A 57,671-nucleotide genomic window follows, 5' to 3' on the forward strand; every position below is an offset into this window, starting at 1 on the left:
GTACTTGCAAATAGAATAACCAGAATCTTCCTGACGGACTTTAAGATCCCACTTTTTATCACGGGATTAGGCTCAAATAATCAAATCTAATGCGCTCGCATTGCAGCCAGATGGAAAAATTAATTATTGCTGGAAATTTCACAAGTTATAATGGGATTTTGGTGAATAGAATTGCCCGTTTATTGCCTAATGGAATTCTTGATTTCACTTTCAATACAGGTTTAGGTGCAGATGCTATAGTAGAAGCGGTCTTGTTGCAGACCGGATGGAAAAATAGTTTTAGGGGGAACGTTTTTGCTACTTTTAATGGAGTTTCTTATAATCGAATGATTCGTTTTGAATACTGACGGAAGTATTGATTCCGGTTTTTCTGTTGGCATTGGCTTTGATAAAAATGTATATGCAATTGCCTTACAGTCTGATAATAAATTGATTGTTGGTGGAACATTTTTAAGTTATGGAGGTGCTTCCGCAAAAAGAATTCTGAGGCTGAATAGCAACGGGAAGTCTGGATGCCACTTTTGCATCAGGAGCAGGTTTTAGTAATGGAGAGATTAGAACTATTTTGGTCCAGCCGGATGACCGGGTTTTACTTGGCGGAACTTTCTCGGCACTTATAATGGAATTGCTGTAAAACGAATGCTGAGATTGCTTTCTTCGGGAGTTTATGACACTGCTTTTTCCGTAAACTTAAACGGTACGCTGTTTAGCACTTGTTTTACGCCAAATAATAAAGTAATTATTGGAGGAAGTTTCAATTCTGTTTCTGGAATAACAAAGCATCGTGTAGCCGAATTAAACTGTGTACAAAGTTCTGTATGGAACGGGATTGCATGGAGTAATGGGCTGCCATCAGTTGAAAGAACATTAATTTTCAATGGTAATTACAGCTCACTTGCTTCCGTAAATTCCTGTTCTTGTTCAATTAGTTTGGGGAAATACGGTTACTGTTCCAGACGGAAATACTCTGGGATAGTTTTTGATTATTCGGGTTTAGGCACGTTGATTTTAGAAAACAATGCGGCACTTTATCAATCCGAGGATCAGGTCAGCAATACAGGAATTATTCAGTTAAAAAGAAAAACGACACCAATCCTGAAACAGATTATACGTATTGGTCTTCTCCGGTTTTAAATTCAAAAATTGATTGATGTGTCTCCAAATACACCTTTGGACAAGTTTTATTCTTTTGATGCTTCATCAGATTCATGGTTCAATGAGCTTTCAACAACTGCAATGACGGTTGGTAAAGGATATATTATCCGTGGTCCAGAATCTTTTTCGGGTGCAGTTAAAGGGTATCATGAAGCAGTGTTTGTTGGTGTTCCTAACAATGGATTGGTATCAATTCCAGTTGGTGCTACAGATACGTCGAATCTTATTGGGAATCCATATCCTTCAGCGATTGATGCCAATTTATTTATCAATGCAAATAATGGAATTTTAGAGGGAACCATTTACTTCTGGACGCATAATACTGCGATTAATAATAATGTATATACTTCGGATGATTATGCGGTTTATAATTCATTAGGAGGTGTTGGTACGAGTGCGTCTTTGAGTTCAGGCGTTAATAATACAAAGCCAGATGGCAAAAATTGCTTTCTGCTCAAGCTTTTTTTGTCACTGCTATCAATGGTGGCGGAATTGTAAAATTCAATAATAGTATGCGAATAATTGGGCAGAATTCAAGTTTTTTTAAATTAAATACGACCAAAAAAGCAAAAACAAATGAGATAGAGAGACATCGCATTTGGTTGGATTTATATAATAGTGAAGGCGCTTTCAAACAAATATTACTGGGTTATGCAACTGGGGCGACTGATGATTTTGATAATTCTTTTGATGGTGAAAGTTTTAATGGCAATGAATATTTAGACTTTTACAGTATTATTCAAGATAAGAATTTGGCAATTCAAGGCAGGGCTTTGCCATTTGAAGAAACTGACGAAGTTAAATTAGGGTTTACGACTACGATAGCGGGTGCTTTTACGATTAAAATCGATCAAGTGGATGAATTATTAGCGCGCCAAAATGTTTTTGTTGAGGATAAATTCAACAACAATATTGTTTAATTTAAAGAATGAAAATCTAACTTTTAATACTGCTGTGGGAATTTTTAATGATCGTTTTGTATTGCGTTTTACCGATAAAACTTTGGCTTTGAATGAACTTGAAAAGATAAAGAATCAGTTTTAGTGTTCAATGAAAACAAACAATTACAAGTGAATTCTACTAAAGAGTTCATCGATGAAATTTCAATATATGATTTGGCTGGAAGAAAAATATATCAAAGGAATAATATAAATGATATTGATTTCTCGTTACTTAATTTGGCGTCGAATCATCAGGCATTAGTGATAAATATAGTTTTACAAAATGGTCATTCAGTTGTAAGAAAGGTAGTTTATTAAAATATTGGGATAAAAAAAACCATCTGTTCAAAACAGATGGTTTTTGTGTTATTTGAATCGATATTTATTTTTCTTTACCGGATGCTTCAAGATTTCTTTCAATAGTATGCCCTGGTCTTGACCATTTTGGTTTTTCTCCCAATGGTGCAAATTGAGAATCTTCAGCTTCAACGGTTTGTGGCTGAGAAACTTTTGTAAATGGTTTTTGTGGATTTAAACCTAACATTTCAAACATTTTCATGTCTTCGTTTACATCAGGATTTGGAGTAGTTAATAATTTATCTCCTGCAAAAATAGAATTGGCACCAGCAAAGAAACACATGGCTTGACCTTCGCGGCTCATATTCATTCTTCCGGCTGATAAACGTACTTGAGTTTCAGGCATGATAATTCTCGTGGTGGCTACCATTCGAATCATTTCCCAGATTTCTACCGGTTTTTCTTCTTCCATCGGAGTTCCTTCAACAGCTACCAATGCATTGATTGGCACAGATTCAGGTTGTGGGTTTAATGTAGAAAGTGCTACAAGCATTCCTGCTCTGTCTTCGATGCTTTCCCCCATACCAATTATTCCCCCGCTACAAACAGTAACATTCGTTTTACGAACATTCTCTATGGTTTGCAAACGGTCTTCAAATCCGCGTGTTGAAATTACTTCTTTATAATATTCTTCTGAAGTGTCTAAATTGTGGTTGTAGGCATATAAACCTGCTTCCGCCAGTCGGTGCGCTTGGTTTTCGGTAATCATTCCAAGGGTACAGCACACTTCCATATCCAGTTTGTTTATGGTACGGACCATTTCAAGCACTTGGTCAAATTCAGGGCCGTCTTTTACGTTTCTCCAAGCTGCTCCCATGCATACACGTGAAGATCCGCTTGATTTTGCGCGTAAAGCTTGCGCTTTCACTTGGCTAACTGACATTAAATCATTGCCTTCAATTTCAGTGTGGTATCTTGCTGCTTGTGGGCAATAGCCACAATCCTCAGGACATCCACCAGTTTTTATGGATAATAATGTCGAAACCTGAACCACATTAGGGTCATGGTGTTCTCTATGTATAGAAGCTGCTTCAAAAGCAAATCCATCATAGGTTTATTATATATTGCGATAATTTCGTCTTTCGTCCAATTGTGTTTTGTAATACTCATCGATGCGATTTTTTGATGGACCAAAAGTAGTTAAATTGTTCTAAAGAAGCAATGCAATAGCTAAGTTAATCAGTTATATGACGGTTGTTCCAATATAACATTAGCAACATAGTAACAATTACTGAAGAGGCTATTCCTTCAAAAAGTAAGCAAATCGAATAAGTATTTACCGAAGGGTTTCCGCCAAATAAAAAAGTCATTGGTAAGGATTTTACATAGGCGTCGCCTCCATTCATGTAGCTGTAAGTCACTAATCCTATGATGCTTAAAAAGACACCTATTAGTGAAGTTATCATTGCCGAAACTGCATTGTCAACAAAGTTTTTTTTACCTTCATTGATGTTCATTTCAATTGTTCTGTTGACACCGTAAAACACAAAAAACACATTCAAAAGACGCAAATAAAACAAATCAGCATAGCCGAGTGCATTCATGAGTAAAAAATATGCTCCAATTCCAATGAAAATAATTCCTCCGTTTAATAACTCTTTTGGTAGTTTCATACGATTCGTTTTTAAAAATTAAAAAACAAACTTCATTATGCAATAGAATAGAGATGTGAAGTGAAAAGAGTGTTCTTTTTTGAAATCTATTGCTATATAATGGTGTTATTTATCGTTTTTCGATAAATACTTTTGGTGTTTTTTCAGTGAAATATTTGTTCTATATTCTTTTATTACAGCTATGAATTATTTCTTCTTTAAGGTCTAAAAGTAAAATAGATTCAATCAATTTTGGTGTTTGTCTGAAGCGTAACGGGTGTCCCAATACAGCATTAGCATGAATGTAACAATTACGGCCGATACTATTCCTTCAAATAACAAGGAAATAGAATATGTCATTACGGATGGATTTCCTCCAAATAAAAAGGTTTTTGACAATGAGCTTACATAGGCATCGCCTCCCTTTGAAAAGCTGTAAATTATCAGTCCAATGATGCTTAAAAATATTCCTGTAAGTGAAGTGATTAATGCTGAAACTGCATTGGAAACCAATATAGTTTTACCTTCAGCAAAATTTGATTTTAAGGTTCTTTGGGTTCCGTAAAATACAAACAGCACATTAATCAGACGTAAATAATATAAATCAGCAAGACCTAAAGCCTCCATTAATAAGAAATAAAGTCCAATTCCAATGAAAATAATAAATCCGTTCAATAATTCTTTCGGTAGTTTCATATGGCCAGTTTTAAAATTTAAAAATTACACCTTTATGATAAACAGTATATTACAATCAAATTTACAGAAAAAATAGCAATGTTTTATGAAAATATAAAAGATTTTTATTCAGAATTAAAATTTATTTAAGAACTCGAGTGCCATTTTTTTGTCTTTCTCAAGTTGTTCTTTTAGGAGGTCAACAGATTCAAATTTTTGTTCTGAACGAATCCTTTGCAGTATTGAAACGCTGATTTTTTGATTGTATAAATCAGCATTAAAGTCAAAATAATGAATTTCAATAGATTGTTTTTGTCCATTAACAGTAGGATTGAATCCAATGTTCATCATTCCAAAAACACTTTGTCCATCAATTATGCTTTTTACAATATAAACTCCGTTTTGCGGAATCAGTTTGTAGTTTTCTTCGATTTTTAAGTTGGCAGTAGGAAAACCGATTGTTCTTCCTAATTGTTTTCCTTGGATAATACTTCCGGTTAGAAAGTAATTGTATCCTAAATAATCATTGGCCAAAGCCATATCACCTTCTAATAGCGCATTTCTGATTTTTGTAGAGCTTACCGAAATGTCATTGATTTCCTGAACTGATATTTGTTCTACTTCAAAACCATATTCTTTTCCATAAGCGATAAGATCATCGATGTTAGCTGTTCGATTTCTTCCAAATCGATGGTCGTGACCAATAACTATTTTTTGGATATGAAATCGATCAACAAGAATGTTACTCACAAACTCTTCGGCGGTTAGTCTCGAAAAAGCTTCGTCAAAAGGATGGATAACAAGGTTTTCAATACCAATCTTTTCTAGCAAATCTATTTTTTCGTCTATGGTATTGAGTAGTTTTATGTCAGAATGCTCTTGTAAGACCATTCTGGGATGAGGAAAAAAAGTAAGAACTAAGCTTTCGTATTTTTGATTTTCAGTGTTTTGGGTTAATTTTTTTAGGATTTTTTTATGCCCAATGTGTACTCCGTCAAAAGTGCCTAAGGTTAGAATCGTTTTTTTTGTGGAGCTGAAATCGTTTATAGAATGGAAAATCTTCAAAGCAAGTGTTTTATAATAGTGCAAATTTAAGGTATCCAATCGATATAACTAAAAAAGGATTGAAAACTTCAATCCTTTTTTAGCTCATTTTATGTTTTTTATTTTTTAATAAACCGAATTGTATTGGTTTCGGATTGATTTTTCGATAATTTTAAAAAATAAATGCCTTGCGATAAGTTAGAAATATTTACACTAAGGTCTTCTGCTGATTCGATTTTTTTCGATTTTATTATTTGACCTAAGCTGTTAATAATAGTGTAAGCTTCGGGAGTGTCTAATTTATTTTCAACAACGATGTTCAATAGGTTAGAGGTTGGATTTGGATAGAGATAAACTGAATTTAAGTTTTTAACGTCATTAGTTGATAGTGAATTGATGCTGAACTTAGTTGTTTCGCCTCCTCCAAAAGCATCTCCTGATGCAATAACCTCGCCTGTAGGAGTATTTAAAACATAAGATCCCGCTCCGTATTCACAACAAATACCATCGTCTTGACTGTCAAAAATTGAAAAAGTATAACAGTCATTACTAGCAAGGTTAAAACTGGTGGTTATTAGTGCTGGCAATGGTCCAGTTTCATTATCGGTATCCGTATACGGTCCGCCTTCATACAATATGACTCCTGCGGTGTTTGTTAGTTTCCATGTAGTTTCTGAGCCGTAATGGTCAAGTTGCAGGGAAAAATTTATGGTATTAGACGAGTAGTTTACATTGTCTGCAATCTCAAAATTAATTGTACTACTGTTATTAGAAGCGTTTTGATCAGTCGTTCCATTTACACTAGTTATGGTGGAACTAAAATTATGGCTCCCTACCGTTGTAGTTAAGCTGCTTAAAGTAATGTCTTGTGATTGATTATTGGTAAGATTACCAGTCCAGTTATAAGTTTGTAAGTTTTGATTATCAATGCCATATTGTATGGACGCTTGGGTTAAAGGAGAGGTTCCTTTATTTGTGATTTTTACGACTGGCGAGAAATTTTTACTGCAGTTAATATTTAGAGTTACAATCATAGTTGAGGCATCATTGCTAAAAGTGACTCCTGGAACAAGCGCATCAGAAGTTTTTAACGAAACTCTTCTTGTGGAATTGTTCATAACGGTTATCATACGAGTTTTTTGGTCTGCTGTGAATATGTTCATGCAGGCATCATTCGTATAGTCCATATAATTTTCAATCATGTCAAACCCTGGCGATGTTGGGCAGGAATCAACTCCTACCGGACACCCTTGATTTTCTTGACCTGCATTTGGAGTGTCCGCGCAAAAATCATCTACCGTACAATCTCCATCTCCCCAAATATGTCTTAGTCCAAGCCAATGTCCTACTTCATGTGAGGTTGTTCTGCCTTTGTCATAATCAGTTACGTATGTTCCTCCTGGAAAGTAGCTTGATGAACCAAAAAAGGCATAACCTATTACAACTCCATCAGTGTTAGCTGGACCTTCATTGGCATTTATTCCCGGTAAGCCGGATGCGTTTGGAAATTGTGCATATCCTAAAAGATTGTTTCCCGTGAATTTAACGACCCAAATGTTAAGATATTTTTCAGGATTCCATTGTGTCTGAGGTTTTACAATAGCATCAATCTCATCAGTTGACCAGCTTTCTTTTCCTAAGTCTACACGGTTTATTCCATTTGATAAAATTCCCGAAGGATCCCGTTTTGCAAGCGCGAATTCAATTTCAACATCGGCTCCAACAGGATTGGTGTTAAAACCTGGAGTTCCTGATTTTTTTCTAAAATCTTCGTTCAGTACTTGAATTTGCGAGATTACTTGTTGGTCAAATATGTTTTCCTCGGAACCTATCAGGTTTCCATTATGAATAACGTGAACTACAACCGGAATTGTTATGACAGCGTTTTGTCTTAATCCTTTAGAGGTGTTTTTTATTTTTTCTTTTTCAATTGTAATTTTTGGAGCAATCCATTGTTCAAATTCAGAAGTAGATAATCTATTCGGATTTTTGGACTTTAAATACTCTTCGTATTCTGTAGTTGCGCAACGAATGAAAGAACCTTGTTTGATGATTTTCTTTTTACCAAAAAGGATGACTTCAGTTGAATTATTTACTTGAGCAAACGAATAATTGGCTGAAAAAAAAAGGGAAAGTAGGAGTATAAAAGTAATTTTTTTCATGTTATAAGCTCGTTGGTTTTATCTAAAAAAATTTTGATATAAGAGGTCAATTTTTCTGATAATTAATAAAGATGCATTAAAATTAATTATTATTATCGTGTAATACAAATTAATTCAAAATCCATTTGATTAATGGTCAGGAGTGTACCGATTTTATTTCCCGTTAAATGTGGTCATCGTATTTTCCAGCCCTGCGGCTCCAAATGATTTTATAATCTCCGAGGCCAGTTCTAATCGTTCAGGAAGTGCCAGTTTTTCTGTGTCATCCCATTCGCCAAGAACATAGTCAACTTGTTTTCCTTTTTTGAATTCGTCGCTGATTCCAAAACGGAATCTAGTGTAGTTTTGCGTATTCAGGACCAGATTGATGTTCTTTAACCCGTTGTGTCCGCCATCACTTCCTTTCGGTTTAATGCGGATGGTTCCAAAGGAAAGATTCAAATCATCGGTAATCACAAAAATATTTTCCAAAGGGATATTTTCTTTATCCATCCAATATTTCACTGCTTTTCCGCTCAAATTCATGTACGTGTTTGGTTTTAAAATAAAAAAAGTTTTTCCTTTAAATTTGTATTGAGCAAGGGAACCCAGTTTTACAGTTTCGAAAGAAATTCCTTCTTTACGAGCCAAAAAATCGACTACTTTAAATCCTATGTTGTGACGTGTGTTTACATATTCGGCACCAATGTTACCGAGTCCAACTATTAAAAATTTATTACTCACGCTTTCTATATTGTTTTTTTGGTGTTTGTGAACCTCTGGTTTTATATAATCCGTATTGTCATCTGTGTTTGTTGATGAGAATAAATTTGAAATCCATTTTATCATGTTGCAAAAATAAACTTAATTAGAGTATTGGACTATTAGATTTTCGAAAATCGTTATTGCCAAGAAAATATTTCTGGATAGCCCTGATGGGAGTGGAAATCCTTTTTATCCTGAACTTGTTTCTGGATAAAAAGATTGTAACATACAGCAGGAGATGAGTTGTTGTGAAAATGGATAGCTGTGCTCCTGAATAGAATCTGAAACGAGTTCAGATTAAATAAAAAAAGCACCAGTTTTACAACTGATGCTTTCTTGAATGATTGAAAAAATATTATTTTTTCTTTCCTTTTGCAGGAGCTTTTGCTGCTTTTGCTGCTTCTTGAGCTGCTTTCATAGCCGCACGAGAAATCTTCACTTGACAAATAACTGTATTGTCTGGGTGCATGATTTTGAAGTTTGGAGTAGGTACTTTAGTAACGTATAATTTGTTACCCATGTCAAGTGGTGTAATGTCAGCTTCAACGAAATCTGGAAGATTTTTCGGTAATGCTTTTACTCTTAATTTACGGTTGTTCAAACGTAAATCTCCACCTGCCATAACTCCTTTAGAGTTACCAACGATTTTTACTGGAACTTCCATAGTGATTTCTTTGTCATCAAAAATTTGAAAGAAGTCAATATGTAAAATCTTGTCAGACACCGGGTGAACCTGAATGTCTTGTAAAATAGCGTTAAATGATTTTCCTTTTCCAAGATCGATCTCAACTGTGTGAGCGTTTGGAGTGTAAACCAAGTTTTTGAAAGCCATAACTTCTGCTGAGAAATGAACTGCCTGATTTCCTCCGTATAATACGCAAGGAACCAATCCAGCATTACGTAGGGCTTTAGTTGCTACTTTACCCACGCTTTCTCTTTCTGATCCTTTAATTGTAATCGATTTCATTGTAAAAAAAATATAGTTATTAAATAATATTACTTGTTTGGCCTTTAGTTTTTGGCTATCGGCATGATTTTATAACTTTAAGACTTGTGTCTTACATTATAAACTTTCCACTAATGGAATTGTTGTGGTGCACCATGTGCATAACTTCAGCAAAAAGAGGCGCACAACTCAACACTCTTATTTTGTTTGATTCTTTCTTCAACGGAATAGAATCGGTAACTATTAATTCGCTCAATTTTGAGTTTTCAATTTTTTCGTAAGCCTCGCCAGATAAAATAGCGTGGGTACAAATTGCTCTTACGCTCAAAGCTCCTTTTTCTATCATTAAATCGGCGGCTTTCGCCAAAGTGCCTCCGGTATCAATCATGTCATCTACTAAGATTACATTTCTACCTTTAACCTCACCAATTAATTCCATCGTGTCAATCACATTGGCGGCTTTTCTCTGTTTGTAACAGATAACCACATCTGAATTTAAAAATTTAGAATAGGCATACGCTCTTTTAGAACCTCCCATATCAGGTGATGCAATAGTCAAATTGTCTAAACCTAAACTTTCTACATAAGGTAAAAAGATAGTTGAAGCAAAAAGATGATCCACCGGTTTTTCAAAGAATCCTTGAATTTGATCGGCGTGCAAATCCATTGTCATTACTCGTGTTGCCCCAGCGCTTTCTAATAATTTCGCTGTCAATTTTGCCCCTATCGGAACTCTAGGCTTGTCTTTTCTGTCTTGTCTTGCCCATCCAAAATAAGGAATTACTGCAGTTATATGTCTTGCCGAAGCACGTTTTGCAGCGTCAATCATTAATAACAATTCCATCAAATTATCTGCATTTGGAAAAGTCGAACAAACAATAAAAACACGTAATCCTCTGATAGACTCTTCATATGAAGGCTGAAATTCACCGTCGCTGTATTTTGACATGGTGACTTTCCCTAATGGGATTCCGTATTGCTCTGCTATTTTTTCTGCAAGATAGACACTTTGTGAACAAGCAAAAATTTTAGCTTCTGGTTCTAGGTGTGACATTAATTTGTTGTTTTGTAGTTAGTTAGTGTGTTTCGTTTTACCGAGGTGCAAATTTATAAAATTTATTCAACTCTGAAAGGAAAAAATTAAGTATTTTTAGTAGAACATTTAATATTATTTTTTACATTTGCACCGTGTTAAAGGAATTGATGGTTGATTTAAACACAATCACATCTTTTATTGCGTTGAAATGACTGTTGTTATTTCATGTCTAGCTAAGCCCGGATGGCGGAATTGGTAGACGCGCTGGTCTCAAACACCTGTGGGAAACCGTGCCGGTTCGACTCCGGCTCCGGGTACTTAAAAAGTCTGTAATTACTTGTTTATCAAGTATTACAGGCTTTTTTTAATTGTATTTGCCCGACCATTGCCCGACAAAAGAGAAAGCACGCAAAATAAAGCCATTTTTCAATGTTTAAATTTCTTGTATATTATAGTTGCTGTGTTTTAAATTTTAGAATAAATGGATAGTATAGATACAAACACCTATTAATGTCTTTTTCCTGTTAAGATAGTTTTCATCTCCTTCAACTTATATAACGTTTTTCAATTATACAAAGTAGGTATTAAGTTATAATATTACTATCATAAAGAAGTGACAGTTTGTTATTCTGTAAATAACCTAGACAGGCATTGCTATTCATCAATATAAAAGCGAATAAAAATACCTTAACTGGCCTGTTTTACTATAATGTTACAAATCACTGATACAGGGTATAAAATCCCTCGACCAGTGAACAACATAAAATTTCAAAACAAATCGTAGAAAAACATTTTTCAACTAGGGGGGTGGTTGTTTTAAAAATCGTTTTCCTTTTCAACCACCTACCCCATACTTTATATACAGTCCTTAGCGCCCCTATTTTTATAAAAAAATAATGAAATAGGCCTCTATAGTCTAATCTTGCTATTTTAATTGTTTTGTACAAGCTAAAGTAGCTACTGCCAAAAGCATTCTTAGAAATTTCGCATCAATAAAGTTGGCACTTCTGTTCAATGAATAATTGTTATTGCATTATCTTCTTGCATTAGGTTCAAACATAAGTCCAATATATTTTAGACTAAGTATAAACGCAATTACCATCACTATGATATAAATATACCTAAAAGCTACAAACTTATCTTTTTCAGAATTACGCCTCCTTATAAACTCAAGACATAAAATCATAAAAAATAGCCCTGAAAGCAAATATGGAATATTGTCTGATATATTATTGATGTATCCATAACCAGTGGATTCCTTTTTATCAACGTATTCAAACAAAAGCATGGATAGAAATAGTGGAAATGCTAACTCAATGCTACCTGTGGCAAGTTTAGTAATCGTTGTTTTCATAGATAATTATAGTTTAATGTTTTTTATTTAAATCCTTGGGTCTATTGCTCCATCAATTTCCAGCATAATTGTTTCGTCTGGAAACACTATCACTGTTCTATTTTGTTGCATTTTATTAAGCAGATGTAACCCCAATTTTATAATTTCTTCTTTAAACACCTCAATTTCTAACGGGAATTTAGGGTAGTTAATAAACTCAAGTTTTAAATGCTTTTCGTCTTGACCACTTAGCACAATATTACATTCACTTACAGATGCACTTAAATATATATTTGCTTCATCAATTCTTTGTTTTTGATATTCTTGAAGTTCATTAATCAGATAATCTTTATTGTAATGTTCTTCACTATAACCGATTTCCAAACCAAGTGTTATAATTGCTGTAAAGGTTTTTATTGATTTTGTTATCATTATCATTCTTGGGTATATTTAAACATCTCTATTTTATCGAATGTAAGATTTTGCACTGTAGCAATTGTTCTTGTTGAAAAAGCTCCCGAAAAAAAATAGGTAATTATGGCATATTCTTGATTGATATTTAATCGTTCGTAATTAATAGCTGGATAATACTCATACTGTTTTTTATTGGGTTTTTGAAGTTTCAAAAAAGTACTAACACCAGCTATACTTTGGTCGTATAAGTCTCGTTCTTCATAAACAGTATTGACTTCTTTAAGAGCATCAAAACTCAAATTATAAAACACAATATCAAAATCTAAATAAATTTTAAAGAGGTTGTCTTTAGCTTTATTAGATTGCAAATCGTGCGTTGCTACAAAATTAAATGGTGGTATTTTAAACATAATTTTTCCTTAGTTTAGGCTCATTGTTTCAGCACCTTCGCGTGTGGTCGCAGGTTGCTACTACTCAATTGTAGTTCTTAATGATTTTTCAAATATATAAATTTTAAAATAAATAATAATTAGAGCTGAACAAAAATTCATAATATCATTAAAAGTGGGTATAGTAAAATCCTACAAAATATCGTTTATTTACACAGGTGCAATCAAAACGAATTAAACAGAATGGAAGTGGTATAAAATAAGCAGACCGTTTACGGTTTTCTTCAATTTCATTCCATTGCTTTTTAGTATGTTTGTATGCAATCCAATATATTTAGTTTATTATACTTCAAAGCGTAAAAGGATGAACAAAAAATTATTTTCCGAAGCAGATATTAAAGAGAAGTTTATAACACCTGCAATAATTAATGCGGGTTGGGATGAACACACTCAAATTATTAGAGAGTATTCAATTACTGCTGGGCGTATTTGGGTAAAAGGTAAAATGACTGCAAGAGGAAAGAAACTTTTTGCTGATTACGTGCTTTATATTTCTGGAATTCCGGTTGCAATTATTGAAGCAAAAGAAAATAACCTTTCTATAAAGTCAGGAATTCAACAAGCGTTGAAGTATTCTAATTTAATGGATATTCCTTTTGTATTTAGTAGTAATGGTGATGGTTTTCATTTTCATGACAAAACAATTACGGATGGGGATATAGAACAGACTTTTCCTTTAAATGAATTTCCTTCACCTGATGTCCTTTGGGGAAAATATAAAAAATACAAGGGGATTGTAACAGAAACCGAAGAAAAAATAATTTTGCAAGATTACTTTGCAGATAGTGATAGAAAACCAAGATACTACCAACAAATAGCAATTAACAGGACTGTTGAAGCCGTTGCAAAAGGGCAACCTCGAATTTTATTAGTTATGGCAACAGGAACAGGTAAAACCTATACTGCTTTCCAAATTGCCTATCGATTATTCAAAAGTAAAAGCAAACGTAAAATTCTCTTTTTGGCAGATAGAACTTCATTAGTTGACCAAACATTAAGAGGTGATTTTCGTCATTTTAAAGATGCCATGACGGTGGTAAAAAAGAAAGTTATAAATGTTGATGGTAAAGATCTTTTGGTTTCTAACAATAAACGTGGTATTGATAATGCCGATAAAGCATTTGATATATTCTTAGGACTCTACCAAGGATTGAGTAATTCTAATCCAGAAATCCCTGATGCTTTCAAAGATTTTTCACCTGATTATTTTGATTTAATTATTGTAGATGAGTGCCATAGAGGGAGTGTAAAAGAAGATAGCAAATGGCGCCAAATTTTAGAATATTTTAATTCAGCTACGCATATTGGTTTAACTGCTACACCAAAAGAAACAAAACAGGTGTCGAATATCCATTACTTTGGTGATCCTATTTACACCTATTCTTTAAAACAAGGAATAGATGACGGTTTCTTAGCACCTTATAAAGTAGTTAAAGTAACATTAGATATTGATGCTGAAGGTTGGCAACCACCTCAAGGATTTACTGATAAAGAGGGTAATATTGTTGAGCACAGAATATACAACACAAAAGATTTCGATAGATATATTGTAGTTGAAAACAGAAGAAAATTAGTTGCTAATAAAATAACTGAATTTCTTAAACTGAACAATCGTTTTGATAAAACCATTGTGTTTTGTGTCGATATTGAACACGCTGAAGGAATGAGAGCAGCTTTGGCTAATGCCAATGCAGATTTGGTTAAGGAAGACAATAAATATGTAATGCAAATTACAGGCGATAATGAAGAAGGAAAACGGGAGTTAGATAATTTCATAAATCCAAGTGAAAAATATCCAGTAATCGCAGTTACTTCAAAGTTAATGACAACTGGTGTTGATGCTCAAACCTGCAAATTAATTGTCTTAGATAGCAATATTGGCTCTTCAACAGAATTCAAACAAATTATAGGTCGTGGGACACGTATTAATGAAGAATACGGTAAAACCTACTTTACCATTATGGATTTTAGAAATGTAACTCATCATTTTGCTGACCCTGACTTTGATGGTGATCCAGTTTCTATTATTGAAATAGAGGGTGACGGACCTATTGATATCCCGGAACCAGATGGGCCAGTGACAATTGACGACCCAGATTTTCCGGAGCCTGAGTATCCCGAGCCGACCGATGCTGAAGGGGTTGAAGAACCAAAACCAAAGTATATAAAAAAAATAATTCAAGGAGTTGAAGTAAAAATCATAAACGAAAGAATACAATATTTAGGTGTTGATGGCAGAATTATTACAGAAAGTATAATTGATTACACCAAGAAAAGTATTGGAAAGCAATATGAAACCTTAGATGATTTTCTTCAAGCTTGGAACAGTACGGATAAAAAGAAAGTCATTATTGAGGAGTTAGAAAGTAAAGGGATTTATTTTGATGCGTTACGAGAAGAAGTAGGTATGCAATTTGATCCATTCGATTTAATTTGTCATATTGCTTTTGAAATGCCAGCTTTATCAAGAAAAGATAGGGTAGACAATGTGAAAAAGCGAAACTATTTTACTAAATATTCCACAAAAGCTCAAGAAGTTTTGTCTAATTTATTAGAAAAATACGCCGATGATGGATTGTTAACGATTGAAAGTATGGAGGTTTTAAAACTCAAACCAATCAATGAATTAGGAACGCCAGTTGAATTGATTGAAGCCTTTGGTGGGAAACCACAATACGAATTAGCAATAAAAGAATTAGAACTAGAAATATATAAAGAAGCTTAAATTTTATGTCACATTTTACACTATGCGAATATTCTCCTGAAAAAAGTAATACTGCATTAGGAAAAATAAATTTCCTAAAAAAGAATTGTACTAGTTTTAATAATCCCTCCATTAAGCCTTTTTTAGTTGTTTTTGAAAATGGATTAGGAAAAATAAAAGGAGATTATATTAATGAGATGAAAAAGATTTACAAATTAGAAGAGGAATTTTATTTCCTAGTTCCTGTCTCTACTTGCGATTACTTTGTAAATAAAATTAAGCAATGGATTTCAAATGAATTTGCTAATGCAGTTGATATTAGTAGTTGTTTTACAGAAAATCAGCCAATAGATATGGCAAGACTTGGCACTAATGCAGAAGAAAGTTTAACAAGAAGTTTAGTTATTTCAAATGATTTAATTAACAATACAATTAATAAATTATTTATTGCCGACGATGTTTACAGTACAGGAACTTCAATAAGAGTTTATAAAAATAAAATTCAGGAACTATTCAATAATGAAATTGAATTTAGTTATGGAACATTAATAAAAACACAATAATGGCAAATGTAGGTGCGGTAATAAGCAGTATTAGAAACATAATGAGACAAGACAGAGGGATCTCTGGCGATGCACAACGATTAGAACAACTTGGATGGATGCTGTTCTTGAAAATTATGGGAGATAAAGACCAAGAATTAGAAATAATAAAAGAAAACTATGTTTCAGTTATCCCTTCAAAATTTCAATGGAGTAGTTGGGCTACTAATTCCGAAGGGATTACTGGTGATGAATTATTAGAATTTATTGATAGCAATTCAGAAGATAATAAAGGACTATTTGCTTCACTAAAAAACCTGACAAGCAGTACAAATCCGGAACGGGCTGCTATTGTTAAAGAAGTTTTTGATGGTTCTAACAACTATATGAAATCGGGTTATGAATTACGAAAAGTAATCAATAAACTCAACGAAATAAATTTCAATAATTCAGAAGATAAACACATTTTTGGAAACATTTACGAAAGTATTCTTCAAGAATTGCGTGATGCGGGCAACAAAGGAGAATACTACACTCCTAGAGCTGTAACGCAGTTAATGACCCAAATGACCAATCCTAAACTGGGCGAAAAAGTGTTAGACCCAGCAGCAGGAACAGGAGGATTTTTATCGGCAGCTATTGACCACGTTCGTGAAAACTATGTAAAAACGGTTGATGACGAACACATATTACAAAAAAGTATTTCGGGTTGGGAATTAAAACCAGTAGCCTATGTATTGGGGCTAACCAACTTGATATTACACGAAATGGAAGTCCCAGATTATCATTATATTGATAGTTTAAAAAAAGAATACAACAGTATTGGCAAAAAGGACCGTGTAGATGTAATCTTGGCAAATCCTCCTTTTGGTGCAAGTATTGCCGACGGGGTTGAAACTAACTTTCCAGCTTCTTACCGTTGTAAAGAAAGTGCTGATTTGTTTGTAATTCTTATGATACAATTACTAAAAGTCAATGGTCGTGCGGCTATCGTTTTACCTGATGGCTCTATTACTGGGGAAGGAATTAAAGCGCGTATTCGTGAAAAATTATTAACAGATTGTAATCTTCATACGATTATTCGTTTGCCTCAAAGCACGTTCTTTCCAGCAACGGTTGGTACTAATTTATTATTTTTCGAAAAAGGGACACCAACTAAAGATATTTGGTATTACAGACACGAATTACCAGTTGGCCAAAAAAGTTATTCTAAAAAGAAACCCATCCAGTTTGAAGAGTTCAATCCAATTATGCAATGGTGGAATGACAGAAAAGAAAGCGAGGTCTCTTGGAAAATAAATATAAAGAATTTGAACAATTGGGATTTGGATATTAAAAACCCTAATAAAGTTGTTGAAGTAATTGAGTACAACAGATCGGATGTGATTGATAAAATGACCAAAAGCCAAGATAGAATTAATCAGTTATTAAAAGAGTTAAGTCTATGATTTTATCATTCAAATTTATCCCTCTTACTTTTTTGAATGATGAAGACGAAATAAAAAAACAAATTCGTAATACCATCATTCTAAAGTACTTTTTTCAGAGAAATTCCGAGATTGTTCATTTGGCAGACTTAATTACGGGTACACAATATGGTTACAACGCTTCCGCATTAGTACAAGGAAGAAATAAGTTTTTAAGAATTAGCGACATTACCGATGGTAAAGTAAACTGGAAAACAGTGCCTTATTGCAATTGTAGCGATGAAAAAACCTACTTGTTGTTTCCAAATGATATTTTAATTGCTAGAACCGGTGGAACAACTGGAAAGAGCTTCTTAATTTCAGAACCTCCTTCTTTATCTATTTATGCGGGCTACCTCATTAGAATAAGAGCTAACGAAGAAACAAACCCAAACTATTTAAATCTTTTTTTGAACAGTTATGTGTATTGGTCCCAAATAGTATCACTCAATGAAGATAATTTTAGACCGAGCGTAAATGCTGAAAAACTAAAAAAATTAATATTACCTAAATGCGACCAAAACGCTCAAAAGGATGCTGTTCATATCTCAAATGGTAAATTGATTAGCGGTTATGATGATTTGTACAAATTGATCGAGGAGACTTTAGTAAAATATGACAAATTAAAGGAAATTCAAGTTGAAAAAAGAAATCAACTTAATTTACAAAAAATGCTTACACAATCTATTCTGACAGAAGGAGCAAAAGGTGAATTATCAAAAAACTGGCGCAGTGAAAATAAAAATATTGAATCAGCTTCAAAATTATTAGCCAAAATTAAAAAAGATAAAGCACAACTAATTAAAGAAAAAAAAATAAAAAAGGAAAAGGATTTACTACCTATTAAATCGAATGAAGTTCCATTTGATATACCTGAAAGTTGGGTATGGTGTAGACTTGGAGATATTTTTTCCTCTACTTCTGGAGGAACACCAAATCGTTCAAATTCTCAATATTGGGGAGGAAAAATATCTTGGTATAAATCAGGAGAATTAAACGATAGTTATTTAGAAGTAAAATCTCAAGAAACTATTACTGAAATTGGATTAAAAGAATCTTCAGCGACATTATTTCCTAAAGGAACTCTATTAATTGCTATGTATGGAGCTACAGCAGGAAAACTATCAATTTTAGGAAATGAGTCTACTACAAATCAAGCTATTTGTGGTTTATTTGAAAATAAACTCGTTAATACTGAATTTGCTTTTTATTTTCTAATGGCACAAAAGAGAAAAATGATTTCTGAATCCTGGGGAATGTCGCAACCTAATATTAGTCAAACATATTTAAGAAATTTTTTATTTCCACTACCTCCATTTGAAGAGCAAAATAAAATTGTAGAAAATATAAAATTAGCAATTATAAATAATAATTTATTAGAAAGTGAAATATTAGAAAGTCAAAATCTTGGAAAGCAACTTTTGCAAGCGGTTTTAAAAGAAGCTTTTGAAGTTAAACAAGAAGAAGAAATAATGAATTAAGAATTAGTGAATAAGAGAGGAAGCCGAAGGATACGTTTTAAGGCATAGACAAATTGTCTAGATCAACATTAAACGCTGTTGAGCAGGTTGTATTTCAGAAATGCAAGAGAACATTGAATAAATGTCTCCCACCAAATCTGTTAATCCCAGCGCTGTTATTAACAGATTGCTGAGGGATAAACCAGCCGTTATAAACTCTTCTAAAGTGAGTTCTTTCATAGGACGAATATTTAGTAGCAAAGATATAACAATTATTTACCCGACTTGAAGGGGTGGTACGCAAGTATCGAAAGAGCATGTATTCTTCAGGTGTTGCAAAACACTAAAAGCATTACCTCGTAGTCAACCTCTCTTTATTCACTTTTAACAATAATTAAATGGTCAAAAAGGCTTTAGGAAAACAAAAAAAGGACTGGTTCAAACTAAAAAAATATCCGCATATTGGTTTTCCGCTTAAAGCTAAAGACAGATTTGTTTGGATAGAGGATTACATTAAAAATCCCGATAATATTTCCAAGCACTCCTTTTTACCATTTATACATAAAACAAGTAAAGTAAGGAAGTTTAGAAAAATATATTCATCAGAAACTGGTGTGTTAGTATATGAAATGGTTGGTAATAAAAAACACACTAGATATAAAAGTGAAAAACCAAGAGAATTATATTATGCAGGCCATTTAGATACCTTGGTTTTCAGTTACTATTCTGAAAAACTATCAAAAAAATACGAGGATTTCATTCAAAAATATAGCCTCGATGATGTGGTTACTGCATACAGAACAGTTCCAATAAATAAAGAAAAGCCAAAATCAGGAAATAAAAGTAACCTCAATTTTGCAAATGACGTTTTTCAGACAATTGATAATTATCCCAGCAATAATTTTGTAGCAATTGCTTTTGATATAAAAGGTTTTTTTGACAATCTAAATCACAAAATACTACGTGATAATTGGAAGATGATTTTGAATGAATCAACGTTACCTCCAGATCATTTCAATGTATACAAAAATATTACTCGGTTTAGCTATATAGATGTAGTTGATATCTTCAATACATTTCAAACTAAAATATTTGTCCAAAAGAAAACAGCTGATAATAAATTAGCTCCAATAAAGCGGCAAAAGGTTTCAAGAATAAAATACTTAAAAAATCAAAATGCAATTGCTTTTTGCACACCAAAGGAGTTTTTGGACATAAAGTTTAAGCTCATTAAAAAAATCACTAAAATAAAAGATGCTACAGGTCAAGCAGTCACAAAAGATTTTGGTATCCCACAAGGTTCTGCCATTAGTTCAACTTTAGCAAACATATATATGCTAGAGTTTGACAAGGCGGTTAATGATTATATTACACCTTTAAAGGGGTGTTATAGACGGTATTCAGATGACATGGTAGTTATATGTCCTTTAGAAAATAAGATCTCTGTTGTTGAGTTTTTTAACACTGAAATTGACAAAATAAAATTAGAAATTCAAGATGCAAAAACTCAAATTTTCCATTTTATAAGAGATGATGATAAGTTAGTTTGCGGTCAAGAATTCACTAGCTGTATAAATTGGAACAAAAATTTTATTTATTTGGGTTTTGAATATGATGGAACAACAGTTAGAATAAAATCGGCAAGTATCTCCAATTATTATCGAAAAATGAAGCGTAATATAAGAAGTGCTAAAAATTATGCTTCAAATCGTTTTAGTAGTAATCACGACAAAATTTTTAAGGCCAGAATATTAAAACGGTTTTCATACAAAGGATCTGAAAGAAGAAGAAAATACCTTTTGAATAAAAAGACAAACCATTTCGAAATATCACATCATTATATTTGGGGAAATTTCTTAGCATACACTAAAAAAGCAGCTAATAAAATGATGGGTAATAAAATAAACCAACAAACTAAAAAGCATTGGAATAAGTTGAATCAATTGTTAAAGGTAAAGTCTTTAAAATTATAATGTAAAATGTTTATAAAAACCAATAAATGAATCAAATTAAATTACTGGGGTGTATTGAATTTTTTAATAAGCTAAAAGTTTTTGAAGAGGACGTTACAACAGATTCAGAAAGGGCTCAAGGCTATTTGGTAGTTATTGTTACTTATGAATATGAAGGACAGTCCTATAAGACTAAAAGGTTATTTTATAAAGAAATTGCGTCGCAAGGAAGTATACATAACCTATCTCAATTACAGAGCTATTTTAATTCTCCTATTTATTGGTTAGATATTGAAACACATGATTGGCCTCATGGTAAAGGGGCTGAAATTGAAAAAACAGTAATAAAGGATATGTTTAATGGAGACAATTCGGATTTTGAAAAATTATTAAAATTAATTGCTAATAATAGATCTACTGGATTTCTTCAGGAAATTACTTGGGATGGTAGGACTCAAATGTATGGGCATAATTTTGAAAACAACAATCACTGGCATGACTTAGTCAAATTGATTCAATATGTTATTAAGAGCAAGGGTAAAATGCCACCCAAAGAATATTTTACCAGATTAGTTTTTAAGTGGCATAAAGAAGGAAGGGATAGTTTAAGTCCTGATTTAGGGGGCAGGAAAATGATCTGGGATTTATTGAACAACATCAAAGCAATTCAAACACAACTTTCGAAAATGGAATTATCAAAAATACTTTTAAGTAAAAAACAAATTATTTTACAAGGTCCTCCGGGAACTGGAAAAACTTATACTGCTAAAGACATTGCTTATAGAATGATTTTTAATCAAGATATATCTAAAGATGTTGAAATAAAAAAAGAACAACTAAAGCAATTAGAAAAGTCCGAACAATTTAGTCTAGTTCAGTTTCATCCATCTTATTCCTATGAAGATTTTGTTAGAGGTATAACTGCTAAAAGTAATGGTACTCAAATAGAATATATTACGGAAAACAAAATTTTTGCCAAGTTTGCAGAGGAAGCACATAAAAATTTAATTAACAGCGAAAAAGCGCCGGCTATCATTTCTAAAGAAAAATGGTTAAATGAACAGTTTGATAAATTTGTTGATGATTTGACCGAAGAAATTGAGGACAAAGGAAAAATTGAAATAACAAAATCTGTTTATTTAATCAAAGTAGATGTTGATGCTTTTCGATATAAAGGAGTGAGTGGTTGGTCTGAAAATGGAAACAGAATGCTTTTTAATGATATTAAGCAAGCCTATTTAGATGAAAATAATGAGCGACAAGACATAAAACATAATCAAAAATTGTCTGGATTAGCAAGATGGCATGCTAGTTATTACATAAGAGTTCTCGATTTGTTTAGAAAGTATTTAAAAGACAACAAAATTGTTTTTATTCCTAGTGATATAATAAAAGAAGAATTAAAAAAATATATACTCATAATTGATGAAATCAACAGAGCGAATCTTCCATCAGTTTTAGGAGAGTTAATTTATGCTTTAGAATATCGAGGTGAAAAAGTAGAAAGCATGTATGATATTGAAGGAGACAATTCATTAATTATCCCTCCAAATTTGTTGATAATTGGTACTATGAATACTGCAGACAGAAGCGTAGGGCATATTGATTATGCAATCAGAAGGCGTTTTGCCTTTGTCGATATTTTACCTGATGCCTCTGTAATTGAAAACACGAGTGCTAAAGCCTTATTTGAAGAAATTAGCATACTATTCCATAGTAAAGATACATTGGCTTCAGATTTTAAAGCAGCTCAAGTACAATTGGGGCACAGTTATTTCATAGTGAAAGACGATGAAGAATTGCAATTAAAAGCCAAATACGAAATAGTTCCAATTTTAGAAGAATACCTTAAAGATGGTATTTTATTAGAGAAAGCAGAAAAAGTAATTTTAGATTTAAAACAAAGATTTGACAACTAATCTATTAGAATATTGGGAGCATTTTGATAATGCTTTAGATGCAAAACACCAGTTACTTTTAAATGGCTCTAATTACAAATATGACTTCTCAAAACCAAGAGGGGCTATATCCTGTTATTCTATTATCAAAATAGAGGAACAGTATCATTTAAGCACTTCTTATTGTATTGGTGTCGATTGGTTAGATGAAAAGTCAGCCATTTACATTGCTCCAAAACTAAATTCAAAGAACGCTAAAGAAGAAATAAATTTAGTAGAAGTAGATTATATAAAAATGCTTTTTTCTTCTTTAAAATACATAGAAACTTCAAACGAAATAAATGATTTGTTTGAAATAAAATGGAACAAACCAGAAATAGAAATTAAGCAAACTCAGGATTTACTTACACCGTTATTGGTAATTCAATATTTAAGCTTAGTAAAAACAATAGTGCGTAAGGGATTAAAAAAATCCTACTACAAAGTTGAACACAATTTAAATAGTAGAGTAAAAGGAAAGGTTTTAGTAGGCAAAACCATTAAGCAGAATATTGTAAAAAACAAGCAATTATATACCTTTTGCAAGTATGATGAGTTTGGAGTTAATGGTCTAGAAAACCGTTTACTGAAAAAAGCATTAGTTTTCGTAAAACGATATTTGCCAACTTTCGATAAAGTCAACCACAATGATTTTACAACAGATTTATTCAACTACATCGCACCTGCATTCGAAAATATTTCTCAAGAGGTAGAACTGAATGAGATAAAACATTCAAAAACCAATGCTTTTTACAAAGAGTATGCAGAAGCAACTCAATTAGCAAAACTAATATTACAGCGTTTTGGCTACAACATTTCTAATATAGAAAAAAGTACAATTACAACACCACCATTTTGGATTGATATGAGCAAACTGTTTGAATTGTATGTACTGGGTTTATTAAAGAAAGAATTTCCAAAATACAATGAAGTACAATTCCAGTTCCTTTGCAAAGGACATGAGTTAGATTATCTCCTAAATTCAGGAAATTATAAAATGGTAATTGACGCCAAATATAAGCCGCAGTATAAATTCACAGGGATTACTAAAGAAGATTTTAGACAAATCAGTGGGTATGCAAGATTAAAAAAAGTTTATGAAGCATTAGACAAAAATCATAACGAAAACATTAATTGTTTAATAATATATCCTGATCTAGAAAAAACCGAAAACCATTTTAATAATTTAACTTCAGTTGAAAAAAGTTTAAAAAAATATACTGGATTTTATAAGATGGGAGTTAAAGTGCCTTTAGTTAAAAAGTAATTATGGCTATTGATAAATTGTAATTCCTGAAGGATCGTTACAAGTAATGAAACACGTTTAATTGATTAATTTGTATAGTTTTATGATACTTTTTCCTCCCATAATTCTTCTCCCAGTACAACATCAATATCAAAATAATCGTTTAACAACTCATTAAATTCCTTTTTCATTAACTCAAATTTATCCTCAGTAGTGACAAGACTGTCGTGTCTTGCAATTAGAAGCATTTCAGGATGCTTTTTAGAGATCTTTTTTGAGCAGTGATCAAGAACGCATTTTGCCTCTATACGCTGCATCAGAATGGGTAATTCAGCTTTTTTGCTCTGCTTCATAACGTCCAACAATTTTGTAACCTCTGGAAACAATATCTTAAAATCTTGCAAAGCTTTAACTCTTGATTTTTTTGGTGAAGCATATAAAGCATTTATAGTTATTTTTTTTGCACATTTCCTTAAATTATCAAAGTCATGAATTCGGTAAATTTTCTTTTCTTTATCAAAAAGCCTTACAAAAAACTTACTTCTTTTAAACCAAATCGCACCAGATTTTAAAAGATTTTCACCTACATAAGCGTAGATGTCTTCTGAATGAATCAAAGAAATGAACCTGTCTATTTCAGTAAAATCAAAGGGTTTCGACGTTTCTCGCAGCATTATAGTAATATTATAACATATACTTCTAATATCTAATACATATTCTTCCTCTTCATAAATATTAATTAATCTACTTATTCTCTTAAATAACCTTTTGCTAAATCTTTTTTCTGATACTTGTTTAAATTTTGTAATCTCATAATGATATTCCTCCTTGATAATGCCAAGAATTACTGTTAAAATGAATGGCTGAGAGCTTTTAATATCAGCCTCTTTTAAACTTTGTCCTTCATAAGTAACAAATTGCTTTAAATCGGACGGTAGTGATGTGAAATAGCTATGCAAACGATCGTCTTTACCTTCTCTAGAATACTTACTGCTTAGGTTTTTAAATTCATTTATTGCTATTAGTCGTTTCATTTTTTTTGCTGTTCGTCCTTTCTTTTTCTTTTCTAAATCATTTGTTGTGCTATATTCTTTATCTACATATTTTGATGCTGAATCAATATTCATTGAAAACCCAGAACTGTTTAGCCATTTTGTCAAATGCTCAGTTTTGTATTGAGCAACACCTTTTCTTTGATTAATTCGGTTTTGATTCTGCTTGATAACTTGTTTATTCTTTACTTCATATTCTTGCATGAATATTTTAGAATCCGTTGCTGAAATAGTGTCGTTCTCGGGGTTTAAATATTGTTCTAAAATTTTGTGCTTAGCACATTCATCTTTTTTGCCTTTAATATTTTTAATATATGATAATGAATCAATGATCCCTTTTTCTTTTAAAAATCTTAAGTGATATGAAGTTTTATATTTTTTGCAGTCATAGGTTCTTAGGATTCGGGAACATAGTTTTACCCATTCACTGCCAGTTTCTAACTCTTTGTCTTTGAATTTTCCTTTGATTATTAGATGTAATAGAAATGCTGTAAGACCTAAGTCAATCTGCTCGTTTTCTTCCGATAGCTCCACAATCTTTTTGTACAGCTTTGTTGGTAGGTACACGTAGTAACTACCTTTTCTTGTGTTAATTTCCATAGTCCTGACTAATTAATTTTAATCATAGATTTTTCAATCTCACTTCTCTTGTAGTAGACTCTTCCCCCAAGACCGTAGGCCGTAATTACGCCATTGTTCTTCCAGTTGTTTACTGTAGATATGTCAACCTGACAAAGCTCCGCAACGTCTTGACGGGTTAAAATTTCTTTCGGTTCTTTGAGTTGGGAATTTTTAGAAAGCTCTAATAATTCTGCTTTCAATTTTTTTAGGATTTCTGTTTGAAACTGCTCAGCATTCAACTGAATTTGACTTGATTCTTTCATATTAATTTGTTTTAAATTTCTTAAGACAAATCAAGTGTGGGCTTTGTGGGATAGAAAGGAAAAAGCCCTGTAATACTCAATTGATTTATGAGTAAATACAGGGCTTAAGAAGGTATACTTAAAATTAATGTAGGATTATTGCGGGATAGGCTTTAAACTTTCAATGATTTTTGATAAGGTTTGTTTTTTTGAAGGAAACCGTCTCCCTTGTTGGATGTCAGAAATTGTACTTGAAACTGATTTTTTATTCTTGTCTTTCGAATTAAATGTAAATCTTTCAGACCACCAATCACTATAGTTAGTGCTATTATTTATTGAGTCAACAAAGAAAGGTTTCATTTTTAAGATTAAATAGCCAAAATCATTTAAGGTGCCATTCGTTAAGTTGATTTTATTTGCTGGTTTATCTATGTTCAGAGTAAACATTTCGATTAAGTCATTGACAGTCGTTTGAGTACTCACTAAACCCTCTTTTTTTAATTCTAAAGCCAACTGCTTAACAACTTCAAAATTAGAATCTCCAAAAACGGTTGTTTTAGAAGCTGGTAGAATCCCTAAATCTGATAAATAGGAATAGTTTTTGGTTAAATTCTTAAATAAGTTAATCAGTATCTTTTTGTGTTTATTGAGATTATCCAGATTATAATATAAATCAATTACATTTTGATGATAGTAGTCATAGAGATTGAAAGGTATCGAGTTTTCATCTTCATATATTTCATTCTCATTAACTTTTTTAAGCTTGGTTTCAGCATCTTTTAAAGTCATATTGGTTTTGTCGATAACTATTGAAATAGTATCAATAGAATATTTTGTCTTTTTGTAGAAAGATATTGTCCTATCCTTTGCAAAATTGTAATTGTCCTTATCTAAATTAAGGCTCATAAAATGTTCTTTAATTGCACTGCTTAAATTTTGAATCTTTTCAAGATCAAAATATGTAGGATACATTATTGATTCTATTGCATCTTCATCCGGACTCCCGTTAATTATTTTATCTTCATAATTAGAAAATTTTTCATTTTCCTCTTTTTCATATAATTGATAAAGTTCGTTTTCTTTTAAATTGTTTTTATACTCATTAAATACATCTTTAAGTAAACCTTTTAAATTATGAATGTTTGATGAAATTTTAATTCGTTGCTTGTGATTTATTCTACTACTTCCTAAACTATTTTTTATCTGCTCAAGCTCTTTAATTTTATTAGCTATAGATTTTACAACTTTATTAGATAGTATAGTGTTGAATTTGGGAGTGTCAAGTTCTATAAAATTGTGCTCTATTAATTCAAGAATTTCACTACTTGAAACATCAATTGATTGAGTGTTAATTTTCTCGTCTACTGTTTTTAAAAGGGATTCTATGTTATTCATACTACATTCAGTTGTGATGGTTTGTCTTCGTCTTTTACCTCAGTTTCTTTATTCATTATTTCCCACATTTTTATAAATAAATTTGCATTGGCATCTTTATCTTCTCTTTCGTTTATGTATTGCAAAAACAAGCTCTCCTTAGAATGACCAGTTATGCCTATTAATATTGAAGTTTGCATCTTTTTATAGTAATTAGTTGCAAAGGATCGGCGAAAACTATGATTTGTAACTAGTTCGTGTTTAGGGTAAAAATCTAATTTTTTTCGTTTAGTTTTTTCATCCCATTTTTTACCCTCTACCATCTCATCTATTTCGGCGAGTTCACATACTTTTTTAATATGTACGTTTAGTTTTTGTGTACTTATTGGGTAAGGGAAATGGTTTTTTATAATATCAATAATATGAGGGTTTACTATTCCAATGGTTACTTTTTTATTTGTTTTTTGCTGTATTAAGTCTAGATACATATTACCATTATTGTATCGTATATTGTCTTTTGTAATATTAAGTAGATCTCCTCCTCTTTGACCAATTTCACATCCTATTAACATCCAGTTACGGGCATTTATTAATCCAGCTGTCTTAATCTCTTTACAGGTTCTTATTTGCTCTAACTCTGCAAAGGATAATGTTACTATAAATCTATCTTCATTACTTTCAGAAAAAACTTCAATATTTTTAACATAGGTATTTACTGGTATGTTATCTTTTTCGGCATCCAAGCAAACTGCTTTTAGATTCTTAATCTGGTCACCGGAATGATTTATAGAGTATTTTTTGTTTTTTATTAACCAGTTAGAGAACTTGTCTATAAAGCTTTTATTAATGTCAAAGAAGTGTATTTGTTTTTTTAAATGTTTTTGATATTCAGCCAAAATATTTTTAGAATTAACATAACTATTTATTCTGCTTTTTGACAAACCTAGATTCTTTCTTCCCTTTACTTTACGTGTGGATGCATTGTCGATTATATATTGAATGTGATTTGTTACTAGTCCGGTATCTGTTTTCTCAACACGTTTAAAACATTCATTAATAGTGTTTTCTAGCCAATAGGCATCTATTAAAATTCCGTTTCCTAAATCTTTGTTGAGGTTTTCAAAAATGAATGATTCTAGTTTTTTGAGGTCACTGAAAATTTGTTTGTTTACGGCGTTATTTTGTTTTGGACGATTGGTTGTTTCACTCCAGTCTTTTGGGTTGATGGTGAACCCTGTGTTTAATTCTATGTCCGTAGTCTTTCCATTTAAAAGACGCACTTTTATAGAAACGTTTTTATTCGCCTTACTTCTTACTCTAAAAACAACTGTCGCCATATTTTTAAACTTTAAATTGTTTGAACAATTCAAAGATAATAAATTTAATTCTTTAATTTACAAATTTGCCCGACATTTGCCCGACAATTATTAATGCTTATTCATTCATATTAATTTTTATTAGTTAGTTTTTTAATTTAAAAAATCTTATTAAGTCCTAGTATTGCTGATTTTTTTGTATTTTGGTCAATGTTTTTAGGAATTGTTGATTTTACTGCAATAGGGGGATTGTCACCCCGGCTCCGGGTACAAAAACCGCTTCGAAAGAAGCGGTTTTTTTGGTTTTAGATGGTTTTTTTCTCCTGAAATATCCATTAATATGGCGTTAATCACTTGATTATCGGTTCACTTGTAGCAGTTTTATACCCCAAAACGTTTTTTTTGTGATATTCTAAATAGAGTTTGAAAATTTTAACGATATCGTTATTTATACAATTTTATTTTTGTATTCTTGTAAGTGTAAATAAAACACTTAATTATGAAAAAAATAGTTTTGCTAGCTTTTTTGGCGCTGTCATTGTCTTCATTTGTGGGGAAACCAACTGGTTATTCTTTTGTCAACTCGGATAGAACAATAAAAATTGAATTTAGTCTAAACCTAAAGAAAACTCCTTCTTACAAGGTTTTCTTCAAAGATAAATTGGTTGTTAATACTTCTGATTTGGGGATTGTCAGAGAAGACGCTAATTTTTACACGGATTTAAAGATAGTGGCCGTTTCTAAATCGAAACCAATTCAATCCAACTATTCGATGCTGCAAGGGAAACGAAAAAAAATCGCGTATGCCGCAAATCAATATACCGTTAGCTTACAAAACAATAAAGGGGAAAGAATGAATGTTATTTTTCAACTATCCCACGACGGAATTGCGTTGCGATACCATTTTCCAGAAACTTCTACAGCTATTAAAAAAATAACCGAAGAGAAAACTACTTATAATTTTGACACCACCACAAAAGCGTGGTTGCAACCTATGTCAAAAGCCAAAACGGGATGGAAAGAAACCAATCCTTCCTATGAAGAGCATTATGCGATGGGCGTTCCCGTAAATACAAAACCTGCAATAGGCGAAGGGTGGGTGTATCCCGCTTTGTTCCATGCAAATGATACTTGGGTCTTGATTTCCGAAACAGGATTGCAAGCCAATTATTGCGGGAGCCGATTGGTTTATAATGATACTGCCAAAGCAATGCAGGTAACTTTTCCTCAAAAAGAAGAGATTTTCCCTAACGGAGCTTTAAATCCGGAATCTGTTTTGCCTTGGTACACGCCTTGGCGCATCATTACTATCGGGTCACTTAAAACCATCACCGAAAGTACCATGGGAACAGATTTAGCCGATCCGTCAACGGTTACCGACACTTCGTTTATAAAAAGCGGAATTGCGTCTTGGAGCTGGGTTTTACTGAAAGATGAATCGGTTAATTATGAAACTACCCATATATTTATTGATTATGCCGCTGCTATGAATTGGCCGTATTGCTTGATAGATGCCGATTGGGATACTCGAATTGGCGATGAAAAAATGAAAGAATTGTCGGCTTACGCCAAAGGTAAAAACGTGAAATTACTCGTTTGGTACAATTCATCAGGATCCTGGAACAGTACGGAATACCATCCAAAAAGTAAATTGATTACCCATGCTGACAGAGTTCGGGAGTTTACCAGATTGAATGAAATGGGAATTGCGGGAATCAAAGTTGATTTTTTTGGCGGCGACGGACAATCGATGATTGCGTATTATCATGATATGCTGACCGATGCTGCGGCGCATAAATTAGTGATTAATTTACATGGAGCAACTTTACCCAGAGGTTGGCAACGCACCTATCCAAATTTGCTGACGACTGAAGCGGTAAAAGGATATGAATACATTACTTTTTTCCAAGATATTGCTGATTTAGCCCCAACACATTGTGCCATGCTTCCTTTTGCCCGAAATGTTTTTGACCCAATGGATTTCACACCAATGGTTTTGGATTCTATTCCAAATATTACCCGAAAAACAACTCCAGCATTTGAATTAGCCTTGCCCGTTTTATTCTTATCCGGAATTCAACACATGGCCGAAACGCCTGATGGAATGGCTAAAATGCCTGCTTATGTAGTCGATTATTTAAAAGATATTCCAACGAATTGGGATGATTCTAAATTTATTGATGGGTATCCGGGAAAGTACATTATCATGGCCAGAAAGAAAGACAATATATGGCATATCGTTGGGATTAATGGGGAAACCACCGCCAAAGAAATAGAAATTGATTTGTCTTTTGTGACTAATTCCAAAGGTTTTAGTATCGCCGAAGACGAGAACGGATTTCAGCAAAAAGCAGTATCAAAAAGTACCAAACTAAAAGTAACTATGAAACCTCATGGAGGGTTTGTCGTGAAGATTTAGTTTTTTCAGGAGCTATTTCCCGCTTTACACTGCAATCTTTTCTTAATCCTGTCTGGGTAAACCCAGACAGGATTAAGAAAAGGATTTTCGTTGCAATCAGGGCTAGGGAATTCTGCATGTCCAGTACCTTATTCTAATCTAGATTTCAAGTAGTGTTAGCGTCAAATGATTCCAACACATGAAAAGGCTTTTTTTATAATTTGTAAGAAAATTTTAATATATTTGAAAAGAGATAAAGCGAAACAAACCTTCGTGAATCTACCCATTTTTGGGTGTATATGCGAAGGTTTGTTTCGTGTATATATTAGTTAGTGGCAAGCAACCAGAAATTGAGAGGAAATTTAATAGCTATAATAACTGTGAAGAAAGTAATAAAATATTTGCTCAATTTTACTGCATTAAGTTTTATGATTTGTTATACATATCTCTCATATGCAATAATAGTTAGAGTTTCAAATATTGAAAGACTTATGAATTTAATCCATAGTCAAGTTGAAAGGCTCACCTTAATTTCAATTGGATTTATTATAATTATAACTTCTATTAATTATGTTTTTGAAAGAAAAATTGAGAAAATAAAAACTTCATATGAATTTATTTGGTTGTTGCTATTTCACTTTATCACTTTAATTTTAGCCATTGCTTATTACTCAAATGATTTTTATAGAGAATTTATACAATATCCAGAATATTTTTAAAACTGGAGCCAGCCAATAACAGTTACACAACTTTAAACATTGATATCTAAAAGCGCACATAATGGAAGAAAAAAATGGTGAAGAAGATTACGTTCTAATTGACAGTGAAAATTTAGATGAAGAGTTTGTTAAAGCTGTAGGAAGATTGACTTTAAATTTTGCGAATTTAGAATTTATGTTTACAATGTTTGCTGGAATGCAAATGGGAATTGGTCAACCATTTAATGAATTAATTTTAGCAGAAATGTCATTTAAACAACTTTTAAATGTTTCTGCTGGAATATATAAGGTCGTTGAAAGTTCTCCAAAAGAACAAAATAAATTCAATAAGATTTTAAAAGAAGCATTTATATTAGAACAACAGCGAAATACTATAACACATTCTTTTTATGGACACAATAATAACACAAAAATTATTGTAAGACATAAAAACACGACTAAAGCAAAACAAGGTTTTAAGAAACACACAGAAAATATCAATGCTGAAAGTGTAAATAATATTGCCACCAAAATGTTAGAAACAAGTAGAGAATTAGGAGTGTTAATTTATGAAATCAGTGGTGCATTGCAGATTGAAAATGACAAACCTTGATGACTTCAAAATTCTCAAATATGAATATAAAAGACAAATATAAATATCGCTTTCGACCAGAATACAATTCTGAAAATTTACTGATTGAAATTTTTAGCGGTGTTGAAAATCAAAATTTTTTCTCAGACTTATTAAATTCAATTATTGAAATAAATCCAAAAATTGAAGAAGTTTCAGAACTTTGGATGAATGATGAATTTATATTAGAAGTTCAATCAGATATTGGAAATTTTTCACTTTCAAAAGATATATGGGATTTAGCTTTCATAATGTCCGAAAATAATCAAGAATGAGTGAATAGAATAAATTCAATTCTATTAAACGATAAAAGATTTGAAAAAGTAGAAGTGAATTTTGACGATTATGAACAGCATTAATGCCAGCCACTAACAGCTACTACAACGGATTTGAGCAATTGGCTTAATGGAAAGTAGTTTTTGTACTTTGTCAGTTTGGTTGTTAATTTAAATTTACGAATAATTTATTATGCAAATCTAAAGGTACTAACAGAACGTTAGCGACTATTATCACGCAGATGACAAATAAAATGACTGAAACAGAAATAAAAGATATAATTTTAAGAATCTTTAACGAAGAAAGGCAAAAGCCTGATGCTGACTTTTCGGAATCTCATTTTCTTGACTTTCTTACATTTCCAGCTCATTCAAAAAATACAATAAAAAATACGTTTAAAGGCGTTAGACGATATTATCGATTTATGAGTAAACTTGAACTCGAGTTTGGAATTTGTTTTTCAATTCCCGATCTAGACAAGTATTATTCTATTGACAGTATTACAAAAAAAGTGATAGAAAGAATAAATAAAAGGCGTGGAAATTTAATGATTTTAAAACGACGTAATGAAGAAAAAGATAAATACGGTTTTGAAATAACAATGACTATATTATTAATTCTAATCTATATTTTGCTTGGATTAAATTTAATGTCAATAACTCTAACTATTTTTATAGGTATTGCTATCTATTGGATATTAAGTAGCAAAATTCACGATAAACAACATAATAAGAAACTAACGAGAAAAATATTAGGAACAGAAGAATAACAGCCACTAACAAACGCTACAAGCAATTTGGGCAATTGGTTTAATGGAAAGTTGGTTCTGTATTTGGAAGATTTGGCAAATCCTCTAGCTATCGCAAACTTTTCGCTCGCAATAAAGAAAGTTATATAGCACAACATTAAAACAGCAGTATTAAATTACCATAAAAAAACCCCGAAAGTTTTACTTTCGGGGTTACTAACTAGTTCCATATTTAAACCAAACCATTCAACTTATTTATGGGAATAGAAACTAATCTATAATTAGTTAGTGTATTGTTATTTAATAGAGAATTTAAAGCTTGTTTTTGTTTTATAATTCTCACCTGGATTCAAGACCGTAGTTGGAAAATCTTTTTGATTTGGAGAATCTGGATAGTGTTGTGTTTCTAGACAAAAACCAGTTCTGCGAGCATACGTTCCACCATTTCTCATGGGTAAAGTACCGTCTAAGAAGTTACCGGAATAGAACTGAATTCCTGGTTGGTCCGTGTACACTTCCAATAATCTTCCGCTTCCTGCATCATAAGCCGATGCTGCAAAACGCTCTCCTTTATCTTGATTGTTCAGCACCCAGCAATGGTCGTAACCCAATCCGTTTTTCAATTGTTCGTCTTTCCCTTCGATTTGTGCACCCACTTTTTTCGCTTTTCTGAAATCAAACGGCGTATTGGTTACATCGGTCAATTTTCCTGTTGGAATAAGTGTTGCTGCAACCGGAACTAATTTATCTGCATCGATTGTGATTTCATGATCTAAAATTGGTTTAGAAAAATCAGAAGACAAGTTGAAATACGAGTGTTGTGTTAAGTTTACCACTGTTTTCTTATCCGTAGTTGCTTCATAAACCACGTCCAATGAGTTGTCATTGTTCAAGGTGTAGGTTACAAAAACAGTTAGGTTTCCTGGATATCCTTCTTCCATGTCTTTACTCACATACTTCAATTTTAGCGAAGCATTGTCTCCGGATTTTGCTTCTTCGGCAGTCCAAACCACTCTGTGAAAACCTTCTGGTCCTCCGTGCAAAGCATTAGGATCGTTGTTGATGGCCAAAGCATATTCTTTTCCGTCCAAAGTAAATTTTCCCTTTGCAATTCGGTTTCCGTATCTTCCGATAAGGGCTCCAAAATATGGATTTGGTTTCATGTATTGTTCCAATGAATTAAAACCAAGCACTACTTCTTCTGATTTTCCGGCTTTGTTAGGCACTTTCAAAGAAGAGATAATTCCACCATAAGTGATAATATCCACTTCCATTCCTTTTTGGTTTTTCAGCTTGTAACTGTCAATTTTTTCGCCTTTTGGAGTCGTTCCATAAGCTGATTTTTCGATAGTTACCACATCAGTAGCTTTTGCTTCTGTAACAGTTTCTTCCACTTTTTTATCGCTTTTGCATTGAATATTCATACTGGCCAAACTTACTATGGAAATTCCGTAAATGCAACGTTTTAATACATTCATAATGATTCGTTTTTTAGTTTTTAAAAGCCTTAAAGTCTAAAGTTTAAAAATTAACTAAAACTTTAATCCTCTGCATTGGACATTAAGACTTTATGACATTAGACTTAAATTATAGACCGTGCTGAAACAAATGATAATAGGCTTCGTTAGCATTAATTTTATCCTTAAAGTCCCTAACGGTTGTTTTCTCATCGATAACAAGCAATTCTATACCCGCAATATCGGCAAAATCTTCCATATATTCAGTTGTCAAAACTTGGCTGTAAACCGTATGGTGTGCTCCACCTGCTAAAATCCATGTAGTTGCAGCAATATCAAGGTCTGGTTTACAATCCCACAAGACGCGCGCAACAGGAAGTTTAGGCAAATCGGCCATTGGCGCTACCGCTTCTACTTCGTTTACAATCAATCGGAAACGGTTCCCCATATCAATCAAGGAAGCGTTGATAGCATTTCCTGCAGCAACATTAAATACCAAACGAACCGGATCTTCTTTTCCTCCAATGCCTAATGGGTGTACTTCACAAGAAGGTTTTGCATCAGCAATAGAAGAGCAAATTTCCAACATGTGAGACCCTAAAACATACGATTTTTGAGGCGTGAAATGATACGTATAATCTTCCATGAAAGAAGTTCCTCCTTCAAGACCTACATTCATTACTTTCATTGCACGGAGTAAAGCGGCGGTTTTCCAGTCGCCTTCTCCACCAAAACCGTATCCATCTGCCATAAGACGTTGCACAGCAATTCCCGGAAGTTGTTTTAAAGAACCCAGATTTTCGAAAGTATCAGTGAAAGCACCAAAACCTCCTTCTACAAGAAATGCTCTTAATCCTATTTCTATTCGGGCAGCTTCTAGCAATGAATCTCTTTTTTCTCCTCCTTTTTGAAGGGCTGGAGCCAAAGTATAAGACGCTTCATACACTGCAACCAATGCATTCGTATCAGCATCAGAAACTTTGTCAATGTGTTTGGTAATATCTGAAGAGTCGAAACCATTTACCGAAAAACCAAAACGGATTTGGGCTTCGACTTTATCTCCTTCAGTTACTGCAACTTCGCGCATATTGTCTCCAAATCTTGCCACTTTTAAGTTTTGGAACTCATCCCAACCTAAAACGACTCTGGACCAAATGCCTAATTTCTTTTGAACGCGTTCGTCTTCCCAATGTCCAACAACCACTTTACGTTTTTTACGCATTCTGGACATGATAAAACCAAACTCTCTGTCTCCGTGAGCCGATTGGTTTAAATTCATAAAATCCATATCCATAGAAGCCCATGGAATTTCAGCGTTGAATTGTGTATGCAAATGGCACAATGGTTTTTTAAGAATATTTAAACCGCCAATCCACATTTTAGCTGGCGAAAAAGTATGCATCCAAGCAATAATACCAATACAGTTTTTGTTCGAATTGGCCTCTAAACATACATTTGTAATTTGTGCTGGAGATTTTACCACATCTTTATATACAATTTTCACTGGTATATGAGACGAAGCGTGTAACCCTTTTGCAATATGTTGGGAATGCTCTGCTACTTTTCTTAGCGTTTCTTCGCCATATAATTCTTGGCTGCCTACTACAAACCAAACTTCTTTTTGAGATATATCTATCATTATTTTATTATTTTATATAGTATTGAATAACATTGTTTTACCTATTCTGGAAAATAACATTGAGTTATAAAATGATTTAAGATTTTTGATTTCAGAAGTTTAGACTCGTATAAAACGAGAAATCTAGTGCTGTAAAATCTGAAATCAAAAATCGTTAATCATCATTCAAAAATCTATTATTGTCCGTAATACGAATCTTTTCCGTGTTTGCGTTCGTAATGTTTCTTTATTAAGGAATCTTTTAATCTTGGAGCATTTGGGTTTATTTGCAAAGTCAAGTGTGCCATTTCGGCAATTACTTCTAGAACTTTACTGTTGTAAACTGCTTTCGCTGCGTTCTTTCCCCAAGCAAAAGGACCGTGATTTCCAATGAGAATCATCTCTACTTCCTCGTACGAAAGGTTTTTTTCTTTGAAACAATCCAAAATCTGAATTCCGGTATTGTGTTCATAATTGCCTTCGATAAGTGCGTCTGCCATTGGCGCAGCACAAGGAATATCAGTGGTTAAATGATCGGCGTGAGTCGTTCCAAAAATTGGAATGTCTCTTTGCGACTGTGCCCAAGCTACAGAATACGTGGCATGAGTGTGTGCTACACCACCGATGTTTGGCCAGTTTTTATATAAATAAGCGTGCGTTTTCGTATCCGATGACGGACGCATAGTACCTTCGATAATGTTATTGTCAAAATCTACAATAACAATGTCTTCGGGTTTCAAATCTTCGTAAGGAACACCGCTGGGTTTTATGGCAAAAACGCCATTTTTTCTATCTACGGCACTCACGTTTCCAAAAGTATAGACTACTAAATTCAATGCATTCAATTGCATGTTTGCGTCGTAGCATTCTTGTTTTAAAGCATTATACATACTGCTCATGGTGTAGTTTTTTAATAGATGGATCGGCAAAAGAACTTAGTTGTTCATACGCCAAAAGCAATTTATTATAGGCAGCAACTTTGTCTAATTGTGGAAAATATTCACCGTCAAAATCACTTCCCATTTTTTGGCTGGCTTCAATTACATTCGGATAAATTCCTGCCGCAACTGCTGCGTATATTGCTGCGCCCAACGCTGGTGTTTGGTCTGAAGCTGCAATCTTGATTGGTTTATTCAACACATTTGCCAAGGTTTGCATGATGTAAGGCGATTTTCTCGCTACACCACCAATTCCGATGACGCTGTTTATTTTCACCCCTTCTTCCTCAAAGCGATCTACTATTTTTTTAGAACCAAAACAGATGGCGTTTACCAAAGATTTGAATAAATGTGGTGCTTTCGTTCCTAAAGACAAATTAGAAATAGCACTTTTGATTTCCTGATTAGCATCTGGAGTTCTTCTTCCGTTAATCCAATCTAAAGCGATTGGTACACTTTCAGATAAAGGAATTTTTTCTGCTTCGGCGGTCAATTGAACGATTAAATTATCACTCATTTCCGCTTTTAACTGCTGTTTTTGAACATTAGTCAAAAGGGTAGAAGTAGCTAATAAATGTTCTGTTGGCCAAAGTAGTAATTCTTTGTACCAAGCCAATAAATCTCCAAAAGCAGATTGTCCCGCTTCCAGACCTATGAATCCTGGAATTACCGAACCATCAACTTGTCCGCAGATGCCACGAACGGTTTTTGTTCCGATTGACTCTTTTGAATCAATAATAATATCACAGGTTGAGGTTCCCATCACACGAACCAAAGTATTTTCTTCGATTTTTGCTCCTACCGCTCCAGAATGTGCGTCGAATGTTCCCACTGCAATTACAGTACCCGTTGTAAGTCCTAATCGTGTTGCCCATTCTTGGCTTAAGTTTCCGGCTACCAAATCAGAAGTATAGGTTTCATCGTATAATCTTCCGCGAAGTGCGGCAAGATATGGATGCAATTGACCTAAGAATTCTTCAGGTGGTAATCCGTTCCAGTCCTCGTGCCACATGGCTTTATGACCGGCTGCACAACGACTTCTTTTGAATGTTTTTAAATCTTTATTCTCAATCAATAAATACGTCATCAAATCACAATGTTCCATCCAAGTATAAGCGGCATCTTTTACAGCTGTATCTACTTTTGCGATGTGTAAAATTTTTGCCCAGAACCATTCTGATGAATAAATCCCACCTACATATTTGGTGAAATTTTCTCCACCCCAATTTTCGGCAAGTTCATTGATTTCGTTTGCTTCGTTGATAGACGTATGATCTTTCCACAACACCATCATCGCATTCGGATTGTGTTCAAAACCTTCAGTCAAAGCCAAAGGAATTCCATCTTTAGTAACGGGTACTGGTGATGAACCGGTGGTGTCAATGCAAATGCTTCGTATTAGTGAAGGATCTATATTGCTGTTTTGAACAACATATTTTATGGTCGTTTCTAATCCTTCGATATGATCTAATGGATGCTGGCGAAACTGATTTGTGGATGCATTGCAATATTCTTTGGTTGCCCATCGCTTGTATTGACAAACATTTGATGCTAACTCTTGCCCATTTTCAGTGTCTATTAACATCGCTCGAACAGAATCTGTTCCGTAATCTAATCCTATAACATAATTTTTCATCCCAAAATCTTTTAAAGAATTACAAATATAATATATTTATTTTATAAGTGTATAAAAAACACTTAATTTAATTTGGTATTATAATTTTTATCAAAAACGCATAAAAACAGCGTTTTACGAGTAAAATAAAAAACAAACGTATGATATACATTTATTCTGTTGCGATTATTTCATTTTTAACTTCAAAACAGTAACAGAATAGGGTGGAAGGCTCGTTTGTGCTTTGTCCCCTTTTAAATTAAATCCCTTTTCTGTAGGGCTTATTTTCTTAGGATTTGCAAATGAATTCTCGTCTTGTAAGTTTGGACTTGTAAGGGTTATTATAGTTCCCTTAGTTTGTAATTTGGTTCCTTTTAAGTCTACATTTACTTCTTGTGCAGTCGCAGATGTGTTTACTAATTTTACAATTACTTCTTTAGAGTTGCTATCTTTCACTGCCGATGCAAACAGATTGTTTTGCCCCGTTACCGGTTTTCCGTCTTTGGTAATTGCTATTAAATCGGTTCCTCTATTGGTAGCAAATAATTTTTGCACATAATAGTTAGCAGAACCATACGCTTCCAGATTGTTGAACCAAAGTAAATCCGGTGTCCATTGCCACGCTTCTTCATGCGCCATCAATGGTGCGTAAGAAGTTAAATTAACGACCTCAGCATTTCGTTCTAAACCGGTCATGAAAGCAGCTTCAGAGAAAGCGCATTCCCAATTGTTTCTGTTGTCAGGACTTGCAATTGCCACACTTTGAGCTGCATATTCTCCTGCGAAAATTTTAGGACCTTTTCGGTCATAACTGTCGTAACGAGTAGCATTTTCTCTAAACCATTGTGGGCTTTTGTAATAATGCTCATCAACGATTTCAGCATTCAATTTTTTAAGTTCTTGCATTCCGTATTCAAAATAATCTCCTTCTGGAAATGGACCGCTTCCGGAAACAATAATCATTTTTGGATATTTTGCTTTAATCGCTTTTTCAAATACTTTGTATCTTTCGATGTAATCTGGTCCCCATTGCTCATTTCCAACACCAATGTATTTTAGGTTAAACGGTTTTGGATGTCCCATTTCAGAACGAATTCTTCCCCAAGGAGTTTCTGTACCGCCGTTTGCAAATTCAATTAAATCCAAAGCATCTTGAACGTAAGGATCTAATTCTTCCATTGGAACTAATTCTCCGGTATTGAACTGACACGCCATTCCACAGCTCAAAATAGGCAAGGGTTGCGCGCCTAAATCTTCGGAAAGTTGGAAATATTCAAAAAATCCCAATCCAAAAGTCTGGAAATAATCCGGTGCCGGTTTGTGAGTGAATTCAGTGTTCCAACGGTTGATTAAAGTTTCTCTTTTTTCCACATCACCCACGGTTTTTTTCCATTGGTAGCGTTGTGCCAAAGTTCTTCCTTCAACAATACAACCTCCTGGAAATCTCAAAAATCCCGGTTTCATATCATACAAAAGTTGCACAATGTCTTTACGCATTCCGTTTTTTCTGTTCATCCAAGTGTCTTCTGGAAACAAAGAAATCATGTCTAAATCGATGGTTCCATTTCCTTCAAAGGTGATTTTCAATTGTGCTTTTGCCTCGGTTTGAGTAGCAGTAAATTGAGCAGTATAGCCTTTCCATTCGTTTGATGTTGGGACAATGCTAGTTTCGCCTAATACTTTTTTGTTTTTATCAATAAATTGAATGATGATTTTTTTGATAGCGCCGTTGTGATTTGCCGCTTTTAGCGAAAGATTGTATTTAGCATCTTTCTTAATTCCCATGCCACGGAATCCTTCATTAATCATCGAAAACCCTTTGGCATCATTGATTAATACTCTGCAAAAACTTGGATTGGTTTTGTTTTCCAATGCCTTGACAGTTGTAGCAATTCCGGATGTTGTATTGAAAGAATGCTTGTCACTATTCGGTTGTTCCCAACCCATAAGCGGCGCTTCAAATTCAAAAGAACGATTTTTAATCATTTCGGCATACAAACCACCATCGGCAGCAAAGTTGATGTCTTCAAAAAACACACCGTACATTGTGGGCTGAATTTTAGTTACTGTAGTAGCGGTATTAACTTCCAGATTTGTTTTTTGTGCATTGGCATAAAAGCAATTTAGTAAAAGCCCACAAAGGGTGATTTTGGTAATTAAATTTGGTTTCATTTTTTATTGGTTTAAGGTTTAAAGTTTAAAGTTGTGGGTGTACGTATTTAAACTTTAATGATTCGTCTATTATCTCTTTGTCTTTTTACTCTTTGTAATCAATCCAAACTTTCATTTTTCCAACGCCTCTGTTTGACCAGGAATAATACGGAATGGCTTTTAATTTTTGTGTTTGGATTGTATTTACACCTTCCAAAAGGTTTTCTTCTTTTTTAACTTTGAAAGTATCGTTTGCACCAATGGTTATCGCGTCGAAATTAGTAGCGTTATCAGCTTCTTCAATTGCATACACAATAGGTCCGTATTCTAAAGCGACTTTCCCTTTGTTGCCTTCCACCTTCGCATTGGTTACTACTTGTTTTACTTCCATTGGGAAATCAAGGACAATTTTTTCCCCTTTTTTCCATTTTCGGGTAATGGTGATGTATCCTTTATCTTCTTGGTATGCAAATGCTTTTCCGTTTATAGTAACGGTTGTTTTTGCAGTTGAGGTAGTCGCATAAGTATATAAATCTCCCGGTAAAACCTGATTTCTCGCCCAACTTGGAATGCGTAATTTTATGGTAAATTCACTTTCTTTTTTTGGAGAAACAGTAAGAGCAACTTTTCCGTCCCAAGGATAATTGGTTTGCTGTGCAATTTCTAAATTGGTTTTGTCCAATGTTATTTTCGCCGTATTCGAAGTGTATAAATTCACATAAAGTACGTCTTTACTTTTAGAATATATCAATCCTGGAATCGAAGGAATAAACCGAATCAAATTCGTTGGACAGCAAGAACAGTCAAACCAAGATTGACGGGTACATTCGCCACGATTGAATTTATAAACACCATCCGATTCCAATGCATTTGGATAAAAGAATTTTTTTCCGTCCAATGACAATCCAGAAATCAATCCGTTGTATAAAGAGCGTTCAATCACATCAAAATAATCTGAATTTCCAGAAATATTATGCAGTCTATGGTTCCAATACACATTTCCGATAGCGGCACACGTTTCGTTATAAGCGGTTAGATTTGGCAATTCGTAATTTTCGCCAAAAGCTTCTCCATCGTGTTTCGCACCAATACCTCCGGTGATGTATGTTTTTTTGTTGACCATATTAGTCCACAAATGATTCACCGCATTCCCGTAAGCAGCATCATTTTCTAAAGCAGCAATATCCGTCATTCCGGCATACATATACACTGCTCTTACAGCATGACCCACCGCTTCTTTTTGTTGAATAACGGGAATGTCATCTTGGGAGTACGCGCCGTATAAGGTGTGGTTTTTTGGATTTCCGCGGTTGTCCAAAAAGTATTTTGCCAAGTTCAAATAGGCTTTGTTATTGGTAACTTGGTATAATTTTACCAAGCCAGTTTCTACAATTTGATGTCCGGGAACACCATGCACTTGGTCTGCTCTGTCGCCAAAAGTGCGCACTAGCATATCCGCATTTTTGAGGGCAATGTCTAAGAAGTTTTTCTTTCCAGTAGCTTCGTAATGCACTACAGCTGCTTCAATCAGATGACCGGAATTGTACAATTCATGACTGATTTGAAGTGATTCCCAACGCTTTCCTTCAATCACGGGAACCCAAGGAGCTGGCGGTTTCGCAGGATTTATGGTTCTCCAAGTGGTTAAATAACCGTCTTTTTCCTGACCAATTTTCACAATGCTAATTAGTGAATCTAATAGTATTTCAAGTTTTGGATTGGGTTCACTAATTAAAGTGTTTGAAGCGCCTTCGATAATTTTATAGACATCGGTATCGTCAAAAGGCATTTGACCTTTTACGGTTCCTTCCATTTTGCCTCCAGCAATTAAAAAGTTGTCCATGCGGCCTTCTTCTTCACATTTGTGGATAGCGTATTCGATGGTTTTTTCCTGTACTTTCTTGATGATAGGCAACCAAAAAGCATCGGTAACCTTGACATTTTGAATGTTTACAGGAGTTATGCTGTAACCTGATTTTTTGGGTGAATTCGATTTTTTTAAACGTTGTTGTGCTTGTCCGCAAACGGTCATTAAAATCGAAACTGCTAGTATTGTTTTTTTTATAAAGGTCATTTGCCTACTATTAATCTGTTTTTAATTCAATGGTGCTACAACAGGCCATAAATCAGCATCCCATTGCATTTGTTTTATTTTTAAAACAGGTCTCCCTTTTTGCTTGGAATCATACGCATGAAAAATGATATAATCTTTCCCGTCAAAAGTATAAGCGCTGTTGTGTCCTGCTCCGAACCAGTTTTCGTTTCCTTGAATAAGAAGTGTTCCGCCGCCTTCGTTTAATGACTTTCCGTCTTTATCCACATAAGGACCGGTAATAGTTTTAGATCTTCCTACGACTACTTTGTAGGTGCTTTTTTCACCTCGGCAACACAAATCCCAAGAAAGGAATTGATAATAATATCCGTTCTTTTTGAAAATAAACGGAGCTTCAAGTGCGCCATCTCCCGGATCAGTATCTGCTAATTCGAAAGTTCTTTTGCGTTTTGAAATGGTGGACCATTCTTCTGGTTGTGCTACTGATTTTAAATCTGGATTTAATTTTACCATTTTCAAACCATTCCAAAAAGAACCAAATGCCAACCAAGGCGTGTTGTTGTCATCAAAAGTCAAATTGGGATCTATGGCATTCCATAAATCACGATTTGGTACTGATTGAATAACAATTCCGTGATCGACCCATTTGTATGCTGGGTCTTTTGGGTCCAAAGTTATATTGGTTGCTAATGCTATCGCCGATGTATTTTTTGCGAAAGCAGAAACCGAATAATACAAGTAATAGGTATTGTTGTGAAAAGAAACATCCGGCGCCCAAATATGGTTGTCAAAATTTGGAACTACTTTATCTACCCAAACCGGTTTTTCTTTGAAAATAGCGGGTTCCGGCTGCCAGTTTTTTAAATCTTTGGAACTAAAAACACTGATTCCTTTTCCGGTGCAGTATAAATAGTAGGTTTCTTTTTGTTTGATCATTACTGGGTCGTGAACGGTAATGTCTTGCGCCCAAGCGGAAGCCGTCATGATTAGTAAGAGAAGTAACGGTTGTATTTTTTGATATAATTTCATGCTTAATTTTTTATTTTTGAATGCCTTCTGTAGTCATAATTACACGTTTCAGCGTTCCATCTTCATTGTAATATAGACGGTCTATGCACACGGATCTTCTGAAACTGCCACCGTTAGGTTGAGTCGCGCCATTGTGATAAATGAAATAATCTTTTCCTTTGAACTCAATAATCGATTGATGGTTGGTATTCGAGTTTCCAGCTATTTCATTCAGAATTCCTTTGTATTCCCATGGCCCGTTGATAGATTTACTCATAGCATAAGCGATTTTTTCTGGAAACTGATACGCATACGATAGGTAATACCAATCCTTTTTTTTGTGAATCCAAGGGGCTTCGGTGAAATTTGGTAAGGAAATGGTTTGTATTGGTCCATCAAGTTCTACCATGTTTGCTTTTAATTTTGCGTAATGACAAACAGTATTTCCCCAGAATAAATAGGCCTGGCCGTCATTGTCTATCATAACAGTTGGGTCAATATCGTCCCAACTAATGTTGGTTTTGGTTGTCATATCATTGGTAATAAGTGCTTTTCCTAACGCATCTTTGAAAGGACCTGTTGGACTGTCAGCAACAGCCACTCCAATTGATTTTCCTGGAATCGTTCCATGTTCAACCGTAACATACCAATAGAATTTTCCGTTGCGTTCAATGACTTGAGCAGCCCAAGCATCGGATTTTGCCCAAGTAAAATCGGTTACTTTTAGCGGAACCGGATGTTCTTGCCAGTTCACCATATCTGATGAGGAATATACCAGCCATTCATTCATTTTATAAAAATTGAAATCATTTGGCGCTTCATCATGACCAGCATAGAGATAAACCTTGTCTTTGTACACCAAAGCCGCAGGGTCGCCGGTGTACTTGTCTTTTATGACTGGGTTATTGATTTGCATGGTTTGACTCGGATTTCCATCATTGGCGGAAGCCGTAACACTATCTGTTTTTATAGTTTTACAAGAGGAAAGAAATGCCAGTAGCAATAGGGTTGTAATTGTATTTTTCATTTTGATTTTTCTGTAAAAGAATGAAAAGGGCGCTTTATTTGTAACAGCTGCCTTTCTGTATCATTAAAAAGGCAGCTGTTTTTAGTAAAAATTAATTTATTTTTTTAGCCCAAACGGGTTGTCCACCGGCAGTAAATCCAGAATAGGTCAGGGTCACTTTTCTAGGAATGGCTTCCCAGTCCCAAGCATCGCTTACTTTGCATTGATTACCATTTACGGTAAGCACTTCTTTGGCGCTGTCATACGACCAAGTTCCTGTCACGCCGCCGCTTACTTTTTTATCTGCGGTTAAGAATATAGTAACCGATTTTTGAATCGTTTTGTATTGATAATTCATTGTGATTTGTTCCCAAGATCCTATAAATGAAGTTTCGGTAATAGTCGTTTTAGGCACTCCTGCATAACGCTCCGGAGCGATTACCGGCCAGCCGTCTTCCGTCCATTGAATGGCGCGAACATGTCCCATCATTAAAGCATTGGACGCATTAATTCCGGGTACATTTTCCGGTAAACGGGCTTGTGAGGAGTAAAACCATTCTTTGGTATCCGGATTTTGAAAGACAGAACAGTGAGAAAAACCAACCCATCCGGTATGGTTGTTAAAGGAATAAGGATGTGTCAGCATAGGCCAACAATCTGCTCCATTAGTGACATCACCTCCGTTGATCCCTATGTAAGGACCCATTATGTTTTTGGAACGGGCAACACGCGTGTTATATGCAACGGATAATTCGTCATAAGCTAGAAATAAATAATAATAGCCAGTCGTTTCATTATAAATGATTTCTGGACCTTCGGAAGCTTGCCAACGGCTATTTCCTCGTTTTGCAATGCGGGTTCCGTAATCACTTAATGTTTTTAATTGATCGGGTTTTCCGGTTGTTGGATTTAACTTTAATGCTGCAATACCAGAATGCCAAGAACCGTAGATTAAATAGTGTTCTCCTTGTGGAGTAATGGTAAAAGTAGGATCGATAGCATTGAATTGAAAATACGCATTTTCCCAATTTCTAGCTCCTGTAAAAGAATACGGTTTTAAACCATCTGGCTCAGAGCAAACCACCATTCCTTTATCTACCCAAACATTAGTGGCTAAATCATCAGATTCTGCTAGTCCAATAAAGGCTCTTTCTGACCATGAATAGGTGAAATCGGCACCTATAATTGGTTCATCTACCACAATACTGTAATACATTCTGTATTTAGACCCTACTTTTTTGATGTAAGGCGCCCAATAACCATAACGAGGATTTGTAATAGGCGGTAAAGCCGGAACCATTCGGGCTCTTTTGTTGTTCAAGGAATCTTTTACCCAAGCTGGCGCTTGTGTCATTGCTGATCCCATGTGTTCCCAAGTGATAAGATCTTTGGATCGTCTGTATGGGAAATGACCGTGTCCTTCATGCGCGTTACCATAGGAAGCATCGGTTTGATACATATAATAATATTCGCCACACTTTTCAACAGAAGGATCATGTACGTTTGCCAAATTCCATTGAGAACGACTATTCCAAGAGGAAATAGAGGTGTAATTGTCTGAATACGTTGGTCCGGCAAAAGCAGTAGGTGTTGGCGTCGGAGTCGGAACAGGAGTCGGCGTTGCTACAGGATCTGAAGCTGGATCATCGCCAGAACAACTGCTAATGGAAGCAACAATTAAGAAAGGCGTCAGATACAAAACTAATGTTGAAAGGAATTTTGAATTTCTCATTATTATATTTTTTTATTTGGTTTCTAAAACCACTACAGTAAATGCAGGGATTGTGATTTCCAGTTTACCCTTTTTTGTTTCAAAACCTTTGAAAACGGCAGGTTTGATTTTTGATGGGTTATCAAATGTGTTGTGGTCTTGTAATTTTGGTGATGCAAGAATAGTTCCAGTAACATTTTTAATTCCAAGTTCCTGCATGTCAATTTCTATTTTATGGTCTTTTTTAGAATCTATATTTACCAATGAAATATGAATTAATCCGTTTTTATCTTTGGATGCCGAAGCGGATAAAGCAGGAAGTTTTTCACCGTTATAGGTGTATGACGGAGAATTAATGGTCATTGGCAATAATTGCGCATCGTGATGTACAGTGTACATTTTCATAACGTGATACGTTGGCGTAAGCAACATTTTTTCATTCTCTGTTAAAATAACAGCTTGCAAAACATTTACGGTTTGAGCAAGGTTTGCCATTTTCACTCTTTTAGAATGATTGTTAAAAATGTTCAGTGTTGTACCGGCAATCATAGCATCTCTCATGGTGTTTTGTTGGTATAGAAACCCAGGATTTGTCCCTTCTTCTACATCATACCATCCGCCCCATTCGTCAACAATAAGTGCCACTTTATTTTCTGGATCATATTTATCCATGATGTCAGAATGTTTAGTCACTAATTCTTCCATTTTAAGTGCTGTTTGCATGGTTGCAAAATATTGTTCCTCATTAAATTTAGTTGAAGACCCTTTCTTTTCCCATTTTACAAAAGAGTAGGAGTGAAGCGCAACACCTTCAATTAAACTTTTAGGAATATCACGCATTAAAACTTCGGTCCAGTGGTAATCAGCAACATTCGCTCCTGAAGCAATTCTGAAAAGTTTATCGTTATTAGACCAATCGGTCATGAACGTAGCATATTGTTTGTATAGGTTAGCATAATATTCCGGAGTCATATTTCCGCCACATCCCCACATTTCATTTCCTACTCCCCAAAAAGTAACACCCCATGGTTTTTCGCGATCATTCTTTTTTCTAAGCTCAGACATTGGACTACCGCCGTCATGGTTTACATATTGTACCCATTGCTCCAGTTCCTGAACGGTTCCACTACCAACATTGCTGGCCAAGTATGGTTCTGTACCTAAAACTTCACATAAGTTTAAAAAATCATGTGTTCCAAAACTGTTGTCTTCAGTAGTTCCTCCCCACCAACGGTTTACAATACTTGGTCGGTCTTCTTTGGGGCCAATACCATCTTTCCAGTGGTAAGTATCCGCAAAACAACCTCCAGGCCATCTTAAATTTGGTATTTTTAATTCTTTTAAGGCAGTAATAATATCGTTACGAACTCCTTTTGTATTTGGAATAGAACTTTTTTCACCAACAAAAAAACCACCGTAAATACATTTTCCTAAATGCTCAGCAAAATGTCCGTAGATATGTTTACTGATAGTTGGTCCATCATTACTATTTTTTAAAGTAAGTACTGTTGTTTCTTTTTGTGCAACAATAGCTTGACTACAAAAAGTAAAAATAAATAAGATTAATAGGGTTTTTTTCATGTTCTTTTTAAGTTATAAAATCACATGGTAAGCTTTTGTTAAGCTTACCACATGACATTAAAATTCTAACTAAATCAAATAAATATTAATAGCCACTGTTTTGAATTGTTCCTGGATTGTTATCCATTTCCAATTGTGGTATTGGGAAAAATTCTCTTCCTGCTGCGTAGGAGTTGAATTCTACATCTCGTGTTTTTAACCAAGCTAATTTTGCGGGATCTTGTAACCATCCCCAACGACGAATATCGTCAAAACGGTGTCCTTCCAGTGGGAATTCTAAGAATCTTTCGTGTCCAATTTGCTCTCTCATTGCAATTTGGCTTAGTCCTGGTTTTGCTGTAGCTAAATTAGGTAAACCAACTCTGCTTCTTACCATTTGAATATAAGTGTAAGCTCCTGGAGTATCGCCAGTTTCATTTAAACATTCAGCATACATTAACAATACATCAGCATATCTCAATAAACGTTCGTTTATACCAGAACGCCAGTCGTATTCATTTGCATAATTCCCATCAGAATTTTGGTATTTTCTGCAAAACAAGTCATTCAAATCTCCCGGATTAGCTGCGTAAAAAGTAGCGAAGTTTTGTCCGTAAAGTTGCATTCCACCTGGTTTGTTATAGAAAATAGTAGCATCTAAACGTGGGTCTGTCGTGTTTGCAGTAGTTTTTTCATCGTGGTATTCATTAAATAATGCCCATGTTGGTTGTACGTCAGTCCATCCAAAAGCTCTAGGTCCATAGGTAATAGCTCTTGCCGATGTTTTTCCCCATCCGGAAGCCGGAGCACCACCCCAACCTAAATCAACTCCACCTGCATCTCTGCTGAATTGTACTTCAAACAATGACTCTGAATTGTTTTCGTTTGTGTCTGTAAAGTTATCACGGTAATTAGGCACTAAAGCATAAACACCTAAATCGATAACTTGTTTGAAAGCGATTTTTGCATTTGGGAAATCTTTGGTAAACAAGTATGCTTTTCCTAAATATCCTAAAGCTGCTCCTTTCGTGGCACGTCCTTTTTGACCTGCATCTAAACCAGAAATATTACTGTATGATGCCGGAAGCAATTCTGCGGCAGCTTTAAAATCTGCAATAACTTGTGCCCAACCTTCTTGGTTTGTTTTTTGTGGATAGAAAGCGGCAATTTCAGTAGGAAGCGGTACGTTTTGAAACATGTTTACGGCATGAAACAAATACAATCCTCTTAAAAAATAAGCCTGACCAAGAATTCTGTTTTTAAGAGCAGTATCAGTGATAGCGATATTAGGCACGTTGGTAAGTACTTGATTGGCGCGGTAAATACCTTGATAGTAGGTTTCATAAGCCCAACCATAAATTGCTGCATCCGACACATTTGAGTTAAAACGACCTACATTGTACATCGCTCCCCAGGGACTGTTACTTCTGGTATCATCTCCTTTTAAATCTAACAATAAAGGAGTACTTCTCATGTATGTACCATCGGTCAATAAGCTGCCATAAGCTGCATTTACCCCTTTTATAGCGTCCTCATCTGTTTTCCAGAATGAATCTGCAGCGTCATTATTTGGGTCAAGTTGAATTAAATCTTCATCGTTGACACAGCTTGTTGTTACCACTGCAAGTGATAAGAAACCAGCCAGATAATTAAATATTTTATATTTCATTTTGATTCGTTTTAATTGGTTTGCTAATTTTAAAAATTCACTTCAAGTCCTAAAGAAATCGTTCTAGGATTAGGGAAAGAACCTCCGTCATATCCTCTTGAGAAGGATCCGTCGTTGCTATTAAAATCAGGATCGCTTCCTCTATATTTACTGATAATTAATAGGTTTTGCCCGTTTACAAACAATTTTGCTTTTTGAATAAAACTGGTAGTCGGAACTGGAATTTCATATCCAATTTCCATAGTTTGCAGTTTTATGTAATCTCCATCTTCTATGAATCGGTTTGAATCTCTTCCGTTGGCATTCGGGTCACCAATAATTGGACGTGGAACATTTGTATTCGTATTTGTAGGTGTCCAGTAGTTAAGCATATCAGTGCTGTGGTTACCATATTGTCCCGCCATTAAATTACGGTATATGCTATTGAAAACTTTGTTTCCTCCGGCACCTTGCCAAAACATAGAGATGTCCCAGTTTTTGTAAGAACCGCTAAGGTTCATTCCGTAACTGTATTTAGGAATTGTAACCCCTTGAAAGGTTCTGTCAAGATCACTAATCATTCCGTCACCATTGATATCTTTGAATTTAATATCACCAACTCCAGCATTAGTTTGCGTTGGAGCAGCAGCAAGTTCAGCAGCGTTTTGGAAAATTCCATCTGTCTCGTAGGCATAAATTTCACCCATAGATCGACCAACTTCTGTTTTTGAAGCTGCACCATAGATTGGATTTCCGTTGATACCAATTTGCAATACTTCATTTTTCAACGTTCCTAAATTAGCAGATATGCTGTATTTGAAGGCGTTGTTATTGTTGTTATAGGATGCAGAAAATTCAAATCCTTTGTTTCTCATTGCACCGGCATTAGTAGTAATACTTGCAGGGAAAGCTCCAGTAGAAAAAGGTAATGGAACACCCACTAATAAATTAGAAGAGTTTTTTACAAAATACTCTGCTGTAAACTGTAAAGCATTATTAAACAATCCAAGCTCAACTGCTACGTCTGTTGTTTTATTATCTTCCCATCTTACATTTGGATCTAAAGAAGCGACAACTGTTGTTCCTGGAGCCAATTCGTTGTTGAAATTGTAACCCGCAAAGCTATTGATTGTTGTTGCAAAGAAATAGGCTGGAATTGTGTTGTTTCCTAATTTACCATAACTACCTCTTAGTTTGATTGTGTTTACCCATTCAGGTAAGTGAATGAATTTTTCGTTACTCAATTTCCAAGCTCCTGAGAAAGAGTACGCATTTGTCGTGTTGTATTTTTCACTAAAAAGCGACGATTTATCTTGTCTAAAGTTAGCTTGAAACAAATAACGATCATCAAATGAGTAATTGATACGGCTTATGTAGGATGTACCAGTAATAGTAGTGTTAGACTCGCCTGTACTGTTATCATCAGCATATTGCAATTTGCTGATTTCACCAAAATCATATCCTACACCTCTTGACCAGTGGTTGTAATAGTCTTTTCTTTCTTGTACCCAACCCGCTAAAGCATCAAATTTATGTTTGTTGATGTCTAATGAGTAGGTTAGTAGGTTGTTAAGAAACGTTTTAGTCTCATTACCAGTTGATACATCTAGAGATGCTTCTTCTTTGGTTGTAATATAATACCATCCTAAGTCACTTTGCGGAACAAATTTTCTGTTTTGATAATCTAATCTGTCAAAACTGGCGTCTAGTTTATATTTTAATCCTTTTACGATTTCATATTCTCCCCAAATGTTCCCAATGAAACGGTTTCTTTTTCCGTTGTTTTCGATTAAGTTGTTGAATCCTATAACGTTAAGCGAAATTGCTCTTTGAGTTAAATTATCAGTACCTCCGTAACCACCTAATCTATTTTCATCGTATACTGGCATCGTTGGAATAGCACCTAACAAAGCTGCAATAGCAGTTTCCCCTACATAACTGTTAAAGTTTTCTTTGTCAGATTGTGTGAATCCTATTTTAGTACCGTATTTGAATTTTCCTTTTTTACCATTCAAATTCAAGTTCATGGATAGTCTTTCGTAATCTTGAGGAGATTTGATGTAGCTGCTGTTTTTGAAATAATCCATATTCATATTATAGGCTAAATCTTCTGTACCACCATTAAATGCTAACGAATGATTCTCTATAATTCCAGTTTCATAAGCGGCATCTTGCCAATCTGTATTTACATTACTGATGTAATTACTGTTGTTAGGGTCATTTCCTGGAGCAACGCTTAATCCAGCATTCAATTCTGCTGCACTGGTTATGTTTTGATAGCCTAATCTATCAGTTACATCCCAAGTTTTAGCTACGTTTTGAAAACCAACAAGGGATTTATATTTGATATTCAGTTTTCCGGCTTTTCCTTTTTTGGTCGTAATAATTACTACACCATTAGCACCACGAACTCCGTAAATAGCAGCCGAAGAAGCGTCTTTAAGTACTTGCATAGATTCGATATCTCCCGGAGCAAAATCAAACGGTGAGTCTACAATCATTCCGTCTATTACAAAAAGAGGGTTGTTATTGCTAAAAGAGTTCAGACCTCTAATTTTAATATTTACAAATCCACCCGGTTCTCCAGAGGATTGCACGGTTACCCCTGCAACTTGTCCTTGAAGCATTTTTGCAGCATCGTATGTCACTGTTTTTTTAGCAGATTCCATATTGACAACTCCAACTGACCCAGAAAGGTCTGATTTCTTTTGTGTTCCGTATCCAATTACAACAACTTCGTCAAGTGCAGTAAGATCGTCTTTTAGAGCTACGTTAATTTGTGTTTTAGTGCCCACTGCAATTTCTTGACTTGCATAACTTATATATGAAAATACAAGGATGTCACTTGGTGCAGCTTTTATGGAATATTGCCCGTCAAGATCACTTGTGGTTACTGTATTAGTTCCTTTGATTAAAATATTTACTCCTGGCGCAGGCATTTTGTCTTTTGCTGAGGTAACAATTCCGGTAACAATTTGAGTATTTTGAGCTGAAACATTAATAGTTGTCATTAGCATAACTATTATTGCTAGAAGCCATTCTTTTTTTGGTAATAAAAAATTACAATAAAGAAATAATCGGTGGTTTGTTTTCATTCGGTTATTATTTAGGTTAATTATAAGTGTGTGTTTTACATTTGTAAATTTAATTAAAAAAAAAGCACAAAAACAAATTAATATGATAAAAAAAAGAGGAAAAAAAAATGCATTTTTTAAATTAAGTGTAAAATCAACATTTTAAAATTATGTTTTTGTAAAAAATACATCTGTTTTTGGAGTTAATTTGTGTAAAATTTACACTTTATGTGAAAAAACAAACATTTCTACAATAAATTGCCTGTGAAAATTATTTTGTAAAACAGCAGAATAATTGCCTTTTAAATCAGTTTTAATTTGAAAATCAGAGTGATATTGTAAAAAAAGTCTTCATTTTGGCGTATTGTTTTTTATGAAAAACTAATTTTCGGGTCAATAAATGGCGAATATTCTTCGCAATCGATTGAAATACAAGAAAAATAAATGGTTTAATCTGCTGGTTTGAAGTTTTGCTATTACTAATTAATGAAACCGTTCTTTGTAAAAATCAAATCTGCGGAATAGTATTCAGGAGTTTATTAAACGAAATTTTTTTGGGATTACAGGGTTTTAGTGGACTAAGTGTAAAATCAACATTAATAAATTATGAAACCTTTAGAGAAGTTTATATATTTACCCTAAAAAACATATTATGTTAAATAGTTATAGTTCTGCTGATAAAGTTTTACTGGCAGTAGATTGTATCATTTTTGGTTTTGATAACGAAGGCTTAAAAATACTTTTGATTAAAAGAGATTTTGAACCTGAAAAAGGCAAATGGTCTTTAATAGGTGGATTTCTTAAGAAAGATGAAGTATTAGATAGCGCTGCCATCAGAATACTGGATTCCTACACCGGTCTTCAAGATATTTACATGGAACAATTGCATGCCTATAGTGAGATTGACCGTGATCCTGTAGAAAGAACTATTTCTGTTGCTTATTTTGCATTAATCAATATTGAAAACCATAATGCGGAATTAATTCAAAACTATCATGCACAATGGTTTAGCGTTGCGAATGCTCCAAAATTGATTTTTGACCACGACACGATGTTAAGACATGCCATAAGAAGATTGCGTTATAGAACGTCTATCAAGCCTGTTGGATTTGAACTTTTACCGGAGAAATTCACCATGCGCCAACTGTTGGAATTATACGAAGCGATTCTTAGTAAGGAATTGGATAAAAGAAACTTCATCAGCAAAATAAACTCACTAGATATTCTGATAAAACTCGAAGAGAAAGACATGATGTCCTCCCGAAAAGGATCTTATCTTTATACTTTTGACAAAGAAAAATACGATGCAAAACTCTTGAATGATTTTGTTTTAAACCTATAAGTCATTCATTATAATCATAAACTAAAAAAGGAAGTCTCTTAATTGAGGCTTCCTTTTTTTATAATTAATCCTGAAAAAACTATTCTTTAATTCTTTGATTGACTACAACTTCAATGATGTTCAGAATAGTTTTATAAATGCGAACTACTCTTAGAATGGCAAAGTGCAGTCCCAAATAAAATTTAAATTCCTAACTATTTCCTTTATTATAATCGGCTAAGAAAGTGGCTAAACCACTATCCGTAAGCGGATGTTTTAGTAAACCTTCAATAGCGCTTAATGGTCCGGTTATGACATCGGCGCCAATTTTAGCACAATTCAAAATGTGCATGACGTGACGAACGGATGCCGCCAAAATTTGTGTTTCATATCCGTAATTATCATAAATCAGCTTGATTTCGGCAATCAATGCCATTCCATCTGTAGAAATATCATCTAATCTTCCTATGAAGGGCGAAACATAAGTGGCGCCGGCTTTGGCGGCAAGTAAGGCTTGTCCTGCTGAAAATACCAAGGTGCAATTGGTTCTTATTCCTTTATTCGAAAAGTATTTTATGGCTTTTATTCCGTCTTTAATCATAGGTATTTTCACCACGATTTGAGGATGCAAAGCAGCCAGTTTTTCACCTTCGGCAACCATACCTGCAAAATCTGTCGAAATTACTTCGGCACTAACATCACCGTCAACTAATTCGCATATTTTTACATAATGAGCAATAATATTATCTGCACCGGTAATTCCTTCTTTCGCCATTAGCGAAGGATTTGTGGTTACACCATCCAGAATTCCTAAATCATTAGCTTCTTTTATGTCTTTTAAATTTGCTGTGTCTATAAAAAATTTCATGTCTTTATTTATTTAAATGTTTATTTATTTTCTTCAATGTAGTTTAGGATTTCTGTGCAAACACTTTCGCTTGTAAATCCAAATTTTTGATCCAATACACTTGCTGGTGCTGAATATCCAAAATGCTCCAATCCAACTATTTTTCCGCTGTCGCCAATTAAGCCTTCCAAGTTTACCGGCAGTCCGGCAGTAAGTCCGAACACTAATTTTCCTTTTGGAATGATGCTTTCCTGATACGCTTTTGGTTGTGATTTGAACAAACCTTCAGATATTATTGAAGCTACGTTTATAGTTAGATTTTTTTCTTTTTCTAAAATAATTGCGGCTTCCAAAAGGGTGGCCACTTCTGATCCATTTGCGATTAATGTAATGTCAGGATTTGGTGTAGATTTTACTAAATAACCTCCTTTTTTAGCTTCGGTTGCTTCTTCATATCTTGAAGTTCCCGTTGCAGGAATGTCTTTGATGTTTTGTCTCGAAAGAATCAAAGCTGTTGGCGTACTGGTATTTTTCAAAGCCATATCCCAAGCCACTGAAGTTTCAATAGCATCGGCAGGGCGGAGCGCTAATAAACTTTGATGCCCCGAATGATTTTTTATTTTTTCCAACAAACGCATTTGTGCTTCCTGTTCAATAGGTTGGTGAGTTGGTCCGTCTTCGCCCACTCGGAAAGAATCGTGTGTCAAGACATATTTTACCGGTAATTCCTGAATTGCAGCTAATCGAATTGCAGGTTTCATATAATCCGAGAATACAAAAAAGGTTGCTACTACCGGGATAACACCTCCGTGAAGGGCAATTCCGTTAGCAATAGAAGTCATGGTCAATTCTGCCACTCCGGCTTGTAAAAAAGCACCACTGAAATCATTTTTTTGTAAAACAGAAGATTTTTTTAAGAAACCATCCGTCTTATCACTGTTGGATAAATCTGCCGAAGAAACAATCATGTTTTCCACGTGTTCCGCTAAGTAAGCTAATACTGCCGATGAGGCATCTCTTGTCGCGGCATTTGCTTTTTGGACTACATTACTCAAATCCAGTTCTGGAAGTTTTCCGGATAGAAAGGAATCCATTTTTTGAGCCAGTTCTGGATTTTCTTTTTTCCAAGTGGCTACATGATGCTTTTTGTAGGCTGCCTCTTCCGATTTTTTGGCTTTTATTTTGTCATAATGCGTTGCCACATCTTCATAGATTGCAAAAGGATTTTCAGGATTTGCTCCAAGGTTTAGTAAGGTTTTTACATAATCGGCATTGGTATCACCAATAGGTTTTCCGTGCAGTTCACATTCGCCTTCATATATATCGCCATTGGTGGTAACGCAACCTTTTCCCATAATCGTTTTTCCAATTATTAAGGTTGGTTTTTCTGATTCTTCATTGGCTTCGTTCAATGCTTTTCTAATTTGCTCGTGGTCGTGTCCGTCAATTGTGATGACTTTCCATCCCCAAGCTTCGTATTTCATAGCCGTATTCTCTGAAGTTACTTCATCTGTCATGGACGAAAGCTGTACATCATTCGAATCATAAAACATGATGAAATTGTTCAAGCCTAAATGTCCGGCGATTCTACCCGCTCCCTGAGAAATTTCTTCCTGAACACCACCATCTGTGATGAAACCGTATATTTTGTGATTGAAAATTCCCTTGAATCTGGCCTCTAGAAATTTGGCGGCGATAGCTGCACCCACTCCCATTGCGTGTCCTTGTCCCAAAGGTCCGGAAGTGTTTTCTATTCCTCGAAGCACATCTACTTCCGGATGTCCAGGAGTGACGGAACCCCATTGTCTGAAGCTTTGTAAATCTTCTTTTTTGTAATTGCCCAACAAATAATATTGAGAATACATCAAGGCTGAAAGGTGTCCGGCATCCATAAAGAAACGGTCCCTGAATGACCAATCCATTTCTGTTGGGTCAAATTTTAAGTACTCAGTATATAAAATGTGCAAAAAATCTGCACCTCCCATGGCTCCTCCAGGATGGCCTGAATTCGCTTTTTCTACCATCGAAATAGCTAATGCTCTAATATTGTCAGCAGCTAAATTGTCAATTTTTTTATTCATGTTTAAATTGTAAAAATTAAATGTGTTTTGAATAGTATAATATGATTCGTTTTATTATTTGTGTCTAAAGTT

At 34.2% G+C, this 57,671-nt stretch carries 47 protein-coding genes, 1 tRNA gene, 1 pseudogene and 1 riboswitch; of the genes and pseudogenes, 19 read left to right on the forward strand and 30 right to left on the reverse strand.

Annotated elements, in window-relative coordinates:
• Positions 1 to 110 precede the first annotated feature (110 nt).
• The 6 genes from C8C87_RS00005 (at position 111) to C8C87_RS15970 (ending at position 2,414) form a co-directional block, all read left to right on the forward strand.
• Positions 111 to 347, forward strand: coding sequence for a delta-60 repeat domain-containing protein (locus C8C87_RS00005; RefSeq protein ID WP_158589722.1), 237 nt, complete (start codon positions 111 to 113; stop codon positions 345 to 347).
• Between the two features lie 82 nt (positions 348 to 429).
• Positions 430 to 543, forward strand: coding sequence for a delta-60 repeat domain-containing protein (locus C8C87_RS15965; RefSeq protein ID WP_369869851.1), 114 nt, complete (start codon positions 430 to 432; stop codon positions 541 to 543).
• Between the two features lie 96 nt (positions 544 to 639).
• Complete coding sequence (locus C8C87_RS00015) at positions 640 to 1,134, forward strand: hypothetical protein (protein ID WP_121340689.1); 495 nt, start codon at positions 640 to 642, stop codon at positions 1,132 to 1,134.
• Positions 1,135 to 1,152: 18 nt separating this feature from the next.
• Entirely contained in the window at positions 1,153 to 1,653 is a 501-nt protein-coding gene (locus C8C87_RS00020; protein WP_147402351.1) for a hypothetical protein, read from the forward strand.
• A gap of 14 nt (positions 1,654 to 1,667) precedes the next feature.
• On the forward strand, positions 1,668 to 2,075 hold the full coding sequence (locus tag C8C87_RS00025; protein WP_121340691.1) for a hypothetical protein: 408 nt from the start codon (positions 1,668 to 1,670) through the stop codon (positions 2,073 to 2,075).
• A 150-nt stretch (positions 2,076 to 2,225) separates the two neighbouring features.
• Positions 2,226 to 2,414 (forward strand): T9SS sorting signal type C domain-containing protein, encoded by a 189-nt coding sequence (locus C8C87_RS15970; protein ID WP_158589723.1) that lies wholly within the window; start codon positions 2,226 to 2,228, stop codon positions 2,412 to 2,414.
• A gap of 64 nt (positions 2,415 to 2,478) precedes the next feature.
• Here the strand turns inward: C8C87_RS15970 and bioB are convergent.
• The 8 genes and pseudogenes from bioB to C8C87_RS00070 all read right to left on the reverse strand — a co-directional run bounded on the left by bioB (position 2,479) and on the right by C8C87_RS00070 (position 10,670).
• Positions 2,479 to 3,563: pseudogene (bioB, locus tag C8C87_RS00035) on the reverse strand (biotin synthase BioB).
• A gap of 65 nt (positions 3,564 to 3,628) precedes the next feature.
• Positions 3,629 to 4,066, reverse strand: coding sequence for a hypothetical protein (locus C8C87_RS00040; protein WP_099713822.1), 438 nt, complete (start codon positions 4,064 to 4,066; stop codon positions 3,629 to 3,631).
• 225 nt (positions 4,067 to 4,291) lie between these two features.
• The gene (locus C8C87_RS00045) at positions 4,292 to 4,741 is read right to left on the reverse strand and encodes a hypothetical protein (RefSeq protein ID WP_121340693.1); all 450 of its coding nucleotides are present in this window, start codon (positions 4,739 to 4,741) and stop codon (positions 4,292 to 4,294) included.
• A 114-nt stretch (positions 4,742 to 4,855) separates the two neighbouring features.
• Positions 4,856 to 5,785 (reverse strand): bifunctional riboflavin kinase/FAD synthetase, encoded by a 930-nt coding sequence (locus C8C87_RS00050; RefSeq protein WP_121343242.1) that lies wholly within the window; start codon positions 5,783 to 5,785, stop codon positions 4,856 to 4,858.
• Between the two features lie 98 nt (positions 5,786 to 5,883).
• A complete protein-coding gene (locus tag C8C87_RS00055; protein ID WP_121340694.1) occupies positions 5,884 to 7,926 on the reverse strand; it encodes a T9SS type A sorting domain-containing protein in 2,043 nt (680 codons plus the stop codon).
• 153 nt (positions 7,927 to 8,079) lie between these two features.
• A complete protein-coding gene (gene pth / locus C8C87_RS00060) occupies positions 8,080 to 8,754 on the reverse strand; it encodes an aminoacyl-tRNA hydrolase (RefSeq protein ID WP_121340695.1) in 675 nt (224 codons plus the stop codon).
• A gap of 271 nt (positions 8,755 to 9,025) precedes the next feature.
• Positions 9,026 to 9,637: a 50S ribosomal protein L25/general stress protein Ctc gene (locus tag C8C87_RS00065; RefSeq protein WP_099713819.1), complete on the reverse strand. Its 612-nt coding sequence runs from the start codon at positions 9,635 to 9,637 to the stop codon at positions 9,026 to 9,028.
• A gap of 91 nt (positions 9,638 to 9,728) precedes the next feature.
• Positions 9,729 to 10,670: a ribose-phosphate pyrophosphokinase gene (locus C8C87_RS00070; protein WP_099713818.1), complete on the reverse strand. Its 942-nt coding sequence runs from the start codon at positions 10,668 to 10,670 to the stop codon at positions 9,729 to 9,731.
• Between the two features lie 219 nt (positions 10,671 to 10,889).
• Here C8C87_RS00070 and C8C87_RS00075 point away from each other — a divergent pair.
• Positions 10,890 to 10,969 (forward strand) — tRNA-Leu (locus tag C8C87_RS00075).
• Between the two features lie 716 nt (positions 10,970 to 11,685).
• Here C8C87_RS00075 and C8C87_RS00080 read toward each other — a convergent pair.
• From C8C87_RS00080 to C8C87_RS00090, 3 genes are all read right to left on the reverse strand, one after another.
• A complete protein-coding gene (locus C8C87_RS00080; RefSeq protein ID WP_121340696.1) occupies positions 11,686 to 12,006 on the reverse strand; it encodes a hypothetical protein in 321 nt (106 codons plus the stop codon).
• A gap of 27 nt (positions 12,007 to 12,033) precedes the next feature.
• A complete protein-coding gene (locus tag C8C87_RS00085) occupies positions 12,034 to 12,423 on the reverse strand; it encodes a hypothetical protein (RefSeq protein ID WP_199716361.1) in 390 nt (129 codons plus the stop codon).
• Positions 12,420 to 12,809, reverse strand: coding sequence for a hypothetical protein (locus tag C8C87_RS00090; protein ID WP_121340697.1), 390 nt, complete (start codon positions 12,807 to 12,809; stop codon positions 12,420 to 12,422). The genes C8C87_RS00085 and C8C87_RS00090 overlap by 4 nt, the downstream gene beginning before the upstream one ends.
• Positions 12,801 to 12,898, reverse strand: a riboswitch (SAM-I-IV-variant riboswitch). It overlaps the preceding gene by 9 nt.
• Before the next feature lie 254 nt (positions 12,899 to 13,152).
• On the opposite strand from C8C87_RS00090, the gene hsdR reads away from it, so the two are divergent.
• Genes hsdR through C8C87_RS00110 form a run of 4 tightly spaced genes read left to right on the forward strand, consistent with a single transcriptional unit; the run spans position 13,153 to position 19,041 of the window.
• Positions 13,153 to 15,573 carry an EcoAI/FtnUII family type I restriction enzme subunit R gene (gene hsdR, locus C8C87_RS00095; RefSeq protein ID WP_121340698.1) on the forward strand — a complete coding sequence of 807 codons (2,421 nt, stop codon included), beginning with the start codon at positions 13,153 to 13,155 and terminating at the stop codon, positions 15,571 to 15,573.
• Positions 15,574 to 15,578: 5 nt separating this feature from the next.
• On the forward strand, positions 15,579 to 16,115 hold the full coding sequence (locus tag C8C87_RS00100; protein ID WP_121340699.1) for a hypothetical protein: 537 nt from the start codon (positions 15,579 to 15,581) through the stop codon (positions 16,113 to 16,115).
• The gene (locus C8C87_RS00105; RefSeq protein WP_121340700.1) at positions 16,115 to 17,542 is read left to right on the forward strand and encodes an N-6 DNA methylase; all 1,428 of its coding nucleotides are present in this window, start codon (positions 16,115 to 16,117) and stop codon (positions 17,540 to 17,542) included. The genes C8C87_RS00100 and C8C87_RS00105 overlap by 1 nt, the downstream gene beginning before the upstream one ends.
• The gene (locus tag C8C87_RS00110) at positions 17,539 to 19,041 is read left to right on the forward strand and encodes a restriction endonuclease subunit S (RefSeq protein ID WP_121340701.1); all 1,503 of its coding nucleotides are present in this window, start codon (positions 17,539 to 17,541) and stop codon (positions 19,039 to 19,041) included. The genes C8C87_RS00105 and C8C87_RS00110 overlap by 4 nt, the downstream gene beginning before the upstream one ends.
• 57 nt (positions 19,042 to 19,098) lie before the next feature.
• Here C8C87_RS00110 and C8C87_RS15790 read toward each other — a convergent pair whose 3' ends face one another.
• Positions 19,099 to 19,260: a hypothetical protein gene (locus C8C87_RS15790; RefSeq protein ID WP_158589724.1), complete on the reverse strand. Its 162-nt coding sequence runs from the start codon at positions 19,258 to 19,260 to the stop codon at positions 19,099 to 19,101.
• A gap of 158 nt (positions 19,261 to 19,418) precedes the next feature.
• Between C8C87_RS15790 and C8C87_RS00115 the strand changes: the two genes are divergently transcribed.
• The 3 genes from C8C87_RS00115 to C8C87_RS00125 are packed head-to-tail and all read left to right on the forward strand — an operon-like array spanning position 19,419 to position 24,176.
• Complete coding sequence (locus C8C87_RS00115) at positions 19,419 to 20,993, forward strand: reverse transcriptase domain-containing protein (protein WP_121340702.1); 1,575 nt, start codon at positions 19,419 to 19,421, stop codon at positions 20,991 to 20,993.
• 26 nt (positions 20,994 to 21,019) lie between these two features.
• Positions 21,020 to 22,891: an AAA family ATPase gene (locus C8C87_RS00120; protein WP_121340703.1), complete on the forward strand. Its 1,872-nt coding sequence runs from the start codon at positions 21,020 to 21,022 to the stop codon at positions 22,889 to 22,891.
• Positions 22,881 to 24,176, forward strand: coding sequence for a hypothetical protein (locus C8C87_RS00125; protein ID WP_121340704.1), 1,296 nt, complete (start codon positions 22,881 to 22,883; stop codon positions 24,174 to 24,176). Before C8C87_RS00120 ends, C8C87_RS00125 begins: the two co-directional genes overlap by 11 nt.
• An 80-nt stretch (positions 24,177 to 24,256) precedes the next feature.
• On the opposite strand, the gene C8C87_RS00130 is transcribed toward C8C87_RS00125, so the two are convergent.
• From C8C87_RS00130 to C8C87_RS00145, 4 genes are all read right to left on the reverse strand, one after another.
• On the reverse strand, positions 24,257 to 25,807 hold the full coding sequence (locus tag C8C87_RS00130; RefSeq protein ID WP_121340705.1) for a hypothetical protein: 1,551 nt from the start codon (positions 25,805 to 25,807) through the stop codon (positions 24,257 to 24,259).
• An 8-nt stretch (positions 25,808 to 25,815) separates the two neighbouring features.
• Entirely contained in the window at positions 25,816 to 26,091 is a 276-nt protein-coding gene (locus C8C87_RS00135) for a helix-turn-helix domain-containing protein (RefSeq protein WP_121340706.1), read from the reverse strand.
• Between the two features lie 135 nt (positions 26,092 to 26,226).
• Positions 26,227 to 27,465 carry a hypothetical protein gene (locus C8C87_RS00140; protein WP_121340707.1) on the reverse strand — a complete coding sequence of 413 codons (1,239 nt, stop codon included), beginning with the start codon at positions 27,463 to 27,465 and terminating at the stop codon, positions 26,227 to 26,229.
• Positions 27,462 to 28,781, reverse strand: a complete 1,320-nt coding sequence (locus tag C8C87_RS00145; RefSeq protein ID WP_121340708.1) for a phage integrase SAM-like domain-containing protein — start codon at positions 28,779 to 28,781, stop codon at positions 27,462 to 27,464. The genes C8C87_RS00140 and C8C87_RS00145 overlap by 4 nt, the downstream gene beginning before the upstream one ends.
• 478 nt (positions 28,782 to 29,259) lie before the next feature.
• Here C8C87_RS00145 and C8C87_RS00150 point away from each other — a divergent pair, with 478 nt between their 5' ends.
• The 4 genes from C8C87_RS00150 to C8C87_RS00170 all read left to right on the forward strand — a co-directional run bounded on the left by C8C87_RS00150 (position 29,260) and on the right by C8C87_RS00170 (position 33,532).
• On the forward strand, positions 29,260 to 31,179 hold the full coding sequence (locus tag C8C87_RS00150) for a glycoside hydrolase family 97 protein (protein ID WP_121340709.1): 1,920 nt from the start codon (positions 29,260 to 29,262) through the stop codon (positions 31,177 to 31,179).
• Between the two features lie 759 nt (positions 31,180 to 31,938).
• Positions 31,939 to 32,469: a hypothetical protein gene (locus C8C87_RS00160; protein ID WP_121340711.1), complete on the forward strand. Its 531-nt coding sequence runs from the start codon at positions 31,939 to 31,941 to the stop codon at positions 32,467 to 32,469.
• Between the two features lie 20 nt (positions 32,470 to 32,489).
• On the forward strand, positions 32,490 to 32,762 hold the full coding sequence (locus C8C87_RS00165) for a hypothetical protein (RefSeq protein WP_233549979.1): 273 nt from the start codon (positions 32,490 to 32,492) through the stop codon (positions 32,760 to 32,762).
• A gap of 254 nt (positions 32,763 to 33,016) precedes the next feature.
• A complete protein-coding gene (locus tag C8C87_RS00170) occupies positions 33,017 to 33,532 on the forward strand; it encodes a hypothetical protein (protein WP_147402352.1) in 516 nt (171 codons plus the stop codon).
• A gap of 275 nt (positions 33,533 to 33,807) precedes the next feature.
• Here C8C87_RS00170 and C8C87_RS00175 read toward each other — a convergent pair whose 3' ends face one another.
• The 12 genes from C8C87_RS00175 to C8C87_RS00230 all read right to left on the reverse strand — a co-directional run bounded on the left by C8C87_RS00175 (position 33,808) and on the right by C8C87_RS00230 (position 53,287).
• Complete coding sequence (locus C8C87_RS00175) at positions 33,808 to 34,989, reverse strand: aldose epimerase family protein (RefSeq protein ID WP_121340713.1); 1,182 nt, start codon at positions 34,987 to 34,989, stop codon at positions 33,808 to 33,810.
• Positions 34,990 to 35,098: 109 nt separating this feature from the next.
• Complete coding sequence (gene araA, locus C8C87_RS00180; protein ID WP_121340714.1) at positions 35,099 to 36,607, reverse strand: L-arabinose isomerase; 1,509 nt, start codon at positions 36,605 to 36,607, stop codon at positions 35,099 to 35,101.
• Between the two features lie 176 nt (positions 36,608 to 36,783).
• Positions 36,784 to 37,485, reverse strand: coding sequence for an L-ribulose-5-phosphate 4-epimerase (locus C8C87_RS00185; protein ID WP_121340715.1), 702 nt, complete (start codon positions 37,483 to 37,485; stop codon positions 36,784 to 36,786).
• Complete coding sequence (locus C8C87_RS00190; RefSeq protein WP_121340716.1) at positions 37,469 to 39,160, reverse strand: ribulokinase; 1,692 nt, start codon at positions 39,158 to 39,160, stop codon at positions 37,469 to 37,471. Before C8C87_RS00190 ends, C8C87_RS00185 begins: the two co-directional genes overlap by 17 nt.
• Before the next feature lie 165 nt (positions 39,161 to 39,325).
• Positions 39,326 to 41,311, reverse strand: coding sequence for an alpha-L-arabinofuranosidase C-terminal domain-containing protein (locus C8C87_RS00195; protein WP_121340717.1), 1,986 nt, complete (start codon positions 41,309 to 41,311; stop codon positions 39,326 to 39,328).
• An 85-nt stretch (positions 41,312 to 41,396) separates the two neighbouring features.
• The gene (locus C8C87_RS00200) at positions 41,397 to 43,364 is read right to left on the reverse strand and encodes a glycoside hydrolase family 127 protein (RefSeq protein ID WP_121340718.1); all 1,968 of its coding nucleotides are present in this window, start codon (positions 43,362 to 43,364) and stop codon (positions 41,397 to 41,399) included.
• Between the two features lie 21 nt (positions 43,365 to 43,385).
• Positions 43,386 to 44,372 carry an arabinan endo-1,5-alpha-L-arabinosidase gene (locus tag C8C87_RS00205; protein WP_121340719.1) on the reverse strand — a complete coding sequence of 329 codons (987 nt, stop codon included), beginning with the start codon at positions 44,370 to 44,372 and terminating at the stop codon, positions 43,386 to 43,388.
• Between the two features lie 10 nt (positions 44,373 to 44,382).
• On the reverse strand, positions 44,383 to 45,378 hold the full coding sequence (locus tag C8C87_RS00210; protein ID WP_199716362.1) for a glycoside hydrolase family 43 protein: 996 nt from the start codon (positions 45,376 to 45,378) through the stop codon (positions 44,383 to 44,385).
• Positions 45,379 to 45,469: 91 nt separating this feature from the next.
• On the reverse strand, positions 45,470 to 47,089 hold the full coding sequence (locus C8C87_RS00215; RefSeq protein ID WP_121340720.1) for an arabinan endo-1,5-alpha-L-arabinosidase: 1,620 nt from the start codon (positions 47,087 to 47,089) through the stop codon (positions 45,470 to 45,472).
• A gap of 12 nt (positions 47,090 to 47,101) precedes the next feature.
• Positions 47,102 to 48,649, reverse strand: a complete 1,548-nt coding sequence (locus tag C8C87_RS00220) for an alpha-N-arabinofuranosidase (protein ID WP_099713796.1) — start codon at positions 48,647 to 48,649, stop codon at positions 47,102 to 47,104.
• Between the two features lie 85 nt (positions 48,650 to 48,734).
• The gene (locus C8C87_RS00225; protein ID WP_099713795.1) at positions 48,735 to 50,297 is read right to left on the reverse strand and encodes a RagB/SusD family nutrient uptake outer membrane protein; all 1,563 of its coding nucleotides are present in this window, start codon (positions 50,295 to 50,297) and stop codon (positions 48,735 to 48,737) included.
• Between the two features lie 29 nt (positions 50,298 to 50,326).
• The gene (locus tag C8C87_RS00230; protein WP_158589725.1) at positions 50,327 to 53,287 is read right to left on the reverse strand and encodes a TonB-dependent receptor; all 2,961 of its coding nucleotides are present in this window, start codon (positions 53,285 to 53,287) and stop codon (positions 50,327 to 50,329) included.
• A 715-nt stretch (positions 53,288 to 54,002) separates the two neighbouring features.
• On the opposite strand from C8C87_RS00230, the gene C8C87_RS00235 reads away from it, so the two are divergent.
• Positions 54,003 to 54,692: an NUDIX domain-containing protein gene (locus tag C8C87_RS00235; protein WP_099713793.1), complete on the forward strand. Its 690-nt coding sequence runs from the start codon at positions 54,003 to 54,005 to the stop codon at positions 54,690 to 54,692.
• 190 nt (positions 54,693 to 54,882) lie between these two features.
• Here C8C87_RS00235 and fsa read toward each other — a convergent pair whose 3' ends face one another.
• Both fsa and C8C87_RS00245 read right to left on the reverse strand, forming a co-directional pair.
• Positions 54,883 to 55,539: a fructose-6-phosphate aldolase gene (gene fsa / locus C8C87_RS00240; RefSeq protein WP_121340722.1), complete on the reverse strand. Its 657-nt coding sequence runs from the start codon at positions 55,537 to 55,539 to the stop codon at positions 54,883 to 54,885.
• 20 nt (positions 55,540 to 55,559) lie between these two features.
• Positions 55,560 to 57,599, reverse strand: coding sequence for a transketolase (locus C8C87_RS00245; protein WP_121340723.1), 2,040 nt, complete (start codon positions 57,597 to 57,599; stop codon positions 55,560 to 55,562).
• Between the last annotated feature and the right edge of the window lie 72 nt (positions 57,600 to 57,671).

Origin of the sequence: Flavobacterium sp. 120, from assembly GCF_003633605.1 — a bacterium.
Lineage (GTDB): Bacteria > Bacteroidota > Bacteroidia > Flavobacteriales > Flavobacteriaceae > Flavobacterium > Flavobacterium algoritolerans.

Bases quoted from the DNA above. Each gene is read 5' to 3' on its own strand.
- C8C87_RS00005 (WP_158589722.1), top strand. From the start codon at position 111: ATGGAAAAATTAATTATTGCTGGAAATTTCACAAGTTATAATGGGATT.
- C8C87_RS00015 (WP_121340689.1), top strand. From the start codon at position 640: ATGCTGAGATTGCTTTCTTCGGGAGTTTATGACACTGCTTTTTCCGTA.
- C8C87_RS00025 (WP_121340691.1), top strand. From the start codon at position 1,668: ATGCGAATAATTGGGCAGAATTCAAGTTTTTTTAAATTAAATACGACC.
- C8C87_RS00040 (WP_099713822.1), bottom strand. From the start codon at position 4,066: ATGAAACTACCAAAAGAGTTATTAAACGGAGGAATTATTTTCATTGGA.
- C8C87_RS00045 (WP_121340693.1), bottom strand. From the start codon at position 4,741: ATGAAACTACCGAAAGAATTATTGAACGGATTTATTATTTTCATTGGA.
- C8C87_RS00055 (WP_121340694.1), bottom strand. From the start codon at position 7,926: ATGAAAAAAATTACTTTTATACTCCTACTTTCCCTTTTTTTTTCAGCC.
- pth (WP_121340695.1), bottom strand. From the start codon at position 8,754: ATGATAAAATGGATTTCAAATTTATTCTCATCAACAAACACAGATGAC.
- C8C87_RS00065 (WP_099713819.1), bottom strand. From the start codon at position 9,637: ATGAAATCGATTACAATTAAAGGATCAGAAAGAGAAAGCGTGGGTAAA.
- C8C87_RS00070 (WP_099713818.1), bottom strand. From the start codon at position 10,670: ATGTCACACCTAGAACCAGAAGCTAAAATTTTTGCTTGTTCACAAAGT.
- C8C87_RS00080 (WP_121340696.1), bottom strand. From the start codon at position 12,006: ATGAAAACAACGATTACTAAACTTGCCACAGGTAGCATTGAGTTAGCA.
- C8C87_RS00085 (WP_199716361.1), bottom strand. From the start codon at position 12,423: ATGATAATGATAACAAAATCAATAAAAACCTTTACAGCAATTATAACA.
- C8C87_RS00090 (WP_121340697.1), bottom strand. From the start codon at position 12,809: ATGTTTAAAATACCACCATTTAATTTTGTAGCAACGCACGATTTGCAA.
- hsdR (WP_121340698.1), top strand. From the start codon at position 13,153: ATGAACAAAAAATTATTTTCCGAAGCAGATATTAAAGAGAAGTTTATA.
- C8C87_RS00100 (WP_121340699.1), top strand. From the start codon at position 15,579: ATGTCACATTTTACACTATGCGAATATTCTCCTGAAAAAAGTAATACT.
- C8C87_RS00105 (WP_121340700.1), top strand. From the start codon at position 16,115: ATGGCAAATGTAGGTGCGGTAATAAGCAGTATTAGAAACATAATGAGA.
- C8C87_RS00110 (WP_121340701.1), top strand. From the start codon at position 17,539: ATGATTTTATCATTCAAATTTATCCCTCTTACTTTTTTGAATGATGAA.
- C8C87_RS15790 (WP_158589724.1), bottom strand. From the start codon at position 19,260: ATGAAAGAACTCACTTTAGAAGAGTTTATAACGGCTGGTTTATCCCTC.
- C8C87_RS00115 (WP_121340702.1), top strand. From the start codon at position 19,419: ATGGTCAAAAAGGCTTTAGGAAAACAAAAAAAGGACTGGTTCAAACTA.
- C8C87_RS00120 (WP_121340703.1), top strand. From the start codon at position 21,020: ATGAATCAAATTAAATTACTGGGGTGTATTGAATTTTTTAATAAGCTA.
- C8C87_RS00130 (WP_121340705.1), bottom strand. From the start codon at position 25,807: ATGGAAATTAACACAAGAAAAGGTAGTTACTACGTGTACCTACCAACA.
- C8C87_RS00135 (WP_121340706.1), bottom strand. From the start codon at position 26,091: ATGAAAGAATCAAGTCAAATTCAGTTGAATGCTGAGCAGTTTCAAACA.
- C8C87_RS00140 (WP_121340707.1), bottom strand. From the start codon at position 27,465: ATGAATAACATAGAATCCCTTTTAAAAACAGTAGACGAGAAAATTAAC.
- C8C87_RS00145 (WP_121340708.1), bottom strand. From the start codon at position 28,781: ATGGCGACAGTTGTTTTTAGAGTAAGAAGTAAGGCGAATAAAAACGTT.
- C8C87_RS00150 (WP_121340709.1), top strand. From the start codon at position 29,260: ATGAAAAAAATAGTTTTGCTAGCTTTTTTGGCGCTGTCATTGTCTTCA.
- C8C87_RS00160 (WP_121340711.1), top strand. From the start codon at position 31,939: ATGGAAGAAAAAAATGGTGAAGAAGATTACGTTCTAATTGACAGTGAA.
- C8C87_RS00165 (WP_233549979.1), top strand. From the start codon at position 32,490: ATGAATATAAAAGACAAATATAAATATCGCTTTCGACCAGAATACAAT.
- C8C87_RS00170 (WP_147402352.1), top strand. From the start codon at position 33,017: ATGACTGAAACAGAAATAAAAGATATAATTTTAAGAATCTTTAACGAA.
- C8C87_RS00175 (WP_121340713.1), bottom strand. From the start codon at position 34,989: ATGAATGTATTAAAACGTTGCATTTACGGAATTTCCATAGTAAGTTTG.
- araA (WP_121340714.1), bottom strand. From the start codon at position 36,607: ATGATAGATATATCTCAAAAAGAAGTTTGGTTTGTAGTAGGCAGCCAA.
- C8C87_RS00185 (WP_121340715.1), bottom strand. From the start codon at position 37,485: ATGAGCAGTATGTATAATGCTTTAAAACAAGAATGCTACGACGCAAAC.
- C8C87_RS00190 (WP_121340716.1), bottom strand. From the start codon at position 39,160: ATGAAAAATTATGTTATAGGATTAGATTACGGAACAGATTCTGTTCGA.
- C8C87_RS00195 (WP_121340717.1), bottom strand. From the start codon at position 41,311: ATGAAACCAAATTTAATTACCAAAATCACCCTTTGTGGGCTTTTACTA.
- C8C87_RS00200 (WP_121340718.1), bottom strand. From the start codon at position 43,364: ATGACCTTTATAAAAAAAACAATACTAGCAGTTTCGATTTTAATGACC.
- C8C87_RS00205 (WP_121340719.1), bottom strand. From the start codon at position 44,372: ATGAAATTATATCAAAAAATACAACCGTTACTTCTCTTACTAATCATG.
- C8C87_RS00210 (WP_199716362.1), bottom strand. From the start codon at position 45,378: ATGAAAAATACAATTACAACCCTATTGCTACTGGCATTTCTTTCCTCT.
- C8C87_RS00215 (WP_121340720.1), bottom strand. From the start codon at position 47,089: ATGAGAAATTCAAAATTCCTTTCAACATTAGTTTTGTATCTGACGCCT.
- C8C87_RS00220 (WP_099713796.1), bottom strand. From the start codon at position 48,649: ATGAAAAAAACCCTATTAATCTTATTTATTTTTACTTTTTGTAGTCAA.
- C8C87_RS00225 (WP_099713795.1), bottom strand. From the start codon at position 50,297: ATGAAATATAAAATATTTAATTATCTGGCTGGTTTCTTATCACTTGCA.
- C8C87_RS00230 (WP_158589725.1), bottom strand. From the start codon at position 53,287: ATGACAACTATTAATGTTTCAGCTCAAAATACTCAAATTGTTACCGGA.
- C8C87_RS00235 (WP_099713793.1), top strand. From the start codon at position 54,003: ATGTTAAATAGTTATAGTTCTGCTGATAAAGTTTTACTGGCAGTAGAT.
- fsa (WP_121340722.1), bottom strand. From the start codon at position 55,539: ATGAAATTTTTTATAGACACAGCAAATTTAAAAGACATAAAAGAAGCT.
- C8C87_RS00245 (WP_121340723.1), bottom strand. From the start codon at position 57,599: ATGAATAAAAAAATTGACAATTTAGCTGCTGACAATATTAGAGCATTA.